Origin of the sequence: uncultured Tateyamaria sp., assembly GCF_947487805.1 — a bacterium.
GTDB lineage: Bacteria > Pseudomonadota > Alphaproteobacteria > Rhodobacterales > Rhodobacteraceae > Tateyamaria.
The window spans coordinates 170653-225673 of the sequence record NZ_CANKXW010000005.1 but is presented as its reverse complement, the minus strand read 5'-3'; the positions used below and the strand labels follow the sequence as shown (position 1 = coordinate 225673).

General features: G+C 63.3%; 61 protein-coding genes (2 of these 61 running past the window's edge). 31 read left to right on the top strand and 30 right to left on the bottom strand.

Features of this window, described 5'->3' with window-relative positions:
- From Q0949_RS14030 to Q0949_RS14015, 4 genes are all read left to right on the top strand, one after another.
- Positions 1–285, top strand: partial view of a glutamine synthetase family protein gene (locus Q0949_RS14030; RefSeq protein ID WP_299373373.1) — the end only. 1077 nt of this gene lie to the left of the window's left edge; 285 of the gene's 1362 nt are visible here — the last part of the coding sequence; its start codon lies beyond the left edge, outside the window; it ends in the stop codon at positions 283–285.
- 40 nt (positions 286–325) lie between these two features.
- Complete coding sequence (locus Q0949_RS14025; RefSeq protein WP_299373372.1) at positions 326–1633, top strand: FAD-binding oxidoreductase; 1308 nt, start codon at positions 326–328, stop codon at positions 1631–1633.
- A 106-nt stretch (positions 1634–1739) separates the two neighbouring features.
- Positions 1740–2918 carry a DegT/DnrJ/EryC1/StrS family aminotransferase gene (locus Q0949_RS14020; RefSeq protein WP_299373370.1) on the top strand — a complete coding sequence of 393 codons (1179 nt, stop codon included), beginning with the start codon at positions 1740–1742 and terminating at the stop codon, positions 2916–2918.
- A 50-nt stretch (positions 2919–2968) separates the two neighbouring features.
- On the top strand, positions 2969–3871 hold the full coding sequence (locus tag Q0949_RS14015) for an aminotransferase class IV (protein ID WP_299373368.1): 903 nt from the start codon (positions 2969–2971) through the stop codon (positions 3869–3871).
- A 22-nt stretch (positions 3872–3893) separates the two neighbouring features.
- On the opposite strand, the gene phaR is transcribed toward Q0949_RS14015, so the two are convergent.
- Positions 3894–4448 (bottom strand): polyhydroxyalkanoate synthesis repressor PhaR, encoded by a 555-nt coding sequence (gene phaR / locus Q0949_RS14010; RefSeq protein WP_299373366.1) that lies wholly within the window; start codon positions 4446–4448, stop codon positions 3894–3896.
- A gap of 65 nt (positions 4449–4513) precedes the next feature.
- Positions 4514–5479 carry an NAD(P)H-binding protein gene (locus Q0949_RS14005; RefSeq protein WP_299373364.1) on the bottom strand — a complete coding sequence of 322 codons (966 nt, stop codon included), beginning with the start codon at positions 5477–5479 and terminating at the stop codon, positions 4514–4516.
- Positions 5480–5586: 107 nt separating this feature from the next.
- Between Q0949_RS14005 and Q0949_RS14000 the strand changes: the two genes are divergently transcribed.
- Positions 5587–6480: a LysR family transcriptional regulator gene (locus Q0949_RS14000; protein ID WP_299373362.1), complete on the top strand. Its 894-nt coding sequence runs from the start codon at positions 5587–5589 to the stop codon at positions 6478–6480.
- Between the two features lie 63 nt (positions 6481–6543).
- Here Q0949_RS14000 and Q0949_RS13995 read toward each other — a convergent pair whose 3' ends face one another.
- Positions 6544–6987: a phasin family protein gene (locus Q0949_RS13995; RefSeq protein WP_299373360.1), complete on the bottom strand. Its 444-nt coding sequence runs from the start codon at positions 6985–6987 to the stop codon at positions 6544–6546.
- Between the two features lie 141 nt (positions 6988–7128).
- The gene (gene phaC / locus Q0949_RS13990) at positions 7129–8934 is read right to left on the bottom strand and encodes a class I poly(R)-hydroxyalkanoic acid synthase (RefSeq protein ID WP_299373358.1); all 1806 of its coding nucleotides are present in this window, start codon (positions 8932–8934) and stop codon (positions 7129–7131) included.
- 151 nt (positions 8935–9085) lie between these two features.
- Here phaC and phaZ point away from each other — a divergent pair, with 151 nt between their 5' ends.
- Together phaZ and Q0949_RS13980 are read left to right on the top strand one after the other, a co-directional pair.
- The gene (gene phaZ, locus Q0949_RS13985) at positions 9086–10357 is read left to right on the top strand and encodes a polyhydroxyalkanoate depolymerase (protein ID WP_299373356.1); all 1272 of its coding nucleotides are present in this window, start codon (positions 9086–9088) and stop codon (positions 10355–10357) included.
- A 4-nt stretch (positions 10358–10361) separates the two neighbouring features.
- Complete coding sequence (locus Q0949_RS13980) at positions 10362–10955, top strand: DUF6151 family protein (protein WP_299373355.1); 594 nt, start codon at positions 10362–10364, stop codon at positions 10953–10955.
- Positions 10956–10957: 2 nt separating this feature from the next.
- On the opposite strand, the gene Q0949_RS13975 is transcribed toward Q0949_RS13980, so the two are convergent.
- The 7 genes from Q0949_RS13975 to Q0949_RS13945 form a co-directional block, all read right to left on the bottom strand.
- Positions 10958–11668: an alpha/beta fold hydrolase gene (locus Q0949_RS13975; RefSeq protein ID WP_299373353.1), complete on the bottom strand. Its 711-nt coding sequence runs from the start codon at positions 11666–11668 to the stop codon at positions 10958–10960.
- A gap of 104 nt (positions 11669–11772) precedes the next feature.
- On the bottom strand, positions 11773–12801 hold the full coding sequence (locus tag Q0949_RS13970) for a transporter substrate-binding domain-containing protein (protein ID WP_299373351.1): 1029 nt from the start codon (positions 12799–12801) through the stop codon (positions 11773–11775).
- Positions 12802–12812: 11 nt separating this feature from the next.
- Positions 12813–13892 (bottom strand): transporter substrate-binding domain-containing protein, encoded by a 1080-nt coding sequence (locus Q0949_RS13965; protein ID WP_299373349.1) that lies wholly within the window; start codon positions 13890–13892, stop codon positions 12813–12815.
- Between the two features lie 112 nt (positions 13893–14004).
- Positions 14005–14619 (bottom strand): hypothetical protein, encoded by a 615-nt coding sequence (locus Q0949_RS13960; protein WP_299373661.1) that lies wholly within the window; start codon positions 14617–14619, stop codon positions 14005–14007.
- Between the two features lie 17 nt (positions 14620–14636).
- A complete protein-coding gene (locus Q0949_RS13955) occupies positions 14637–15065 on the bottom strand; it encodes a VOC family protein (RefSeq protein WP_299373347.1) in 429 nt (142 codons plus the stop codon).
- A complete protein-coding gene (locus Q0949_RS13950) occupies positions 15065–16054 on the bottom strand; it encodes an alpha/beta hydrolase (protein WP_299373345.1) in 990 nt (329 codons plus the stop codon). Before Q0949_RS13950 ends, Q0949_RS13955 begins: the two co-directional genes overlap by 1 nt.
- On the bottom strand, positions 16051–16803 hold the full coding sequence (locus Q0949_RS13945) for an alpha/beta hydrolase (RefSeq protein ID WP_299373343.1): 753 nt from the start codon (positions 16801–16803) through the stop codon (positions 16051–16053). Before Q0949_RS13945 ends, Q0949_RS13950 begins: the two co-directional genes overlap by 4 nt.
- 281 nt (positions 16804–17084) lie before the next feature.
- Here Q0949_RS13945 and Q0949_RS13940 point away from each other — a divergent pair, with 281 nt between their 5' ends.
- Positions 17085–17552: a GNAT family N-acetyltransferase gene (locus tag Q0949_RS13940; RefSeq protein WP_299373341.1), complete on the top strand. Its 468-nt coding sequence runs from the start codon at positions 17085–17087 to the stop codon at positions 17550–17552.
- On the opposite strand, the gene Q0949_RS13935 is transcribed toward Q0949_RS13940, so the two are convergent.
- The gene (locus Q0949_RS13935) at positions 17537–17731 is read right to left on the bottom strand and encodes a hypothetical protein (protein WP_299373339.1); all 195 of its coding nucleotides are present in this window, start codon (positions 17729–17731) and stop codon (positions 17537–17539) included. The genes Q0949_RS13940 and Q0949_RS13935 overlap by 16 nt on opposite strands.
- A 242-nt stretch (positions 17732–17973) precedes the next feature.
- Here Q0949_RS13935 and thrS point away from each other — a divergent pair, with 242 nt between their 5' ends.
- The 5 genes from thrS to Q0949_RS13910 all read left to right on the top strand — a co-directional run bounded on the left by thrS (position 17974) and on the right by Q0949_RS13910 (position 22652).
- Entirely contained in the window at positions 17974–19923 is a 1950-nt protein-coding gene (gene thrS / locus Q0949_RS13930; RefSeq protein WP_299373336.1) for a threonine--tRNA ligase, read from the top strand.
- A gap of 178 nt (positions 19924–20101) precedes the next feature.
- The gene (locus Q0949_RS13925; RefSeq protein WP_299373334.1) at positions 20102–20407 is read left to right on the top strand and encodes a DUF2282 domain-containing protein; all 306 of its coding nucleotides are present in this window, start codon (positions 20102–20104) and stop codon (positions 20405–20407) included.
- Positions 20408–20472: 65 nt separating this feature from the next.
- Entirely contained in the window at positions 20473–21330 is an 858-nt protein-coding gene (locus Q0949_RS13920) for a DUF692 domain-containing protein (RefSeq protein WP_299373331.1), read from the top strand.
- A 2-nt stretch (positions 21331–21332) separates the two neighbouring features.
- Positions 21333–22091 carry a DNA-binding domain-containing protein gene (locus Q0949_RS13915; protein WP_299373328.1) on the top strand — a complete coding sequence of 253 codons (759 nt, stop codon included), beginning with the start codon at positions 21333–21335 and terminating at the stop codon, positions 22089–22091.
- Between the two features lie 3 nt (positions 22092–22094).
- On the top strand, positions 22095–22652 hold the full coding sequence (locus tag Q0949_RS13910) for a DoxX family membrane protein (RefSeq protein ID WP_299373325.1): 558 nt from the start codon (positions 22095–22097) through the stop codon (positions 22650–22652).
- On the opposite strand, the gene Q0949_RS13905 is transcribed toward Q0949_RS13910, so the two are convergent.
- Positions 22649–22966, bottom strand: a complete 318-nt coding sequence (locus Q0949_RS13905; protein ID WP_299373322.1) for an ArsC/Spx/MgsR family protein — start codon at positions 22964–22966, stop codon at positions 22649–22651. The genes Q0949_RS13910 and Q0949_RS13905 overlap by 4 nt on opposite strands.
- 186 nt (positions 22967–23152) lie before the next feature.
- On the opposite strand from Q0949_RS13905, the gene Q0949_RS13900 reads away from it, so the two are divergent.
- Positions 23153–23359, top strand: coding sequence for a cold-shock protein (locus Q0949_RS13900; RefSeq protein WP_299146433.1), 207 nt, complete (start codon positions 23153–23155; stop codon positions 23357–23359).
- A gap of 61 nt (positions 23360–23420) precedes the next feature.
- On the opposite strand, the gene Q0949_RS13895 is transcribed toward Q0949_RS13900, so the two are convergent.
- Positions 23421–23717 (bottom strand): hypothetical protein, encoded by a 297-nt coding sequence (locus Q0949_RS13895; RefSeq protein ID WP_299373319.1) that lies wholly within the window; start codon positions 23715–23717, stop codon positions 23421–23423.
- A gap of 172 nt (positions 23718–23889) precedes the next feature.
- On the opposite strand from Q0949_RS13895, the gene Q0949_RS13890 reads away from it, so the two are divergent.
- A complete protein-coding gene (locus Q0949_RS13890; RefSeq protein ID WP_299373316.1) occupies positions 23890–24129 on the top strand; it encodes a hypothetical protein in 240 nt (79 codons plus the stop codon).
- A gap of 4 nt (positions 24130–24133) precedes the next feature.
- On the opposite strand, the gene Q0949_RS13885 is transcribed toward Q0949_RS13890, so the two are convergent.
- The 3 genes from Q0949_RS13885 to thyX form a co-directional block, all read right to left on the bottom strand.
- Entirely contained in the window at positions 24134–25321 is a 1188-nt protein-coding gene (locus Q0949_RS13885) for a cytochrome P450 (RefSeq protein WP_299373313.1), read from the bottom strand.
- A gap of 569 nt (positions 25322–25890) precedes the next feature.
- Entirely contained in the window at positions 25891–26652 is a 762-nt protein-coding gene (locus Q0949_RS13880; RefSeq protein ID WP_299373310.1) for a hypothetical protein, read from the bottom strand.
- Positions 26649–27554, bottom strand: a complete 906-nt coding sequence (thyX, locus tag Q0949_RS13875; protein ID WP_299373308.1) for an FAD-dependent thymidylate synthase — start codon at positions 27552–27554, stop codon at positions 26649–26651. Before thyX ends, Q0949_RS13880 begins: the two co-directional genes overlap by 4 nt.
- A 186-nt stretch (positions 27555–27740) precedes the next feature.
- On the opposite strand from thyX, the gene Q0949_RS13870 reads away from it, so the two are divergent.
- The 5 genes from Q0949_RS13870 (at position 27741) to Q0949_RS13850 (ending at position 32130) form a co-directional block, all read left to right on the top strand.
- Positions 27741–28790, top strand: a complete 1050-nt coding sequence (locus Q0949_RS13870) for a hypothetical protein (RefSeq protein WP_299373305.1) — start codon at positions 27741–27743, stop codon at positions 28788–28790.
- Between the two features lie 6 nt (positions 28791–28796).
- Positions 28797–30191: a hypothetical protein gene (locus tag Q0949_RS13865; protein WP_299373302.1), complete on the top strand. Its 1395-nt coding sequence runs from the start codon at positions 28797–28799 to the stop codon at positions 30189–30191.
- Positions 30192–30266: 75 nt separating this feature from the next.
- On the top strand, positions 30267–30695 hold the full coding sequence (locus Q0949_RS13860; protein WP_299373300.1) for a VOC family protein: 429 nt from the start codon (positions 30267–30269) through the stop codon (positions 30693–30695).
- Complete coding sequence (locus Q0949_RS13855; RefSeq protein ID WP_299373658.1) at positions 30689–31390, top strand: DUF1194 domain-containing protein; 702 nt, start codon at positions 30689–30691, stop codon at positions 31388–31390. The genes Q0949_RS13860 and Q0949_RS13855 overlap by 7 nt, the downstream gene beginning before the upstream one ends.
- Positions 31387–32130 carry a DUF1194 domain-containing protein gene (locus tag Q0949_RS13850; RefSeq protein ID WP_299373297.1) on the top strand — a complete coding sequence of 248 codons (744 nt, stop codon included), beginning with the start codon at positions 31387–31389 and terminating at the stop codon, positions 32128–32130. Before Q0949_RS13855 ends, Q0949_RS13850 begins: the two co-directional genes overlap by 4 nt.
- Positions 32131–32140: 10 nt before the next feature.
- Here Q0949_RS13850 and Q0949_RS13845 read toward each other — a convergent pair whose 3' ends face one another.
- The 3 genes from Q0949_RS13845 to Q0949_RS13835 form a co-directional block, all read right to left on the bottom strand.
- Positions 32141–32593, bottom strand: a complete 453-nt coding sequence (locus Q0949_RS13845) for a winged helix DNA-binding protein (RefSeq protein ID WP_299373655.1) — start codon at positions 32591–32593, stop codon at positions 32141–32143.
- A gap of 153 nt (positions 32594–32746) precedes the next feature.
- Positions 32747–33007 (bottom strand): succinate dehydrogenase assembly factor 2, encoded by a 261-nt coding sequence (locus Q0949_RS13840; RefSeq protein WP_299373294.1) that lies wholly within the window; start codon positions 33005–33007, stop codon positions 32747–32749.
- On the bottom strand, positions 33000–33398 hold the full coding sequence (locus Q0949_RS13835; protein WP_299373291.1) for a helix-turn-helix transcriptional regulator: 399 nt from the start codon (positions 33396–33398) through the stop codon (positions 33000–33002). Before Q0949_RS13835 ends, Q0949_RS13840 begins: the two co-directional genes overlap by 8 nt.
- Positions 33399–33489: 91 nt before the next feature.
- Between Q0949_RS13835 and Q0949_RS13830 the strand changes: the two genes are divergently transcribed.
- Together Q0949_RS13830 and Q0949_RS13825 are read left to right on the top strand one after the other, a co-directional pair.
- The gene (locus Q0949_RS13830; RefSeq protein WP_299373288.1) at positions 33490–34692 is read left to right on the top strand and encodes a pyridoxal phosphate-dependent aminotransferase; all 1203 of its coding nucleotides are present in this window, start codon (positions 33490–33492) and stop codon (positions 34690–34692) included.
- Between the two features lie 12 nt (positions 34693–34704).
- On the top strand, positions 34705–35115 hold the full coding sequence (locus tag Q0949_RS13825) for a hypothetical protein (RefSeq protein ID WP_299373285.1): 411 nt from the start codon (positions 34705–34707) through the stop codon (positions 35113–35115).
- A 43-nt stretch (positions 35116–35158) separates the two neighbouring features.
- Here the strand turns inward: Q0949_RS13825 and Q0949_RS13820 are convergent, their stop codons facing one another.
- Genes Q0949_RS13820 through Q0949_RS13810 form a run of 3 tightly spaced genes read right to left on the bottom strand, consistent with a single transcriptional unit; the run spans position 35159 to position 38123 of the window.
- On the bottom strand, positions 35159–36547 hold the full coding sequence (locus tag Q0949_RS13820) for an MATE family efflux transporter (RefSeq protein WP_299373283.1): 1389 nt from the start codon (positions 36545–36547) through the stop codon (positions 35159–35161).
- 50 nt (positions 36548–36597) lie between these two features.
- Positions 36598–37482: a hypothetical protein gene (locus tag Q0949_RS13815; RefSeq protein ID WP_299373281.1), complete on the bottom strand. Its 885-nt coding sequence runs from the start codon at positions 37480–37482 to the stop codon at positions 36598–36600.
- The gene (locus tag Q0949_RS13810; RefSeq protein WP_299373279.1) at positions 37470–38123 is read right to left on the bottom strand and encodes a DUF1007 family protein; all 654 of its coding nucleotides are present in this window, start codon (positions 38121–38123) and stop codon (positions 37470–37472) included. The genes Q0949_RS13815 and Q0949_RS13810 overlap by 13 nt, the downstream gene beginning before the upstream one ends.
- A 195-nt stretch (positions 38124–38318) precedes the next feature.
- Here Q0949_RS13810 and Q0949_RS13805 point away from each other — a divergent pair, with 195 nt between their 5' ends.
- From Q0949_RS13805 to Q0949_RS13770, 8 genes are all read left to right on the top strand, one after another.
- Complete coding sequence (locus Q0949_RS13805) at positions 38319–39614, top strand: alpha/beta fold hydrolase (protein WP_299373277.1); 1296 nt, start codon at positions 38319–38321, stop codon at positions 39612–39614.
- A gap of 80 nt (positions 39615–39694) precedes the next feature.
- Positions 39695–40477, top strand: a complete 783-nt coding sequence (locus Q0949_RS13800) for an alpha/beta hydrolase (RefSeq protein WP_366524035.1) — start codon at positions 39695–39697, stop codon at positions 40475–40477.
- 78 nt (positions 40478–40555) lie between these two features.
- Positions 40556–41230 (top strand): hypothetical protein, encoded by a 675-nt coding sequence (locus Q0949_RS13795; RefSeq protein ID WP_299373273.1) that lies wholly within the window; start codon positions 40556–40558, stop codon positions 41228–41230.
- Between the two features lie 91 nt (positions 41231–41321).
- A complete protein-coding gene (gene parE, locus Q0949_RS13790) occupies positions 41322–43280 on the top strand; it encodes a DNA topoisomerase IV subunit B (RefSeq protein WP_299373271.1) in 1959 nt (652 codons plus the stop codon).
- A complete protein-coding gene (locus Q0949_RS13785) occupies positions 43273–44088 on the top strand; it encodes an NYN domain-containing protein (RefSeq protein ID WP_299373268.1) in 816 nt (271 codons plus the stop codon). The genes parE and Q0949_RS13785 overlap by 8 nt, the downstream gene beginning before the upstream one ends.
- A gap of 824 nt (positions 44089–44912) precedes the next feature.
- Positions 44913–45326 carry a PaaI family thioesterase gene (locus tag Q0949_RS13780; RefSeq protein ID WP_299373266.1) on the top strand — a complete coding sequence of 138 codons (414 nt, stop codon included), beginning with the start codon at positions 44913–44915 and terminating at the stop codon, positions 45324–45326.
- 52 nt (positions 45327–45378) lie between these two features.
- The gene (locus tag Q0949_RS13775; RefSeq protein WP_299373263.1) at positions 45379–46059 is read left to right on the top strand and encodes a hypothetical protein; all 681 of its coding nucleotides are present in this window, start codon (positions 45379–45381) and stop codon (positions 46057–46059) included.
- Positions 46060–46089: 30 nt separating this feature from the next.
- Entirely contained in the window at positions 46090–46524 is a 435-nt protein-coding gene (locus Q0949_RS13770) for a DMT family transporter (RefSeq protein ID WP_299373261.1), read from the top strand.
- Here the strand turns inward: Q0949_RS13770 and Q0949_RS13765 are convergent.
- The 7 genes from Q0949_RS13765 to proS all read right to left on the bottom strand — a co-directional run bounded on the left by Q0949_RS13765 (position 46521) and on the right by proS (position 54043).
- Positions 46521–47507 carry an Ldh family oxidoreductase gene (locus Q0949_RS13765; protein WP_299373259.1) on the bottom strand — a complete coding sequence of 329 codons (987 nt, stop codon included), beginning with the start codon at positions 47505–47507 and terminating at the stop codon, positions 46521–46523. The genes Q0949_RS13770 and Q0949_RS13765 overlap by 4 nt on opposite strands.
- A 62-nt stretch (positions 47508–47569) precedes the next feature.
- Positions 47570–49093, bottom strand: coding sequence for a hypothetical protein (locus Q0949_RS13760; RefSeq protein WP_299373257.1), 1524 nt, complete (start codon positions 49091–49093; stop codon positions 47570–47572).
- Positions 49094–49225: 132 nt separating this feature from the next.
- Positions 49226–49903 (bottom strand): ABC transporter ATP-binding protein, encoded by a 678-nt coding sequence (locus Q0949_RS13755; RefSeq protein ID WP_299373255.1) that lies wholly within the window; start codon positions 49901–49903, stop codon positions 49226–49228.
- Positions 49896–51185, bottom strand: coding sequence for a lipoprotein-releasing ABC transporter permease subunit (locus Q0949_RS13750; RefSeq protein ID WP_299373252.1), 1290 nt, complete (start codon positions 51183–51185; stop codon positions 49896–49898). The genes Q0949_RS13755 and Q0949_RS13750 overlap by 8 nt, the downstream gene beginning before the upstream one ends.
- Positions 51186–51236: 51 nt before the next feature.
- On the bottom strand, positions 51237–51743 hold the full coding sequence (locus Q0949_RS13745) for a DUF2937 family protein (protein WP_299373249.1): 507 nt from the start codon (positions 51741–51743) through the stop codon (positions 51237–51239).
- A complete protein-coding gene (locus tag Q0949_RS13740; RefSeq protein WP_299373246.1) occupies positions 51740–52702 on the bottom strand; it encodes a serine hydrolase domain-containing protein in 963 nt (320 codons plus the stop codon). Before Q0949_RS13740 ends, Q0949_RS13745 begins: the two co-directional genes overlap by 4 nt.
- Before the next feature lie 3 nt (positions 52703–52705).
- Entirely contained in the window at positions 52706–54043 is a 1338-nt protein-coding gene (gene proS, locus Q0949_RS13735) for a proline--tRNA ligase (protein WP_299373244.1), read from the bottom strand.
- Between the two features lie 233 nt (positions 54044–54276).
- Here proS and Q0949_RS13730 point away from each other — a divergent pair, with 233 nt between their 5' ends.
- Positions 54277–55021 carry the 5' portion of an AI-2E family transporter gene (locus Q0949_RS13730; protein WP_299373241.1) on the top strand. Its footprint extends 332 nt past the window's final position, so only the first 745 of its 1077 coding nucleotides appear in the window; the start codon lies at positions 54277–54279; the stop codon falls past the right edge of the window.

Genomic DNA, 55021 nt, shown 5'->3' with positions numbered 1-55021 from the left:
AATCCCTATCTGGGGATCGCGGCGTCGCTGGCCTGTGGGTATCTGGGCCTGATCGAAGAGAAACGCCCGACCGCGCAGTTCCGCGGGGACGCCTATGAGGGGGATGGCGATATTCCCCGGGTGCTGGGGTCTGCGCTGGATCTGTTTGATGGAGCGACCGCATTGCACGAGGTGCTGGGGCCGGAATTTGCGCGGGTTTATTCCATTGTGAAACGGGCGGAATATGATGAATTCCTGCAAGTGATTTCCCCATGGGAGCGGGAGCATTTGCTGCTGAACGTCTGAGCGTCGTGCCGGCCCTGCGGGGCGCATATTTGTCGGAACAATGAAGATGAACCTGCTCTATGCCAATGACCGGGCCGCGATCTATCCCGACAGCTGGTATGCGGCGACGTCGGATATTCCGGCGCGGCGCCCTGCCCTGACGGGGGATGTGCGGGCGGATGTTTGTATCGTTGGTGCGGGTTATACCGGTCTGTCGGCGGCGCTGCATCTGGCGCAGGCGGGCCGCCGGGTTATCGTGCTGGAGGCTCATCGCGCGGGCTTTGGCGCGTCGGGGCGCAATGGCGGACAACTGGGCTCCGGGCAGCGGGTGGAGCAACCCTATCTGGAAAAGATGGTGGGGAGCGACCACGCGCGCCGCCTTTGGGATCTGGGGCAGGACGCCAAGGCGCTGGTCAAGGATCTGATCGCTGAGCACGGGATCGCGTGTTTCTTGCGGCCCGGCATTGCCTGGACGGCGGAAAGCGTCGGCGATGTTGACGATCTCAGGCAGTATGCGGATCACATGGGCACGCGGTATGATTACCCCGTCGAGGTGATGGACCGTGATGCGTTTCACGCGGTCTGTCCGTCGCCCGCTTATCACGGTGGGATCATCGATTGGGATGCCGCGCATCTGCACCCACTGCGTTTTGCCCTGGGGTTGGCGCGGGCTGCTGAAGCGGCGGGGGCCACGATTTTCGAAGGCAGTGCTGTGCGCGAAGTCGATCCGCAGGGGCGCGTGGTGGTGCGCACGGCAACGGGCACTGTAACGGCTGACCACCTGATCCTTGCCTGCAACGGATATCTGGGGCGACTGCATGGGCAGGTGGCGGCGCGGGTCATGCCGATCAACAACTTTGTCGCGGCCACGGCCCCTTTGGGCGACGATGCCGCGCGGGTGCTGGCGCGCGACATCGCCGTGTCCGACAGCCGGTTCGTGGTCAACTACTTTCGGCTGAGCCATGACGGGCGGTTGCTGTTCGGGGGGGGCGAAAGCTATGGCTACCGGTTTCCCCGCGACATCGCGGCGAAGGTGCGCAGACCGATGGTCGAGATATTTCCGCACCTCGCACAGGTGCCCATCGACTATGCCTGGGGCGGCACGCTGGCCATCACGATGAAACGCCTGCCGTATCTCGCGCGCATTGGGCCCACCATATTGACCGCGTCGGGATATTCCGGCCACGGGGTCGGCACCGCAACTCATGCGGGCCAACTGATGGCGCAGGCGATCCAGGGCCAGAGCGACGGGTTTGACACCATGGCTGCCATCCCCACCCTGCCCTTTCCCGGCGGGGCCACGATGCGCACGCCACTGCTGGCGCTGGCCATGACCTGGTACAGTCTGCGGGACCGGCTGGGCCTTTGACACCATTGCCATGACACGGCCTGTGACAGTGTGCCGTCACAAAAGCGTTTCTTTTTTCGCCCAACAGTTTTAGAAAACCAACAGCGATTCATAAGGGAATTGAAATATGACACTGCCGGACATGCACAGCGCCGAGGCGATCCCCCATGAGGCACGCGCGGAGATTGACCGCCTGCTCGCGTCGGGGGATCTGTTTCGCTACACCGCAGACAGCAACGCGCCCGTCACCTTGCTGGAGGCCGAGTTCGCGGAGCTGATGGGGTCGAGGTTTGCGCTGGCCGTATCCTCGTGTTCGGCGGCCTTGTTCCTGTCGCTCAAGGCGCTGGATCTGCCGCGGGATGCACGGGTGTTGATCCCCGGATTTACCTTTGCCGCTGTGCCGTCTGCGGTCCTGCACGCGGATTGCCTGCCCGTCCTGTGCGAGGTTGGCGGCAATTACCGCATCGACATGGATGATTTCATTGCCAAATTGCCCGACGTGCAGGCGGTGATCGTCAGCCACATGCGTGGCCATACCAGCGATATGGACGCCATCATGGCCCTGTGCAACGCCGCACAGATCCCGGTGATCGAGGATGCCGCACATTCGCTGGGCACCACGTGGAACGGGGAAAAGATCGGGACGCTGGGGCGGATCGGGTGCTTCTCCTTCCAATCGTACAAGATGATCAATGCCGGCGAGGGCGGGATCATGATCACGGACGATGCGGACCTCGTGGCGCGCGCCATCATCATGTCTGGCGCCTACGAGCACAATTGGAAGAAACATCCCGTACTTCAGGACGCCTTTGCCGCGCATCAGAACCAGTGGCCGCTGTATAATCTGCGCATGTCGAACCTGAGCGCCGCGGTGATCCGCCCGCAACTGCCCCATCTGGCCCACCGGGTTGAAGACGGGCGGCGCAACCACGACCATGTTGCAGACCTTCTGGCGCAGAGCCCGCGCGTGAACGTCCCCGCCCCGCTGCCGGGCGAAGTTCGCGCACCGGATTCGATCCAGTTCAACCTCGTGGATATGACGGACGCGCAGGTCAAAGCCTTTGTCGCGGCGGCGGGAGCAAATGGCGTGAAGGTGCAGGTTTTTGGCGCCAGCGCCGACAATGCGCGCGCATTCTGGAACTGGCAGTTTATCCCCGACCTGCCCGAGCTGCCTGCGACGCGCGCGATGCTGATGCGGGCCTGCGACGTGCGACTGCCCGTGCATCTGCCCATGCACACGCTGGACGCCGTAGCGGATGTTCTTTTGGACGCCATCGCCACGGCCACCACACAAAAGGCCGCGTGACGCACGCACTGATCCTTTGCGCATGGGCGCGGGTGCGCTAGCCTTCGGCTATGACTGATCTGAGCAAAGGCGCTGCTTTCATGGGCGGCGCGATCATCCCGATTGACGCCGCAGCCCTGCCCGTGACCGACTGGGGGCTGACCCATTCCGACATTGCCTATGACGTCGTGCCGGTCTGGCAAGGCGGGTTTTTTCGCCTTGATGACTATGTGGCGCGGTTCATCGCGTCGGTAACCACGGGCCGCTATGATATCGGGCTGGATCACGCGGGCATCTGCGACGCCCTGCACCGGATGGTGGCCGCATCCGGCCTGAGCGACGCCTATGTGGCGATGGTCGCCGCGCGCGGCCGCAACCCCGTGCAAAGCAGCCGTGATCCGCGCGATTGTGCCAACCACTTCTATGCGTGGTGCGTGCCTTATGTGCACATCGTCAAACCCGAGATTGCCGCCAAGGGCACATCTGTCTGGATCGCCAAATCCGTCCGCCGCATCCCCGCCGACAGTGTCGATCCCACGGTCAAGAACTACCATTGGGGCGATTTCACCTCCGGCCTGTTCGAGGCAAAGGACCGCGGCTTTGAAACCACGCTGCTGCTCGATCATGCAGGGCACATCACCGAAGGTCCGGGGTTCAACGTGTTTGCCGTCTTTGGGAGCCGTGTCGTGACGCCGGATGCGGGCGTGCTGCACGGCATCAGTCGGCGCACTGTGCTGGAGATGTGCAGCGAGGCGGCTTTGCAACCCGAGGTGCGCCCCCTGCCGCTGGAGGAATTCTGGGAAGCGGACGAGGTTTTCCTGTCCTCATCGGGCGGCGGTGTGATCCCGGTGGCGCGGGTGGACGACCGCCATTTTTCCAACGGCACCGCCGGGCCGGTGGCGACGCGGCTGCGCGCGCTCTATTTCGACTGGATCATGCGCCCGGATCACCGCACCCCGGTGATCCGGGCCTGAGACCGGACCCGAGACTGGACGGTCAGGACATCTTGGACAGTTTATCCTGAAGCTCGGCCAATTGTTTTTTGATAGCGTCGAGATCTTCGCCGTCGTCCTTGGCGTCGGACGCATCCGCGGCGCCCCCCGTCCAGCCGGAGGACAGACCGCCCGTCATGGCCTTCATGAATGCCTCTTGCTGCGCCTGCATCATCTCGAAACCCGGCATCTTGGCCATCGGGTTGATCGCGGTCATGTTCTCCATGACCTTGCTCTGGCCGTCGCGCAACATCTCAAAGGACGCTTGCAGGAACTGCGGCACCACGGACGCCCCACCGCCCATGTAGCTGCGCACCAAATCGTTCAGCACGTCCACCGGCAGAACGCTTTCGCCGCGGCTTTCGTGCTCGGCGATGATCTGCAACAGGTACTGCCGCGTCAGGTCATCCCCGGTCTTCAGATCAACGATCTGAACCTCGCGCCCGTCGCGGATAAAGCCCGAGATGTCCTCGAGCGTGACATAGTCGCTCGTCTCGGTGTTGTAGAGCCGTCGGCTGGCATAGCGTTTGATCAACAATGGTGCTGGTTTCTCGGTCACGTGCCTGTTCTCCCCGCCTGCGTGCTGCATTGCAGCTTAGGCGCAGGCGGACAAAAAAGAAAGCGTCACGCGCGTGTGTTCGAAACCGCGTCCCGTGGCGCGGAATCGGCATGCTGCCGCGCGGGTGAATACGGGGCCAGAGACTGGGCAATTGCCTTGGCCGCAGGGGTGGGTTCGAACTCCGGCACCATACGCCGCAGTTTGGATCCATCCACGCGGTGCGGGCGCTGCCAGAGATAGCGCATTTCCAGCACCTCGCGCATCAGCGGGGACCACAGCGCCATGATGCGCAACGCGACCCAGGGGAACCCGGTGAACAGCACATCCCGTCCCACGGCATCGGACACAAGCGCGCCCAGATCATCTCCGGTCAGGGTCATGCCCTCGAACCCGAACTCCTCGAACGATGCCATCTGGGCCCGCCGCGACGCCAGCATCGCCATCGCGCGGGCCATATCGGGCAGGTACGCCCACGCGTGGGGCAGATCGCGTGGTCCCGGATAGCTGAACTTACCCTCCCAGGCCTTGTGCGCCATGTGGCTGTCAAACCATGCGCCCGTCTTTTCGGCCTCTATGAAGTCACCGCCGCGCAACACAATCGTGCGCACGCCGCTGTCGCGGTAGGCCGTCTCCATCTGAATACGCAACCGCCCCTTGCGAGTGTCGCCCACATGGGCTGTGTCCTCGCACAGCCGTTCAGGCAGGACGGAGCCATAGGTGTAAACGTTGCCGGGGATCATCACAGTCGCACCACTGGCTTGCGCCGCAGAGATGACCGCGCGCGTGATCGCGGGCAAAACGCGCGCCCAGTGGTGGTAGGGCGGATTGATTGCGTTCACGATGACGTCGTGGCCCATACACGCGTCCGCCAGCGCGGCGCTGTCCGTGACATCGACGGTCACATGGCGCGTGGCCGGTGGCGTGGGCCACGACCGCGCGAGGGCCGTGACATCCCACCCCTGTTGGCCGAACGCATCTACAGCGGCGCGGCCGAATCGCCCGTTTGCGCCGAGGACGATGACTGATGGCATGGGGAATCTCCTTTTGATCCGTTTGATGGGGTCACTCTATGCCATTCAATATTGCAGGTCATTTGTCATAGTTTGACATCTATCATTCAAAAATGAATAGATAACCCATGACGATCCCTGACTGGTCCCAAATCCAATCCTTCGTGGCTGTGGCTGAAAACGGCTCTCTCTCTGCGGCGGCGCGCGCGCGACAGAGCAGCCAACCCACGCTCAGCCGCCATATCGCGCAACTCGAAACCACACTGGGCGCGCGTCTGTTCGATCGCAGCCGTGGTGGTATGGCGTTAACCCGCGCGGGCACAGAGCTGTTGGAACATGCGGGGCAAATGGCGGATGCGGCGGCGCGGATGTCGATGCTTGGCACTGCGACCAACCTTGGCGGGACCGTGCGCGTCACCGCCAGCCAGGTGGTCGCGACCTTCACCTTGCCCCCGATCCTGGCCGCGCTGCGGCAGGCGCATCCCGACATCTCGGTGGAGCTGGTGGCCTCCGACAGCACCGAAAACCTGCTGCGTCGCGAGGCCGACATCGCCGTGCGCATGTACCGCCCCACCCAGAATGACGTGATTGCCCGCCATGTGGGTGACCTGCCCATTGGGGCCTATGCCAGCCACGCCTATATCGCGCGCCGCGGCATCCCCGACACGGTCGAGGCGTTTCGCAGCCATGACATCATCGGATATGACTGCAGCACGTTGATCATCGAGGGCATGGCCAAGGTGGGCGTGCACGTGACGCCCGACTTCTTTGCGTTTCGCTGCGATGACCAGGTGGTCTCGTGGCAGATGGTGCGGGCGGGATGCGGCATCGGCTTCGGGCAGGTGCCTGTGGGCGATAACGATCCGGACGTCGCGCGGATTCTGCGCGACACCCCCATTGCAAGCCTGCCGATCTGGTTGACGGCACATCCCGAACTACGCAGCACGCCGCGCATCCGGCGCGTTTACGATTGGTTGGCCGACGCATTGGCGAAGCCGGGCAAGAAAAAAGCGGGCCCATAGGGGCCCGCCAAAGTCATCACGCCAGTTCAGGGAGGAAATGAGGCGCGATATCTCGTGTAAGACTTACTTCGCAGCTGCTTTCTTGGCGGCTGCTGTCATGTCGCCTGTCGCTTTTTTCACGGCGGCGGATGCGTCTTCGCTCATGTCTTTGCCAGCGGCCATCATCAGTTCCACGGTGTCCATCTGCACTTTCTTGGCAACTTCAGCGAAGGCAGCCATGTGCTCGGCGGTCACTTCGGCATAGGCCGATGCGAAATCGGTCATTGCTTTGGCATAGTCGGCAGGCTCGGCTTTCGCCTTGGAGATGTCGGCCAGTTTCGACAGGGTCTCTTTTGTCCACTTGGACGAGATTTCAGTCGATTTCTCGGCTGCGTCTATGGCAACTGTGCTCAGTTTCTCGTTCAGCGATGTCGCTGTTTTGAATGCGTCTTCCATCGCGGCTGTGTCGACGGGGAACGAACCCATAACGTCTTTGAACATCGCGGTCATGTCAGGTGTCTTGGCCATTGTCTTCAATCCTTTTGCGTCGCTGCGGGAACATCCCGCGTTTCTGCGTCTGCAAACAAGATAGATGCTGCGCCGCAGCATTTCAAGACAAATGCTGCACTGCGGCAAAATATCCTGACCCAAGGGAAAGGTGATGTAATTTCAGGGCTTTGCCTTGACGGCCACGTATGTGCCGGGCGCATCGCACAGCACCGGATGCTCCGAATCCCCCGGCGTGCGGGCCGGAACCTGCGCGCCGCCGCGCTTTTTGATCCACCTGCCCCAGCGCGGCCACCAGGACCCTTCGTGGAACTTGGCACCCTCCAGCCAGTCGGCATGGTCGAGGCCCAGATCATCATTGGTATAGTGGCCGTACTTGTTCTTGCTCGGCGGGTTCACGATGCCCGCGATATGGCCCGACTGGGTCATGATGAACGTCCGGTCCTTGGACCCCATCTGCTGCACCCCGCGGTAACAGTCCTTCCACGGCGCGATGTGATCGGTCTCGCAGGCGATGGCACACAAGGGCACATCGATGTCGCCCAGTTCCAGATGATGCCCCATCAGGTCAAAGCCGCCCGTTGCCAATTCGTTGCGCTGGCACAGGCCGCGCAGATACTGCATCGCCATCTTGCCCGGCAGGTTGGCCCCATCGCCGTTCCAATAGAGCAAGTCAAAGGCCGGTGGCGTTTCGCCCATCATATAGCTTTTGATCGCAGGCGTGTAGACGAGGTCGTTGGACCGCAAGAAGGTGAAAGTCCGCGCCATGATCACCGACGGCAAAATGCCCTTGGCCTCGGTCTCTGCCTCGATCCCGTCAATGAAGTCATCGGTCAGGAATGGCGCGAATTCACCCTGATCGCCGAAATCCGTCAGCGCGGTAAAGAACGTGGCCGACTTGATCGACTTGTCCTTGCGCTGTTTGAGCAGGCTGAGCGTCAGCGACAGCGTGGTGCCCGCAATGCAATAGCCGATCGCGTTGACCTGCTTTTCACCACAGATCGCCTTGGCCTCGCGGATCGCGGTCAGGTACCCGTCCTCGATATAGTCCTCGAGACCCACATCGGCATAGGCCGCATCCGGGTTGACCCAGCTGACCACGAACAGGGTGTGGCCCTGATCCACGATCCACTTCACCAGGCTGTTCTGTTGCTTGAGGTCGAGAATGTAGAATTTGTTGATCCACGGCGGAAACAGCACGATGGGCGTCTTGTGCACGGTTTCGGTGGTCGGCGTATACTGGATCAGCTCCATCATCTTGTTGCGGAACACGACCTTGCCCGGCGTGGTGGCGATATTGCCGCCCAGTTCGAACGCCTTGTCATCGGCCAGTTTGACGATCAATTCGCCATTATTGGCTTCGAGGTCGGAAATCAGGTTCTCCAGCCCCTGCACCAGCGACAGTCCTTCGGTCTCCACCGCCTTTTCCAGCGCGTCCGGATTGGTGGCCAGGAAATTCGTGGGGCTCATCATGTCGACGATCTGGCGCGAAAAGTAGGCCAGCCGCTTTTTCTCCAGCGGGTCCAGATCGCTGACGTCATCCACGGCCTGCTGCACGGCGTCCGCGTTGATCAGGTATTGCTGTTTGACATAGTTGAAATAGGGGTGCGTGTCCCAAAGCGGGTTGGCAAAGCGCCGGTCCTTGGGGCCGGGATCGGCCGGGGCCTGCAACTTGCCGGAGGCCAGCGCCTGCTGTGCCTCCACGAAATGGGTCACCGACTTGGACCAGAACTGCAACTGGTGCTCCAGCACCTTTGCCGGTTCGCGAAACGCCTCGTGCCAATAGGCGGTGGCAGCCTTGGCGAACAATTCCTGATTCGGGCCGTCCAGCGCCGTGTTGTGCGTGCTGCGGTGCGTCAAAACCTGCGTGAGTCGCTGGGTCAACTCCTCAACTTTACGAAGATTTGCGTTCAATTTGTCGAGGTTTTCGCCCGACACAGCACCAGCGGTTGTGTCATTGGTTGTCATATTAACATCTTCCTCGTAGTCTTCGCACATGCAGCATCCGCAGATTTACGGATGCGGCGTATGTATGGTCGCATGTTTCAGGGCGCAAAGCGACAAACCGTCCGACGTGGAAACATATCCGCGCGGGCCAACCGGGTACGAAGGAACTGTTATGCGCTATATGGTCAGTTACGATCTGATGGAAACCATGCGGAACACCAATCAATGGTTGGGTGCGACCGCGCAGGCCATTGGGGCCTATCCCGCCTTTTCCATGGTCCCGAACCCCGCGATGCAGTGGATGCGCGCCTGGGGCGAGGTGACGGAACGCACGTTCCAGCGCATGGTGGTCAAGCCCGATTGGGGCATCCCCACCCTGAGCGCCGAAGACGGCAAGGACCACATCGTCAAGATCGACGTGGTTGTGCCGGGCGATTTCGGCGATTTGATCCATTTCAACGTGACGGGTCGCACACCGCGCAAGCGCAAGGTGCTGCTGGTGGCACCGATGTCCGGCCACTACGCGACGCTTCTGCGCTCTACCGTCATCTCGCTGATGCAGGATTGCGAAGTCTACGTGACCGACTGGCACAACGCCCGCGACATTCCCGTCAGCGCAGGAAAGTTCGACGTTGAGGATTACACGCTCTACCTCGTCGACTACATGCGCCACATGGGTCCCGACACCCATGTGATCGCCGTGTGCCAACCGGCCCCCCTGACGCTGGCGGCCACCGCATACCTTGCCGAAGAAGACCCCGACGCACAGCCACGGTCGCTGACCCTGATCGGCGGGCCGATTGACCCGGACGCAAATGCCACCGACGTGACCGATTTCGGGCGCCGTGTGACCATGGGCCAGCTCGAAGAGATGATGATCCAACGGGTCGGCTTCAAATATCCCGGCGTTGGCCGCAAGGTCTATCCCGGCCTCCTGCAACTGGCATCCTTCATGTCGATGAACGGGGAAAAACATTCCAAGGCCTTCACCGACCAAATCAGCGCCGTGGCGCGCGGCGATGCGGGTGATCATGACAAGCACAACACGTTCTACGACGAATACCTCGCCGTGATGGACATGACGGCGGAGTTCTACCTGTCGACCGTGGACCGGATCTTCAAACGCGCCGAGATTGCCAAGAACGCGTTTACCGTGAATGGCAAGCGCGTCGATATCGGCAAGATCACGACCGTCGCCGTCAAAACGGTCGAAGGGGCGAATGACGATATCTCGGCCCCCGGCCAATGCGTGGCGGCGCTGGATCTGTGCACCGGCCTGCCCGACAGCAAAAAGGCCAGCCATGTGGAACCCGGCGCCGGTCACTACGGGATCTTTGCCGGGCGCAGCTGGCGCAACAATATCCGTCCGCTCGTGATGGATTTCATCGACGCCAATTCGCCCAAGCCGGGCAAGAAGGCCGCGAACAAGAACGCGGCGGCCTGAGGCCATGGCAGGCGTCGATCTGCCCTTTGCCTGTGATTGCGGAAAACTGCGCGGCACGCTGTTGGGCGTGTCGCCACAGAACGGCACCCGCGCCGAATGCTATTGCCACGATTGCCGCGCGACCGAGCTTTATGCCGGGCAACCCGATCCCGCGCCCGGCGGCGTGCAACTCTATCAGACGGTGCCCGACCGGGTGAGATTTGATGCGGGGGAGGATCAGCTGGCGGTGTTCTCCCTCTCGGACAAGGGCCTCTTGCGCTGGCAGGCCCGGTGCTGCGGCGCGGTCCTGTTCAACACGATGCGCACGCCCAAGGTGTCATTTGCCTCCTTCCGCACCGACCGGCTGGAGGATCCAGCCCCTCTTGGCCCGGTCAAGGCGCGCGCCTTTGTGCGCAAGCCCAATGGCAAGCGCGGACATGAGGGTGGGTGGACGTTTCTGATGGGATTTGCTGGGCGCGCGCTGTCGCGCCGTTTGATGGGCCGTTGGAAAAACACACCATTCTTTGACGCCAGCACCGGCAAACCTGTTCGCGAGATCCACGTGGTGACCGATGCGGAACGCGCGGGACTATATCCCGGCACACCCAACCAAACCTGACCTCAGCGCAGCACCAAGGGCTGCCGCATCCAGTCGCGGATCGCCTGTGTGGTTTCGTCCGGCATCTCAAGTGTCGGCAGGTGACCGGCATGGTCCAGCACCCGCAATTCCGCGCCATGGATCAGCTCTGCCATGAACGTGTGGCGTTTGACCGGGCACAGCGCGTCATGGGCACCGCACAGGATCATGGTCGGCACCCGGCACTTGCGCAACGTCCCCTGCTGATCGCGGCGACGTTGCAGGGCGCGTGACTGCCGTATGAAAACGTCGGGGCCCAACGCCTCGGCCATGTCCATCACCAGATCGAGGATCTCGTTGCGATAGGGGCCGGGGGCCAGGTAATTCGGCTTCATCTCTTCGCGCATCACATCGGCCATACGGCCCGTGCGCACCTTGACGATCTGCGGCTCGCGCGCGGCGGCGACCTGTGGGGTTTCGGCCAGCGGGTTGGTGTCCATCAAGGCCAGCCGCGTGATCCGGTCCGGCGCACGGCGCAGCAATTCCATCGCCACGATGCCGCCCATCGACAACCCTGCGAGCGCGAACCGTTGCGGCAACTCGTCCAGCAGACCGCTGGCAATTTCCTCGATCCGTTCGCCGCGCGTCACGGGCGACACCATGACGGAAAAGTCGGCCGACAACGCCGCAATCTGCGGCCCAAAGAGCCGCGCGTCACACATCATACCGGGTAGAAATACCAGAGGCTCAGCCATGCCTCTGCCCTGCGTTTACCGCCATCTGCCGCCTGCCGTTTTTTCAGCCTTTTGCGCACAATGGCCGACGCGCCAGCGCGCGGCAAGCCAAACTTGCGCGCCCGTCAGCTTTTGATCTGGTCCCAGAACAGCGCCAGATGACGGCTGACGATCTCGTTGTACCGGTCGGTCTGCTTGAGCTTGGCAAGACCGGCGTTGAACCGGTAAAGATGCGCCGTGCCGCGCCAGTGTTTCTTGGAAATCAGCACATGCAGCCCCTCGACCGACAACGGCCGGTCCGAGGGGGCGACCACGTCCGTCAGCCCCATCTCGAACATCTTCTGCACGCCCAGAAATTCGTTGAGCGCCACCGCGTCCACCTCGCCCGCGACCAGCATGTTGAAACAGTCATCCGGCGTGGCCGGTTGCTCCAGCGTGATCAATCCCTTGCTCAGCCACTGCCGGTCGGCGCGGTCCAGATCGTGGGTGAAATAGCCCGCGGGACGGCACAGCGTCTTGCCGTGCAGGTCCGTGTCGGTCTCAAAGGCAATCGGATCGTCACTTTTGGAGAACAGCAGGATCACCAGATCGACCAGCGGATCGGAAAAGTGGAAATTCACACAGCGTTCATTGGTCGGGTTGCCCGCGCAATCCGGCTGGAACCACGGGAACCCCATGTCGAATTCCTTGGAATCGAGCATCGGAAACAGGTGCTTGGACCAGTCATTTTCCCACGTGATCGAATAAGTCAGCGGATTGGGGGTGGTCTCCAGCGCGGCATTGACCAGTTCGGTCAGCATCCCCTGCCCTGGCCAATCCAGAGCGGTAAAGGGCGCATAGTTCGACCCCGTCACCAGCATCATCTCGGCCTCGGCGTCGGGCTGCTGCAAGGGCGTGGGGTCCGGCGCACGCACCGCGTCCTCGGGGCACGGGATCGACAGAACGGTGCCCGGCGGCAGCTCCAGCAGACTGCCGCCCTGGATGTCGGGATTGTTGTAAAAGATCAGCGACCAGCGCGACAGGTCTCCCAACTGTTCTTCGGCGATGGAGAACAGCGTATCGCCGGGAGCCACGGTCAGCGTCGATTGGCAGGCGGCGGCCGACCCGGCCAGCGCGACCGATCCAACGGTACTGTAGATCAGGGTGCGCAGCATCGCGGCTCTCCTCAGAAGTCGGCCCAGATTTTCGTCATATGGCGGTCGATCACCTGCTGGTAATCACCGGTGGCCTTGATCACATCGAGGCCCCCGTTGATCGTGGCCAGCAGGGCGTCGGCGTCGGGATGGTCCTTGTGCACCAGCACATGCAGCCCCTCGATCGAGATCGGGCGACCCTGGACAACCTCGACCCGGTCCTTGAGGTCCAGCGACTTGATCGCGGCCCGGCCCGTGAATTCATTCATCGCAACCGCATCGACCTCGCCCGCGACCAGCATGTCAAAGCACGCCTGCACGGTCGTCGGCTGTTTCAACGTGATCTTGCCGTCCGAGATCCAGCGCCGGTCGGCGCGGTCCAGATCATGGGTGAAATACCCTGCCGGGCGGCACAGTGTGCGCCCCTCGATATCGCTGTCCTGCGCGAATGGAATGGGGCGGGTCTTATCGACAAAAAGCAGGATCAGCATCTCGAACATCGGGTCCGAGAAATGGAAATTCTGGCATCGGTAGTTGTCGGGCGATCCGGCGCAATCGGGTTTGTACCAGGGGAACGCCATGTCCATCATTGCCGAACTCATCAGCGGATCCAGATGCGACGACCAGTCATTGACCCAGTGCACGCGGTATGTGTCGGCCGAGGACGACTTGGCCATGGCGGTGTTGACCACGTCGGTGATCAACCCTTCGTTTTCGAGCGTCTGATCGGTGAATGGCGCAAAGTCGCCCGCCGTGACGATGTTGATCGTCTGCTCCAGCTTGCGGCGGGGGGGTGGCGCGACCGCGGGGGCAGGCGCAAGCGCGGTGGCAGGCTGCGGCGCGGCGGCCCCCTCAAGACCCACGGGCAGCCCGTCGATGCAGCCCAGCCGCAACTTCATCCCGATCCGCAGGGCGTTGGGGTTTTCGCCGATGACGGACAGGTTGTTGCGATGCACTTCGGTCCACTTGGAGACATTCTTGTAGTGCTTGTCGGCGATCAGCGACAGGCTGTCCCCACCCACAACGGTATAGACGCCACCACAACCCTGCGCCGCAGCGGACACTGCAGAGGCCGCAAGTGCCAAGGCGGCTGCACCCAAGAATCGTTTCATATCCGTTCCCCCAGATCGAAATTTGGGGGAAAATCCCTTATTTTGCGGGGCTGCGTCAACGGGCAAGCTACATATTGTGAAGAAGTATATATGTTGACAATGCCCACCCGCCTTACGGGTAGGCGATTCCCCGGTAGGTCGGAAAGTCGGCATATCGCGCGGCGCGGGCGGCGGGGCTTTCGTCGGGGCGTTCACCGCGTCGCAGCAACAGCCCCTTCGGCGCAATATAGCTGCCGATCATTCGGTGCGGTGCGGGACGCCAATCGAGGTTGAACGCGCACAGCTTGGGAAAGAACCACATGCCCGAATAAGGCAGATGATCGTGAATCCACCATGCCAGATCGCGCCAGTCGCGGCCCTGTTCGTATTGGTCGGTGAACCACGGGATGGCCAGCGACGTGCCCGCAATCGCGGCATCACCCTGCCCCCAGTCCCAGATATGGCATTCGATCGGATTGTCGTTACGCGCGCAATTCAGCTTGTTGTCATTGCCGTATTGATTCAGCTCGGGCGACCGATAACCCGACCGGATCGCGAGCCTGCCGAATGTCTCTTCCAGCGGGTCCAGCAGTTCGGTGCACAGCTTGCGCCCATGCGCGATGGCCAGATCCGGATCGCGCGGTATGTTCTTGATTTCGTGAAAGTTCCCGATCTCGGAATAAAGAAAGTCGCGCATGTAAAAATGTTTGGACAACCGCACGCGGCCCAGGGTCTCAAGGCTCCACATGCTGGCCGGGCGACGCATCACGCGGCCCCGTTCCACTGAAATTCGCCCTGCGGGCCAAGGGTGGAAAACGGGTTCCACGCGACTTCCCAGATGTGGCCGTCGGGGTCGGCAAAGTGCCCATGAAACCCGCCCCAGAACACGTCCTGTGCCGGTTTCACGATCCGCCCGCCCGCGTCCTCGGCACGCTGCAAGAGCGGTGCCACCGCATCCTTGCTGCGGACGTTGTGGCTGAGGATCACGGCCCCCTGTCCAAGATCCTGCGCCTCCATCCCCAGTTCATCGGCCAGCGCCGCCCGACCATAAAGGCCGAGCGTCTGACCAATCAGATCAAAGGCCACGACGCCATCGGGGCTGTTCACCCGGCGCCAGCCAAGCGCCTCGTAAAACTGCGCCAGTTGCTGCGGGTCATCCGCCGCCAGTGTGATCAGGGAGACACGCTGATCCATCAAGGTTGATCCAACCCGCGTGCCCAGTCGGCCATGCCCGCAACGGTGGGCTGCGTCTGGTCGGGGGACATGATTTCGCCCGCGATGACATGCGACAACGGGTCGTCATTCGGGCCCATAACTGGATTGACCACCTCGACCGGACCACCCCAGTCCGATGCGACCTGCGCGGTAATGCCAGCGTCCACAACGCCGTCGTCTTTCGAGAACCAGAACAGCGCAGGCAGATCGCGCGTGCCATAGTCCTGCTGTGCAGCGGCCTTGATCAGCGCACCCATCGGCATGACGGCCACGCTTGGGTATTCGGTGGTCCAGTATTTGCCATGCGCGTCATTGTGCGGCGTGAAACTGCGCCGATCCCCGGCCACAAGCGGCAACCAGTACCGCGCTGCAGGCCAGGTCAGCAACTTGGCCAGCGGATTGCGGACGCCAAAGTTGGGCGACACAAAGATCAATCCGCCCACATCCTGCATCAATTCCGCATCACCCGACACCGCAGCGGTGAGCGTCGCACCCGTCGATGTCGACATGATCAGGACCCGATTGCCAACCTGGCGGGCCGCCGCCAGCCCTTCGGCCAGATCATCGACCCAGGCCTGCACCGACCCGTCCGCCATCGCGTCGCTGCCGCGACCGTGTCCCGTCAGGCGGGTATAGACCAAGTTCGCCCCAAGCTCGGCGGCCAGCAGATCGGGCACAGGGCGGATCTCCTCCGACGTGGCCGAAAACCCGTGCACGTAAAGGATGGACCACTCGGTCTTGCTCCCCCACTCCCCGATCCAGTCCACGCGCTTTTCCACGCCGGGTGTGATGTCGTCATAGGCCGCCTCGGCTTGGGCAAAATGCGCGTCAACATCCTCGCCGACATTCGCTGCGGCTGGCGTTGGCGTCAGGGTTGCGTCCTCGTACGGACCAAACAGCCAGAGCCCAGCCAAAAGCAGAGCGACAAGGCACAGAAATATTCCAAGCATCCGAGCGATCTTTCTCATGTGGCACCGCCTAGCACGTCCTCGATGGCCGCTTCGATCATGCCCAGGCACGGCCCGTCCGAAAACCGGTGATCCGCATCCTTGACCAGCGTCAGGCGCATGTCGGGGCTGTCTGCATGCTCCAGCAAGCGGACCGCCGTCTCGGTGCTGACGGCCGTGTCGGCGGTGCCTTGCAGACAGCGCACGGCAAAGGGCAATGGCAGTGGTTCGCGCAGAACGAGGTGTTTGCGCCCATCTTCGATCAGGCGCCGGGTGATGATGTACGGCTCCATATAGTCGGACGGCATTTCGATCTGCCCATCCGTGGCCAGTTGCGCCTTTTGCGCGTCCGTGAACGCGGCCCAATACCCGTCCTCGGTAAAATCGGGCGCTGCGGCGATGGTGACGACTCCCGCGACCCGGTCCGGCCTGTTGCGCGCAAAAAGCAGCGCCTGCCAGCCGCCCATGGAACTGCCCACCACGACCACAGGGCCGTCGGTCAGCGCCTCAAGTGCGGCTTGCGTGTCTTCGGCCCAATCACCGATGGCGCCCTCTTCGAACGTGCCCGAGCTTTGCCCATGGCCCGAATAGTCAAAGCGCAGAAATGCGCGGCCCTGTGCACGGCACCAAGCCTCGAGGTGGATGGCCTTGGTGCCCTCCATGTCGGATTTCAGACCGCCCAGAAAGACGATCCATGGGCCGCGCCCTTCGGTTCGGTGATAGGCCAGCTGCCGGCCTTGCGGCGTGTCGAGTATCTGTGGTGTGGTCATCCGCCCCTCTCCGTCTTTGCCCGGATCATGGGCGCAGCGGGCGCGACTGTCCATCCTGACGCAAGGGCGCAACACCGCGCGCCTCGACAGGCCGAAACCCGGTTGACCCGTCGGTCGGCGCGGGCCAAGGTCTGCGCCATGACACAGATGCACATCACATCCTATTTTACACGGCCGCATATCCTGCGCGCCCGTGCTGTGTCCGACCACTGACCCCACCCGCCGCAAACGCGGCGCTGTCATATGCAATTTCCGGTTGCCGCGTGCAAAGGAGATGCAAAATGACCCCGACGATCCGCCCCCTGACCGAACCCGATCTGCCACAGCTGCACCAGATGATCTGTGCGCTGGCCGCCCATCACGGCGACACGCCGGATGTGAACCCGACCCAGCTGCGACGGGACGTCTTTGGTCCGCAGCGCTGGTTTACCGTTCTGGTGGCCGACATGGGGCCGAAGGGGTTGGTGGGCTACACCGCGCTTTTGCCCCTTGGGCAGTTGCAGATGGGCGCGCGCGGCATGGACATGCACCACCTGTTCGTGCGCCCGGCCTGTCGCGGCCAGGGCATCGGCAAGGCCCTGATGGATGCCGCGCAAACTCACTGCCGTAGCCTCGGCTGCAAGATCATGACCGTGGGTACGCATCCCGACAACCATGCAGCGGCGCAGTTCTACCAGACGCACGGCTTTGCCCCGCGCCCCGCATCGGGGCCGCGGTTCTCAATGCCGCTGGATCACCCGCTGACGTAGGTGCCCTTGGCGGGACGGAAGAATGTCTTTTGATTGTGCAGACGACCCAGCAGGTCGTGGATCTTGCGCGCCTTGGCGGCCTTGGCATCCGCCTTGGCCTGCTTGGCCGCGCGCAGCGCCTCCTCTATCAGGTCGAGATCATCGACGGACAGTTCGAATTGCGTGTTGTACTTGGGCACTGCATGTTCCTCTTGCGATCAGAAGTTTCCGATAGTGAACTTGGCTTCAAAATAAGGGGGCATGCCAAAAGGTCCACCCCAAAACGTCGCAAAATCGCCCTCAAATGTCGGAAATTCGGCATGCCATGGCATACCCCGTCGCGTGACCGCTTGACGCACAGGCCCCGGCCTGCCACATGGCGCGCACATCTCAACCCGCAACCGGGCGTTCCGTGGGCGCCAAACTGACGAGGAGTGCCGACATGGCCCAAATCTCCCTGACCTTTCCCGATGGCAATGCGCGCAGCTATGACGCAGGCGTGACCCCCGCCGCCGTGGCCGAAAGCATCTCGAAATCCCTGTCCAAGAAGGCGATCAGCGCCACCGTGGACGGGCAGCACTGGGACCTCGCCTGGCCCATCGAGGCCGACGCGCAGATCGCCATCCACACCATGGCCGACGAGGCACAGGCCAACGAATTGGTGCGCCACGATCTGGCGCATATCATGGCCCGCGCCGTACAGGAGATCTGGCCCGACACCAAGGTCACCATCGGCCCCGTCATCAAGGACGGCTGGTACTACGACTTTGACCGCGCCGAACCGTTCACACCCGAAGATCTGGGCGTGATCGAGAAAAAGATGAAAGAGATCATCAACAAGCGCGACGCCGTCCGCACCGAGGTCTGGGACCGCGATGTGGCGATCCAGTATTACAAGGACCGGGGCGAGCCCTACAAGGTCGAGCTGATCGAGAGCATCCCGGGCGACGAGCCGCTGCGCATGTACTGGCACGGCGACTGGCAAGACCTGTGCCGTGGCCCGCACCTGCAACATACCGGTCAAGTGCCCGGCGACGCGTTCAAGCTGATGTCCATCGCGGGCGCCTATTGGCGCGGTGACAGCAGCCGCGCGATGCTTCAGCGCATCTACGGCGTGGCCTTCACCGGCAAGGAAAAGCTGCGCGCGCATCTCAACATGCTCGAAGAGGCGGCCAAACGCGATCACCGCAAGCTGGGCCGCGAGATGGACCTGTTCCACATGCAGGAAGAAGCGCCGGGCCAGATCTTCTGGCACCCGAACGGCTGGACCATCTACACCACTTTGCAGGACTATATGCGCCGCAAACAGCGCGCGGGCGGCTATGTCGAGGTCAACACCCCGCAGGTCGTCGACCGCAAGCTGTGGGAGGCGTCGGGCCACTGGGAGAAATATCAGGAACACATGTTCATCGTCGAAGTGGACGAGGAACACGCCCGCGAAAAGGCCGTGAACGCGCTGAAACCAATGAACTGCCCGTGCCACGTGCAGGTCTACAACCAAGGTCTCAAATCCTATCGCGACCTGCCGCTGCGCATGGCGGAGTTCGGGTCGTGCAACCGGTACGAACCCTCGGGCGCGCTGCACGGGATCATGCGGGTGCGCGGGTTCACACAGGACGATGGACACATCTTCTGCCGCGAGGATCAGATCGAATCCGAAACCGCCGTATATATCGACTTTCTATCGGGCATCTACCGCGATCTGGGCTTTGAAAACTTCCGGGTAAAGTTCTCGGACCGCCCCGAGATGCGCGCAGGCTCGGACGAGGTGTGGGACAAGGCCGAAGAGGCGCTGCTCAAGGCGACGCGGGCGGCGGGGATCGAACCGGAACTGAACCCCGGCGAGGGCGCATTCTACGGTCCCAAGCTGGAATTCGTGCTGACCGATGCAATCGGGCGGGACTGGCAATGCGGCACCCATCAGGTGGATTTCGTGCTGCCTGAACGGCTGGACGCCACCTATATCGGCGCGGACGGGGCCAAGCACCGGCCCGTCATGCTGCACCGCGCGACGCTGGGATCGTTCGAGCGGTTCATCGGCATCCTGATCGAGGAACACGCAGGCAAGCTGCCGTTCTGGCTGGCCCCGCGTCAGGTCGTCGTGGCCTCCATCACTTCGGAGGCGGATGACTACGTGGGCGAAGTGGTCGACACCCTGCGCGCCGCGGGCGTGCGGGCCGAAGCGGACACCCGCAACGAAAAGATCAACTACAAAGTGCGCGAACATTCGGTCGGCAAGGTGCCTGTCATCCTGGCCGTGGGCGCGCGCGAGGTAGAGGAACGCACCGTGTCCGTCCGTCGTCTTGGCGAAAAGCAGACCAGCGTGCAGCCGCTTGCCGACCTGACCGCGCAATTGCGCAGCGAAGCCACCCCGCCTGACCAACGCGCCTGAAATATCCCCAACTTTGGGTTGCAATGAAAAGGCCGGACTCCCTGCGGAGCCCGGCCTTTAACATGACATTTCATAACGCCTCTGTGAGACGGGCAGTGAGTGTGGTTACAATACGGATTGAAGCCTTATGTTAGGGCCACGACCGTTTTGTAACCGAGATCCAGAGGGAATGTTGAAGATGTCGAAGACAATGAAGACCGTTGCAATCGCCGGTGCTGTTGCGGCAGCCATGACGGCTCATTCCGCCACGCCGGCAGAGGCCGCGGCCAAGGAAAAATGCTATGGTATCTCGCTGGCCGGCGAGAACGATTGCGCCGCAGGGCCGGGCACCACTTGCGCAGGCACCTCGACCGTGGATTACCAAGGCAACGCATGGACGCTTGTGGACAAGGGCACCTGTGCCGACATCGATCTGCCGAAAATGGCTGACGGCACCGCGCGCCAGGGATCGCTCGAAGAGCTGAGCCGCGACCTCCCCGCATAAGACACGACGGTCTGCGCCAATACCACGCGGCGCAGGCCCCCATTTGCCCCCACCGAGGCCCCGCCATGCTGGATGCGACATTGACCCCGCCCCGCCTGCCTGCGGCCCCCGGCGTGGGATACAAAGCGCAGCATTTCAATGCGTTGCGCGACGATCCCGGCCCTGTGAAATGGCTGGAAGTGCACGCCGAGAACTATATGGGCGATGGCGGACGCCCGCACGCCCAGCTGCGTGCCCTGCGCGAGGGGTTCGACATCTCGGTGCACGGCGTGGGCCTGTCCATCGGCGGCGCGGGGCCGCTGGACCCCGACCACCTGAACCGGTTGAAACATCTGGTGGACTGGCTCGAGCCGCAGAGCTTCTCCGAACATCTGGCGTGGTCCACCCATGGGGCCGAGTTCCTCGATGACCTCCTGCCCCTGCCCTACACCACCGATACCCTGACCTGCGTTGCCGACCACATCGACGAGGTGCAATCCACGCTGGGGCGGCGCATGTTGTTGGAAAACCCGTCGAGCTACCTCGCCTTTGACGAAAGCACGTGGTCCGAAACCGATTTTCTGGCGGAACTGGTGCGGCGCACCGGGTGTGGTTTGCTGCTTGATGTCAACAACGTGTTCATCTCCGCAACCAACCTTGGCTATACGCCCGAAGGATATATTGATGCCTATCCCACTGATGCAGTTGGTGAAATCCACGTGGGCGGTCATGACGAGGACACCGACGAGACCGGCGCGCCGCTGTTGATCGACAGCCATGGCCGCGCCACGGCAGAGCCGGTCTGGACACTGCTGCACCACGCACTGAGCGCGGTGGGCCCCGCGCCTGTGCTGGTCGAGTGGGACAACGACGTACCCGACTGGCCCGACCTGCGCGCAGAGGCGGAGCGCGCAGGCGCCGCACTCGCCCTTTTGGCGGGCTGATCATGTCCGTGTCGCAACCCGCCTTCCGCGCCGCCCTGCTGGATCCCGCGATGCCCGCGCCAAACGGCCTGAGCGACGGTCGGGGCGCGCCTGCGCAAAATCGCTTTGACGTCTACCGCAACAACGTCACGGTGGCGCTGGTGGATGCCCTCAGAACCGCCTTTCCCATCCTGCGCCGCCTCGTGGGCGACAACACGTTTGACCAGCTGGCGCTGATCCATGCACGTGCGCACCCGCCTCGGTCCCCGCTGATGATGCACTATGGCCAAGACATGCCCACGTTCCTGGAGGGGTTCGAACCGCTGGCGCATATCGGCTACCTTCGGGATGTCGCACGGCTGGAACTGGGTCTGCGCCGCGCCTACCACGCAGCCGACGCCGCCCCGATGGACCCGCAGGTCCTCGCCGCCTGCCCGCCCGAGACGCTGACGGCCTCGACCCTGCACCTGTGCCCGCCGGTCATGTGCATTCCATCGGCCTGGCCGCTTTTTGATATCTGGCGGTTCAACACGGAACCCGGCGCGCCCAAGCCACAAGCCGTCGCCCAAAGCGTGTTGATCACCCGGCCTGCATTCGACCCGCTCCCCCATGCCCTGACCCTTGCGCAGGGCGCATGGATGGCTGCCATCGCGCAAGGTGGCACAGTTGGTGCCGCACAGGACGCCGCCACCACGCAGGACCCCGACTTTGACCTCACGCCCTTGCTGACCCTGCTGCTCTGGCAGGGCGCAATCGCCGGACTAACCACCCCGAAGGATTGACCCATGACTGCCCTCTCCCGCCTGTATACCTCAGCCACCGCGCCGCTCGAGCGCAACGACTGGATCCTGCCCACACTGGCGCGGTTCCTGTTTGCGGCCGTGCTGGCGGGGTATTTCTGGATTTCCGGTATGACCAAGCTGGGCGACGGGGTGCTTGGCATTTTTCAACCCTCGCTGGGCGCTTATGCACAGATTTTCCCAAAGGCGATGGAGGCCGTAGGTTATGATACGACCCAGCTGACCACCTATCACTGGGCAGTTGTTACACTGGGCACCATGGCCGAATTTATCCTGCCGCTTCTAATCATCATCGGGCTTTTCACCCGGATCTCGGCCCTTGCGATGATCGCGTTCATCGTGGTCCAGTCGCTTACGGACCTGAACGGGCACGACAAATGGGGCGACGGCCTGGTGTTGGGCGCGTGGTTCGACGCGCCCTCTAACAGCCTGATCATGGACCAGCGATCCTTGTGGGTGTTCCTGCTGATTGTGCTGGTCGTCAAGGGCGCGGGCCCGCTGTCCTTTGACCGGGCGTTCAAGCCGCACCGCGCCGCCGACTAGGCGACGCCCAGCGCTGCCTGTACGTCCTTGGTCCAGCCAAGATACAGGGTCGATCCATCGGCGATCAGGGGGCGTTTCATCAGCGTCGGGTGATCCTCGAGCAGCTGCGCAGGAGCGGCCTCGCGTTCCACGGCGCTCAGCCCTCGCCACGTGGTGGACCGTGTGTTGACCAGGGCCGCGCCAAACGTGGCGTGCGCGGCCTGCATGACGTCCTCGGGCACACCATCGGCACGTACATCGACAAAGCTGGCCTGCGGCAGCGCCTTGATCGCCTTGCGGCACGTATCGCAGGTTTTCAAACCGTATATTTCCATAACATCCCTCACAATTTCGTTGAATTAAGCAGCATGCGCACCGGATTGCATCCCATCCGTCTTGATTTTCGCAGCAACTGAGCAATGTTTTCTTATGTGGCGCCTTGGTGATGCACACGTGCACGCACAGGTGTTCGAACGACCCCGTTCTCGGGGTGGACTGCATTGCAAAAGGAGGCACGGGATATGCCAACTGGCACCGTGAAGTGGTTCAACACCACAAAAGGTTACGGATTTATCGCCCCTGACGAAGGCGGCAAAGACGTGTTTGTTCATATTTCAGCGGTTGAACGGTCGGGCCTGACCGGGCTGGCCGACAATCAAAAGGTCAGTTTTGAAATGCTTGAAGGGCGCGATGGGCGCCAGATGGCGGGCGATCTGAAATTGCTCTGATCCCCACGCAGATACGTTGCGGCGCAAGACGTCCATCCTGCGCCGCAATCGCGAATTTGATTCAGTCGAACGTGCAGCCCTTGGTGCCGACCGGGCAATTTGACCGACGCACGTGGCGGACCTTTTTGACCCGCTTTTTCTTGACGACAGGATGCGCCAGTGCCTGCTGGTAGCTCATCGACTGGTTCGGACGGCCACAGCAAATCGTGCCGTCCATCGTCACCGGTTGCAGCCCGGCGGGGCAGAAATTGTGACTGCTGTGATAGGCATAAACCTTCGGACCACCACCCGCCATTGCGGACACAGCCCCGAGCGCCGTAACGGCGGCGGCAACTGCAATCACTCGTGTGAAACGCATATCTTCCCTCGTTTTGTCTTTGTACCACGAAATCTATGCACACACCCTGCCTTTGCTGCACTCACAAGTCCAGATTTTTTGGAAATCACGGCCCGCGCACGCATGATTTACCGTTAATTTTCCGTTTTGTGTCTAGTTTGGAAACACCGCACATCAGATGAGGTATCGCCCGATGGCAGAGATCTTGCGCATTATGGTTCTGTATTACGCCTGCGAAGTGTCCGCGGAAACGCAGTTTCCGTCACCGCAGGAATGGGCGCGCTGCATGGGATATTACCACGCCATCAAGCGCCATTTCGCGGACGGAGAGGTCGGGCCGGACGCGAATGCGCGCGGCTATCTCGCGTTCAGGGAATGGGAAGCGGCGCACCCGGACACGGTCGCCGAACTGCGCGCCCGTAGCAGCCACTGATGCATCACGCGCCGTTCAGAACGGCCCGCAAACAGGCATAGCCGCGAAACCGCACCCGCCCGCCCTGCACGCGCGACACGATCCTGAAATCCGGCGCTTGGGCCAGGAACCGCTGCAACGCCACCCGCGCTTCGAGCCGGGCAAGGGTCAAGCCGACGCACACATGCGGCCCGCCCGCAAAGGCCAAATGCCGGTTCGGTTTACGGGCGATGTCAAAGACCGCTGGCGCGTCAAACACACCCCCGTCCCTGTTGGCCGCCCCGATACACAGATGCAGATTGGTGCCCGCGCGCAGCGGCACTCCACCGATTTCCGTGTCGCGGGCGACGGTGCGATTGCCGAACTGATTGGGGGAGGCTGCGCGCAGAACCTCTTCGACCGCCGTGCCAATCAGGCCCGGATCCTGCCGCAACCGCGCCATTTCGCCCGGATGGTCATGCAGCAGTGCCAGCGCGCTGCCTATGAGGTTCGTGGTCGTCTCGTGGCCCGCGTTCAGGATGAAAATGCAGTTCTGGATCAGCTCGACTTCGGAGAGATCTCCTTGCGCATCCCCTGCGATCAGCCGGGTCAGAACGTCGGTGTCGGGGTCTCCGGGATGGGCGCGCCTGTGGGCGATCAGCTGTTTCAGGTATGCCCCGAATTCCGTCACCGCGCGGTTGCCGCGGGCCATCTGATCCGGGCTCAGCGTGGGCTCCAGCGCGCCGAGGATGGCCAGCGACCAGTCGCGCAACGGCGCGCGTTCCGCCTGGGGGATATCGAGGAGGTTTCCGATGATCTGGATGGGGATCTGGGCGGCAAAATCCTCAATCAAATCAGCATCTTGCGAGAGGCCTTCCAGCAGGGCATCGACGGCCGAGATCAGGCCCGGTTCGAGGCGCTGGATCGCGCGCGGGGCGAGGGCCGCGGACATGATGCGCCGCACGCGGGTGTGCAGGGGCGGGTCGTTGAACACCAGCGAGGTCGTGTGATGCGCAAAGAGCGGGCTGTCCACCCCAAATTTCGGTGCAAAAACAACACGTTTGTCGGAGGTGAAGAGCGCGGTGTCCTTGTAGACCCGCTCAAGATCCGCGTGGCGCGACAGGATCACGGAGCCGTCGGGCTGGGCGCAGACGGGCGCGTCGCGGAGCAGGCGATCATAGTGGGGGAACGGGTTTTCGTGGAAGCCTTCGGGCAGGGTCTGGAGGTCTAGCATGGCGGGGGTCCCGACGGCTTGGGGGGTGCGGGCGCTGTGTTAACCCCCGCTTTGCGCCCGAGTTTAGCCGCAGATTGCGGGGCGTCACGGGGTAAAATGTGCAGTTTGGGTGGGGACGTGTACGTTTTTTAGCCGTCGTGCGGGCAGGGTTTTGGGCGGATTTCGGGGGTTTGTACAGTTTCGCAGGGAAAGTGTACGTTTTTGATATTGTTGGCAGAATTGGGCCTGCAAAAGGGTTAATCCGCTGCGATATGTCACGGGGGCTTGCGCGTAAATCCGCTGAGCCAGCGCCGCCGAAGGCGGCGCGTCGCCCGGCAGCGTATCGCGCAGCGATGCGCGAGAGTGCCAGGGTTTTCTGGTGCTGAGCCGGGACAGCGCCGGGCCGCGGGGTGGCGCTCCGACACTTATGCGGCGCGTTTTATGGTCGTCATTTGTCGAGTTTGGTTGGGCGATGCGCTGGTGTTGACGTAGCGCCGGCCCGGGGGGCGGTCCGGCGCTGGCACGGCGGCCTTTGGCCTTGATTCCGTGCTTGGTGCAGAAATTGGAAGTCATTTTCGGCGGATTAGTGTCTAGCCGACCCAACGTCCCATCTGTACAACTGAATTCTTCAATCGGCGAGATTGCGGATACAGAGGCTCCAGCGGACTAAACGAAACTATTGGGAGCGTTCTTGACAAGACGATACGAAATTCTTTCTCAACGGAAAAGAAACTTGGCTTGTCAAAAACCACTCTTTCGTATTCCTCGGAGGAGATTGCATTTTCTTCATTTGTAATTTCATCAATATCATATCTGACAGATCTATCTCCGCCATATCGGACAGACTTGGCAGCGATGTGGTTAAACGGACTCAATTTGGATGTAATAAGTGGGCTACTTGCACTCCAAAACCGCAGACCTTGCAAGAACTTACGAAGCTCAATTACAGCATACGCATCCAGATCACTGTTACCCTCGTAGTCACCGCCGATTGGATCACGGTGTCCATGAAGAATTTTCGCATGCGTCGCCAGATCATACGGCCCAAGCGTGCAGCAAAAAACATTCTCATCAATTTCACTTTGTACGTTAACCCACGTTACACCACCCGCAAATGAACAGTCCCGGATCGATACGCCCCGAACTTGCAAATTTTCAATGGTTCCATCTCCAGAACCAAAATGCCGATTTAGAATACCCTCTTGATCGGTCATTCTAGTCAGTGCGTTGCTTTCCGTTCCCCGGTAGCTGGAAAGAGTTCCAATTTTAAAGGAGCCATTGGAATAATCGTTCCAATTCTTCTCTGCATTGAAGAACTTGGTTACGTACAATGGCAAAGGCGTTTCACTCACTCCAAAATACTCATAAACTCCCGCCACTCACCCTTGCTCATACCTGAAGTCTCCTGCGTCACCTCTTCCCCCTTCAACATCCGCCGCATGCACTCCAACGCCGTCCCCGACAAAGTGGCGCCGCCCATCCGGTAGTCCTCGAACGCGCCGTAGGCGGCGGGGACCCAGTCCTTGACCATCTCGCAGATCGCGTCGGCGTAGACGCGGATTTCGTATTGGGCGTGGGCATCCGCGCGCAGGCGGAGGAAGTGGAAGAGGTTGTGCAGGTCCACTTTCCAGTACCATTGGGTGTAGATGTTGGCGGGCAGGTTCATGCGGGCGAGTTCGCGGGCGAGGCCCTGTTGGCCGTCCTGGGAGATCATCTCTTCGTAGTGGTCATAGCTGCGCATGGCGTCGTCGCGCAGGTAGCGCAGGACGCGTTGGGCCTCTTCGCCCTGGAGCGCTTCGCCGCGGCCCTGGTTGTTGACGACCGACTGGGCGGCGAGCGCATCGGGTTCGGGGATGTAGAATTCGCGGTCGAGGATCGAGTAGCGGGCGGAGTATTCATTGACGTTGGCGGTGCGGTGGCGGATCCACTGGCGGGCGACAAAGACGGGCAGTTTGACGTGCAGTTTGATCTCGCACATCTCGAACGGGGTCGAGTGCCAGTGGCGCATGAGGTAGCGGATCAGGCCTTCGTCATTCTGGACGGATTTGGTGCCCTTGCCATAGGACACGCGGGCGGCCTGACAGATGGCGCTGTCGTCGCCCATATAGTCGATGACGCGGACAAAGCCGTGGTCGAGCACGGGCCGGGCCTTGTAGAGATGCGCCTCCATTCCCGGCACGGTTGCACGCAAGGTCGGCTGCGCTGTGGCGCGGAGGCTGTCGATTTCGGCCTGCTGTTCGGGGTTCAGGGGCATGGGGCGTCCTCTCCGCTATATGAGTCGGGTATCACTATATCTAGTGTTTTGGCCGATAGGAACTCGCAGGATACGGTATTGTTTTTTGGCACTAGTTCCATTGGCTTGGAGACGGGCCGGGTTGACAGAAGCGTGGCGAATGGGTCTGATCATCGCAAAGAAAAAACCGTAATCGGGCAGGCATCTATGAAACATTTTGTAATACCGGGGCTGATGGCCCTGGGGTTGTGCGCGTGTGGCAGTGGCAACCCGTTTGTTGAAACCACGACCGACACAGGCACCGGTACGGGAACCGGCACCGGCACCGGCACCGGGATCACGAACCCCAGCCGGGTTGTGCCTCCGGGCACGGCGTCGCCCTCTTCGGCGATCGGGATTTTCCGGTCCGAACCGACCAGCACCGATGACGCGACAAGCGGGAACGGATTTGCCACGGGGGTCAGCTATGATTCCACGGCCGACACGTTTACCGTCGACAACCTCGCCTTTGACGGGGACAACGAATATGCGCGCGGCACCCTGGTCTCCAGCCTTGGGGCCTATGCGGTCTATGAGGCGGATGCGCAATATCCCGACAGCCTGACCGGCGCGCCGATCAACCAGCTGTCGCACCGGGCGATCTATGGCGTGAGCGCGTCGGGCAACACGCAGTTTGCGGTTGTGCGGACGGGGGCGTATCGCCAGTACGGGTTCGGCGGATTCGTTTACCAGCGCGACAACAACGTCACCCTGCCGAGCACGGGTCAGGCGATCTACAATGGCCGGACCGGGGGGCTGCGCGACTTTAACGGGCGCGGCGGGTCGGAATACAGCACGGCCGACCTGGCCATTGCCATCGACTTTGACGACTTTAACGACAGCACCGGCCAGCGCGGCGACGGTGTGCGCGGGTTCCTCGACAACCGGCAGGTGTTCGATATCGCGGGCAATGACATCACCGCCAGCGTCGTCAGCAACATCAACGCGACCTCGAACGCATCGCTGAGCCAGATCCCCACGATGACCTTTGTGATCGAACCCGGTGTGCTGGATGAAAACGGCGAGATCCTGGGATCCATCACCAGTTCGTTCGTGGACAATACCGGTGCGGTGCAGACCTACGAGTCGGGCAACTATTATGCCATCCTGTCGGGCGACAACGCCGAGGAACTGGTGGGCATCATCGTGGCCGAGAACACGTCCGAGCAGAGCAACGTGACCGTGCGCGACACCAGCGGGTTCATCCTGCTGAGGTAACGCCCCATGTTGGCCCCCCTTGCTGCGTGGCGCGCTGCGGGCCTTGGCCTGATCGCCTGCGCCCTTCCCCTGTCGGTGGGACAGGCCCAGGTGGTTCTGGGCCCGGACCAGCTGCGCATTGCCGCCACCCAGGAATTGCGGGTGGGCGCGCCCGACCGGGCGTTGCGCTATGCCAAGGCGCTGACCGAGCGGGACGCCACCGACCTGACCGCATGGCTGGTGCAGGGGCGCGCGCATCGTACCATGGGCGACTATACCGCCGCGCGCAAAGCCGCGCGCACCGCGTGGTCGCTGGCGGATACGGACGAGGAACGCTATGCCTCGGCGCTGATCATGGCGCAGGCGCTGTCATCGGACGGGCGGCGCACGGCGGCGCAATTGTGGCTGCGCCGCGCCGGGCACCACGCCCCGACGCCCGAGCTTGAAGCACGCGCCAAGGATCACTTTCGCTATGTCCAGAGCCGCAACCCCTGGCGCACCGACTTTACCTTTACCTTCGCGCCCACATCCAACGTCAACAATGGCAGTTCCAAGGACCGGTCGCGGCTGAATTACCAGATCACCGACCTGCTCTTTGGGACGCCGGTCGAATACCAGCTGTCGGGCGCGTCACAGGCGCTGTCGGGGCTTGAGCTGGGCGCCACGGTCAACACCCGCTACCGGTTCCGCGAAAGCGCAAGTTCGGCGGACGAGATCTTTGCCAAGGCCAGTTACCGCACCTTTGTGCTGTCAGACAGCGCGCGCCGCGACGCGCCGGGGGTCAGCGGGTCGGACTTTGCCTATGGCACGCTGGAATTTGGCTGGCGGCATTTGCAGATGGTACAGGGCGGCAAGGCCGAGCACCGCTATGAGATCAGCGCGGGCCAGTCGTGGTATGGCGGCGACCGCTATGCCAGCTATGCCATTTTCGGCGCGTCGCGCACCGTGGCGCTGACCCCGCGGTCGCAGCTGGTGATGTCGGCACAACTGCGCGAAGAGGTTGGCCAGAACACGTTTGACCGCCGCACCTTCAACATTGAGGCCGGGGTGTCGCGGCGGCTGGACAGCGGCGCGCAGCTGTCGCTGTCGACCGGGGTGGCGACCACGGCGTCGCCGCGGGACGAGGCCGAATATGACGAGCTGCGCCTGCGCGCGTCCTACCGCCCCAAGTCGGACATCATGGGGGTGCAGATGCAATACGGGCTGACCGCGCGCTGGCGCGATTACGACGTGTCGCGCCATGATGCGTCGGGCCGGACGGACATGTCGCTCTTTGCCGATGCGACGGCGACGTTCAAGGACATCGACTATTACGGGTTCAACCCGGCCGTGACGGTGCGCGGGAATTTTACCGATTCCAACATCAACCTGTTTGATCTGGAACAGGTGACCGTGGGTCTGGGCATCCGCTCGGAGTTTTGATCCCCCCTGCCCTCGACACGGGGCGGCACCATGCTAGGCTTTGACCCACAGGATTTTTGGAAAGGAACGGACCCGATGGGATTGACCTATTTGCACACGATGGTGCGGGTGAAAGATCTGGATGCCTCGATGGCTTTTTACAAGTTGCTGGGGCTGGAGGAAACGCGCCGCCACGACAGCGAGGGCGGGCGGTTTTCCCTGATCTTCATGGCGCCACCGGACCAGCCGGAATGCCCCATCGAGCTGACCTATAACTGGGATGGCGATGACGGGCTGCCGTCAGACAGCCGCCATTTCGGGCATCTCGCCTACCGCGTCGACAATATTTACGAGGTATGTCAGCACCTTATGGATAATGGGGTGACGATCAACCGGCCCCCGCGCGACGGGCACATGGCCTTTGTGCGGTCGCCTGACAACATCTCGATCGAGCTGTTGCAGAAGGGCGATGATCTGCCCCCGCAGGAGCCGTGGGCGAGCATGGAAAACACCGGCCATTGGTAAGGGCGGCGGCCATCTTGGCCGCCTGTTGCGTGGCCTCGCCGGCCCTTGCCTGCCGGTTGGCGCTGCTTTTGGCGCTGGACGTGTCATCCTCGGTCGATGCGACCGAGGATCGGTTGCAGCGCGGTGGCCTGGTGGCGGCGCTGACCGCGCCCGAGGTGCAGGCCGCGTTCTTTGCCAATGACATGCCCGTGGCGCTGGCCGTCTACGAGTGGTCGGGGCGCTACAATCAGGAGGTTGTACTGGACTGGCTGTTGATCGACAGCCCGGCGGCCTTGGTGGTGGCGGCGGAGACGGTGGCGGCCAGCGTGCGGTCGCACAGCGAATTTCCCACCGCCATGGGCTATGCGTTGGGGTTCGGGGCCGAGATGCTGGCGCGGGCGCCGCGGTGCCTGCGCCAGACCATAGACATGGCGGGTGACGGGCAGAACAACGAGGGGTTTGGCCCGCAGCTGGCCTATCGGGAGTTTGCGTTCGACGAGGTGACGGTGAACGGGCTGGTGGTGAATGCGGCCGAGTTCACGTCCGAGACGATGCTGATCGAGTTTTACGAGAAAGAAGTGCTGCGCGGGCCCGGGGCGTTTCTGGAAGTGGCGCAGGGGTTCGAGGATTACGAGCGGGCGATCCGGCGCAAGCTGGAGCGCGAGTTGACGCCGCCGGTGATCGGGTCGGTTGCCGTGCCGGGGCGCGCGGGATGAAGGGTTTGGCCGCGGCTCTGCTGGTGTGCGGCGGTCTGGCCGGGGCGGCGGAGGCGGCCTGTCGGCAAGCGCTGGCGCTGGGGCTGGATGTGTCGGGGTCGGTGGATGCGCGGGAATACCGGTTGCAGATGGACGGGTTGGCGGCGGCGCTGGATCATCCCAAGGTGCGGCAGGCGATCCTGATCCTGCCCGGCACGCCGGTGGATCTGCTGGTATACGAGTGGAGCGGGCCGGAGGATCCGACCGTAATCCTGCCCTGGACATCGGTGACGAGCGCGCCGGTTCTGGACGCGATCATCGGCCAGTTGCGCGCGACAGATCGGCGGCAGGCGACGCCGGGCACAGCGCTCGGCCTTGCCATGCGCGAAGGCGTGGCGCATCTGGCGGAGCGGTCGGAGTGCTGGAAGCGGACGCTGGATCTGTCGGGGGATGGCAAGTCGAACCTTGGCCCCCGCCCTGTGGATGTGAAACCCGAGATCGCACCCACGGGCATCACCATCAACGCGCTGGTCATCGGCGCGGATGCGCCCAGTCTGGGGGATTTGCGGCAAGGCGAGATTTCGGCCCTGTCGGCCTATTTCCAGCACAACGTCATCGTCGGATCGGACAGCTTTGTCGAAACCGCGCTGGGGTTCGAAGACTATGCCGACGCCATGGCGCGGAAACTTGAGCGGGAGCTTGAGACGCTCATGCTCGGTCAGGTGTCGCCAGAGGGATCCGGCGACCCCATAAAACAGTAAATCGCGTGGATCAGTAGATGTAGCGGATCTGGTCCGTCCAGTACCGTTCCATCCGTTTCAGCGATGCAGTGATGTCGACGATCCCCTCGGGGCCCAGCACGCCCTTGGCCTGCAACCCTTCGGCATGGCGGCCAAAGAGATCGGACACCACATCGCGGATATGCCGCCCCTTGTCGGTCAGCTTGACCCGCACCGAACGGCGGTCAATCTCGCAGCGCTGGTGGTGCATGTACCCCATCTCGACCAGCTTCTTCAGGTTGTAGCTGACATTCGAGCCCTGGTAGTAGCCGCGGCTTTTCAGCTCGCCCGCCGTCACCTCGTTGTCGCCGATGTTGAACAGCAACAGCGCCTGCACCGCGTTGATCTCCAACACGCCGACCCGTTCGAATTCATCCTTGATCACATCCAAAAGCAGCCGGTGCAACCGTTCGACAAGCGACAGCGCCTCAAGATATCCGATCATGAAACCGGCATCCTGACCGCCCGCATCCGGCCGGCCGGGCCCCTGGCCAATCTTTTCCTGAATACTCATCCGTGATCTCCGAACTTTGCTGCTCGGACCAGAAAATGGGGATGATTCGGAAAGATTCGGTTAAATGCAGCAGACCTGCGGACTTTATGGCTGAAAAGTGCGCGAAATATCGTCCAGCATCGCAGAAAAGCGTTCCGGCGCAGGCTCTTGCCCCGTCACCCAGCGATAGAGGTCCTGATCGTTTTCGTTCAGCATCGCGTCATAGGTATCGAGCGCGTGGGCGTCCATCGCGTCAAGATTGGCCTCCGCATAGGCCGACAGGATCAGGTCCATCTCCTTGATCCCGCGCCGCATCGACCGCATCCGCAACCGCTTGAGCCGGTGTTCGCGCACTTCCTCAGCCATGCGACGACTCCGCCAGAGCGGCCCGCAGACGTTTTTCAAGCCGCCCCACCTGCTCGGCCCGTGCCAGCAGATCCGAGCGCAGATCGCGCACCTCCGTCAGGATATCGCGCAGCTCGGGCGCAATGGCACTTGCCTCATCGGGCGCATCCAGCCCCTCGCCCTCGCCGTTGATCAGCCACATCATCGAGACATTGAGCAGCCCCGCCAGCATCGACAGCCGGTTCGCGCGCGGCTCGCTCAGGTCATCCTCCCACGCGCGCAAGGTGGCCAGACGGATGCCCAGGCGCTTGGCCAGCTGCTTTTGCGTCATCCCCGCCTGCTCGCGGGCGCCCGCCACGCGGTCACCGAATGTTGCGGCCTGCGCGCTGTACCAGTCCTGAACGTCTTCCATCGGGGTGTCTCCTTGTCCGCGGTAGCGCTTGATCGCACGGAAAGCGCCGCCTATGAGGGGTTTATCCGTGATCTAGCACCCCGAGGCCAAAATGACATTCCTTTCCGCGACTCTCGACCGCGTCAAACCGTCCCCGACGGTCGCCCTTACCGGGCAGGTCGCCGCCCTCAAGGCCCAGGGCAAGGACATCATTGGCCTTGGCGCGGGCGAGCCCGACTTTGACACGCCACAAAACATCAAGGACGCGGCCGTGGTGGCCATCGCCCTGGGCAAAACGAAATACACCGCCGTCGACGGCATTGCCGAGCTGAAACAGGCGATCGTCGACAAGTTCAAGCGCGACAACGACCTGACCTATACCCCGGCAGAGGTCACCGTGGGCACCGGCGGCAAGCAGGTGCTGTACAACGCGCTGATGGCCACGCTGAACGAAGGTGACGAGGTCATCGTGCCCGCGCCCTACTGGGTCAGCTATCCCGACATGGTGCTGATGGCAGGCGGCACGCCGGTGACGGTGGAATGCGGGATCGACACCGCCTTCAAGATGACGCCCGCGCAGCTTGAGGCCGCGATCACGCCCAAGACCAAGTGGCTGATCTTCAACTCGCCCTCGAACCCGACGGGCGCGGGCTATTCGCGCGACGAACTCAAGGGGCTGACGGATGTGCTGATGCGCCACAGCCATGTCTGGGTGATGACCGACGACATGTACGAGCACCTGGCCTATGACGGGTTCGAATTCAGCACGCCCGCGCAGGTGGAACCGGGCCTCTTTGACCGGACGCTGACAGTGAACGGCGTGTCCAAGGCCTATTCCATGACCGGCTGGCGCATCGGCTATGCGGCGGGACCCGAACACCTGATCAAGGCGATCCGCAAAGTGCAGTCGCAATCGACGTCGAACCCCTGTTCGATCAGCCAGCACGCGGCGGTCGAGGCGCTGAACGGGCCGCAGGATTTCCTGGCGCCCAACAACGAGACCTTTGTGCGCCGCCGCAACCTGGTGGTTGAGGCGCTGAACGCCATCGACGGCATCGCATGCCCGGTGCCCGAAGGGGCGTTCTATGTCTACCCGTCGATCCAGGGGCTGATCGGCAAGACGACGCCCGGCGGCACAGTGATCGAAAACGACCAGGTCTTTGCCACCGAACTGCTGGAACATGCAGGCGTGGCGGTGGTCTTTGGCGCCGCATTCGGGGTATCGCCGAACTTTCGCGTCAGCTACGCTACGTCCGATGACGCGCTCAAAGAAGCGTGCAGCCGCATCCAGACGTTCTGTGCGGGACTGAAGTAACGAGGACACAGCATGGGTGCGGAGCTGCCTGAATACTACTTCCGTGTGCGCGAAAACGGGGCGGCCGTGTTCCGCGTGGACACGGAAAACCGCCAGCGGCGGATCGAGATGGACCAGATCGCCGTGGTCAACATCCGCAATGGCGAGATCAAACCCCATGGCGACCGCACCCTGTCGGATCAGGATCTGGCCCGGATCAAGGTCTGGATGCAAGAGCGGGCGGATGTGCTGGCGCACCGGGACATCGACGACATCCACCGGGCGGTGGACTATATGAACCTGACAACCCAATGGGTGCAAAGCCGCGCCACCGATGACCAACTCGAAGACGTGACGGACGCGCTTCTCCTGGCAATGCACGACCTGCGCTCCGTGCTGGTGCGCAAGAAAGCCGACCGGCTGCTGGCCGACAAACCGGACTGAGCACACGATACGGGACGGCGGGCGGGGCGTCTTTCCGGCCCCGTCAGGGGACGGAAACAGCGTCCGACCCGGCGTCCCGGCGCAAGGCAGGCACGGACACCCGCCAAAACCGCAGCATCAGCGCCACCCCGGCACAGGCCAGCCCAAAGACCAGCCCAAGCCAGACGCCCACACCGCCCCAGCCCAGCACAAATCCCAGCACATAGGACACCGGCATCCCGATCAGCCAATAGGACACCCCCGCCAGCACCATTGGCACCCGCGTGTCCTGCACCCCGCGCAACAGGCCCAGCGCGATCACCTGCGCCCCGTCCACCAGCTGGAACAGCGCCGCCAGCGCTAGAAGCACCACGCCGATGGCGAGGATCTCGTCCCGCGCGGCCACATCGCGGCCAATGAACAGCGACACCAGCGGCTCGGGCACCGCGACAAAGACAACCATGGTCAACAGCGCCATCGCCACGCTCAACGCCGTCACGGTCCAGGCCCCCCGCACCATATGCGGCAGATCGTGCCGGCCCAACGCATTGCCCGCGCGGATCGTGGCCACGTTGCTCAGCCCCAGATGCACCATGAAGGTGATCGACGCCAGTTGCAGCGCGATCCCGTGGGCGGCCTGCGGCACCTCGCCCAGCCACCCCATCATGAAGGCGGACGCCGCAAACAGCCCTACCTCGCTCAGGCTGGTCAGACCGATGGGCCAGCCCAGCCGGAACACCTGCCCGAACATATCCCAATCGGCCCGCCAGAGGCGTTGGAACAGGCTGTGTTCCGGCAGGACCCAGGCCGCATAGGCGACCACGCCCACCAGCATCACCACCTGCGTGACCACGGACGCAATCGCGGCCCCCGCGATCCCCATCTCGGGCGCACCGAAATAGCCGAAGATCAGCGCATAGTTCGCAATCCCGTTGACCAGCGCCGCGATGGCGGTAATCCAAAATACGATCTGGGTGCGCTCCAAGGCGGCCAGATAGCTCTTGATCGTCATCACGATCAGCGCCGGAAAGATCCCCCAGCCCGCAATCATCAGATATTCGCTGCCCAGCGCCGCCACCCTGGGCGTCTGGCCCAGCGCCAGCAGCACCGGCTCGGACCACAGCATCAGCGGCATCGCCAGCACCGCAAATCCCATGCTCAGCCACAGGCCCATCCGCGTGGCACGGCGCACCCTGGCCTCGTCGCCCTCGGCGTGAAAGGCCGCCACCATGGGCATCACCGCCCAGGCAAAGCCCGACCCCATCAGGAACAGCACGAAAAACCACGACCCTGCCGCCGTCAACGCGGCCAGTTCCGACACCCCGTACCAGCCCAGCATCATGGTGTCGGTCACGCCGATGGCCACCTGCCCCAGATGCCCGCCAATCAAGGGCAGGCCCAGAACCAATGCGGCGCGCGCATGGGCAGGATATGACATCTGGACGGAGGACATGACCCCACCCTTACGCCTGCCCCGCCAACAAGAAAAGCCCCCTGTTGCGCTCAGATGAGCGGCAGGACCAGCGCGGTCGCAACCAGCGCGATGAGCCCGCCCGCCACCATCTCGATGAGCGCCATGGCCCGCACGGCGCCTGCGCCGCTCCACCCCGCCAGAAGCGAGCTGCGCGTGCCCACCGCCGCCAGCGCCACCAGAACGGTCACGCTGGCCGTGCCAAGGCCCATCACCAGCGCCCCGGCGATCCCCGCCAGCGGGATGCCAAGGCCAAAGCACAGGATCAGCAGGAACACCGCCCCCGTACAGGGCCGTATGGCAATCGACAGGACAATCGCCGCCGCGTCGCGCCACGAGGTCACCGCCGCCGCCTCATCGACGCTGGGCCCGTGGGCGTGGCCGCAGCTTTGACAGGTGCCGTGATCATCCACCGGGTGTGCCGCCGCCGTCCATGCCCGCCGCGCGCCGCGCAGCAAAAGCCAGAGCCCGACAAGCGCAATCGCGGCATAGCTCACAGGCGCAAGGATACGGTCGGCGGTCTCGGTCATTTCGGCCCGGCCCCAGCCCAGCACCAGCGCGCCCAGTCCCACCAGCAGGATCGCCGCCAGGGCCTGTGCCAGCGACGACGCGACGGCCAGCCAGGACAGACGCCACGCCGTCACGCGCGAGGCCGCGCCATAGCCGCCGATCACCAGCTTGCCGTGACCGGGGCCTGCGGCGTGAAAGAACCCATAGGCCGCGCAGACCCCCATGAGGGCCAGCCACGCGCCGGGTTCTCCGGCGCGCACGGCGCGCAGGCCTTGCGCCAGTGCGGTCTGTGCCGTGCGCTGCTGGTCTGCGGCCCAGACCGAGATATCGGACATGCCGCCAAAGCCGAACAGCCAGACAAGCACAGCCGCCGCCACGGCCACTACGCCAATCCTCAGCCCGCGCATGACACGCGCACCGTATCGGCAAAGGCTTCGCCCACTTCCGGGTACCCGTCCTCGAGATCAGAGGCGGGGGTGGCATAAAGCAGTTCTTCGACCAGAGTATAGGCCGCGTCGAGATCGGCCGCCGTCTGGGTTGCGGCACATGGCCCCTGCACCGTCACCTGCCCCACAAGGCTGTAGGCGGTGTAGAAGGTCGGGTCGAAGGCCTTGATCACCACCCCGTCGGCGGGACCGGAGGCGGCGCGGAAATGGCGGCTGGTGATCAGGCCGTTTTCGACCGTGACGCCGCGATCCTGCGGCGCGCCCAGCGCGATGGCGTGCCCGTTGCGTTCCGCATAGCTGTCACCGGCAAACCCGTCGACCCATTGCAGATCAAAGCCCGACAGCCGCTGAACCTCGTCCGGGCGCAGCCGCCCGTCGCCGTCATTGTCGAGCTGCATGTCGGCCATGATCAGAAGGGAATAGAAATCGTCATAGGTCCAGGCGACCTCGATCCCCTCGAACTGTCCGTCATCAGACACAACGACGGTCAATTGCGTGTCCACAAAGACGTGTGGATGGGCGGCGGCGGTCTGTGGCATCAGGGCCAGCGCCGCAATCGGCGTGGCACGCAGGGCAGAGACCAGAACGGGGGGGAGGCGCATGGACATGACGCAGATGTAGCGAGTGGTCAGTGCGGTCTCAACCCTGTAGACCTCACATGAGCGCCAGACCGCGTGGTCAGGTTGGCCTTTCCCGGTTGATCCGACCCACATGGCTCTGTCACACTGTGTGTGTAGTCGGTGAAACGAATTGCGTGCACATCCCCGGCCAGAATGGCCCGCCAAGGACATGAACACATGAGCCCCTCGATCCGACCTGTTGCGGCGCTGGCCGCAGGCGTTGCCACCGTAGCCGCGACCGCTGGCGCCAATCCCATTGACCAGATCCGTCCCGATGCGCCGGCGCTTGCGGCCTATGGGGATCTGCCCATCGGGGTGCGGACTGTCGAGACCGTCATTCCCGGCAGTATCGACGTGCTGAGCATCGATGGGGACAACGTGCCGCTCTATGACCGTCCGCTGACGCTGGAGGTGTGGTACCCCGCCGCCGCTGACACGACCCCGGGCGGCACGTATACCGCCATCTTGCGGGACGGTGTCACGCAGGTCACGCTGACGGGCCGTGCGGCGCGGGATGCGGCCCCGGCCAGCGGCGCGCGCTATCCGCTGGTGGTGATCAGCCACGGCTATCCCGGCAACCGCTATCTGATGAGCCATCTGGGCGAGAACCTTGCGTCCAAAGGCTATGTCACCGTTGCGATTGACCACACCGACAGCACCTATTCGGATCAGGCGGCCTTTGGGTCGACCCTGTTGAACCGTCCGCTCGATCAGGCCTTTGTGGTGGATTACATGGCCGGTCTGGACGGCCCGATCGGCGATATCGTGGATGCCGGGAACACGGGCGTCATCGGCTATTCCATGGGGGGGTATGGTGCGCTGATCCTTGGGGGTGCGGGGGTGACCGAGGCCTCGACCGAATATAGCTGGGGCACGCCCAATGGTCTGTTGGCCCAGCATATGGCGATGTCCGACAGCCACGAGGCGTTGATGGATCCGCGGATCAAGGCCGTCATTGCCATTGGTCCCTGGGGCAATAATGCGGGGTTCTGGGACACCAATGGTCTGGCGGGCCTGCGGGTGCCGACCATGCTGATGGCGGGGGGCGCGGATGACGTGTCGGTCTATGACGCGATCCGCGGGATCTTTGACGGTGCCGTGGGCACCGCGCGCCATTTGCTGACCTTTGAGCGTGCAAACCACAATGCCGCCGCCCCGATGCCCGCCCCGGCAGAAAGCTGGACGCCGGTGGAGGGTCTCGATTTCGTGCCGTTCGAGCATTATGCGGACGCGGTCTGGGACACGGTGCGGATGAACAACATCGCGCAGCATTTCGCCACGGCCTTTCTGGGCATACACCTGAAGCAGGATGCGGAGATGGCGCCCTATCTTGACCTGATCACCGACGCGGATGCGGGCCTTGTGGATCTGGACGACACGGGCGCGCCGACCGAGGACCACACCTATTGGGCGGGGTTTGCGCCGCGCACGGCCAAGGGGCTGCGGTTTGAAAGCAAGGCAAAGGATCAGTGATGCGGGTTGGGCAGAGGCAGCTGGGCGGTCACCCTTTCACGGTGCGCGAATGGGGTAGCAAAGGGCAGCCAAAGATCCTGATGCTGCACGGTTTTCCCGAGTATGGCGGCGCGTGGGACGAGATCGCCACCGCGTTGCAGGACGACTTTCACTGCATCGCGCCGGACCAGCGGGGATATGGGGCGAGCTATGCGCCAGAGGACGTGGCGGACTATGCCCTGCAACATCTGGTGGGGGACATGGCCGCGTTGATCGGCACGGATGGGCCGGTCATCGTGATGGGCCACGACTGGGGGGCGTCCGTGGCCTATGGGCTGGCCATGTTCCGGCCCGAGCTGGTGTCGCACCTGATCATCGCCAACGGCGTGCATCCCGTCCCGTTCCAGCGCGCCATGGCGTCGGGCGGGGCGCAATCGGAGGCGTCGCAATATATCAACGCCCTGCGCCGCCCCACATCCGACGCCGCACTGGCCGCAAATGACTTCGAGCGGCTGCTGACCCTGTTTTCCGCCAAGATGAGCCTCGACTGGATGCCCCCCGCCCGCGCCGAGGATTACAAGGCCGTGTGGCGGCAATCGGGCCTGCGCGGCATGATCAACTGGTATCGCGCCTCACCGCTGGTGGTGGCCGATCCGGGCGTGCCCGCGCCCATGCCCGACCTGCCGCTGGAGCGGTTGCGCGTGCGCTGCCCGCATCTGTTGATCTGGGGGGACGGAGATACCGCGTTGCTGCCCGTCTCGACCGAGGGGCTGGAGGCGTTTGCCCCGGACCTCACCCGCATCGAGATCCCCGGCGCGGACCACTGGCTGCTGCACCAACAGCCCGAAAAGATTGCAGATCACATCCGCGACTGGCTGCGCTGAGGCAAGGGCGTCGCGCGGCCTTCACAGGCCTGCGGTTTCGCGCCATAGTCGCGGAAATTTTGCAAGGGACGGATAGCATTGAGCTTTAGATACGACATTGCACTGGCCGCCAAGATGGTCGAAGCCTCCTACGAGATTTTCCGCAGACCGGCGGCCAAGAACGCGCTGACATCGAGCATCAAGGACAAACTCGACGACCGCCACGTGCAGGCCATTTTCACCAAGCAGAACATCCTGATCATCCCCGGATCGAATTCGGTCGCGGATTACGTGATGTTCAACCTGCGCGCGCTGAACTTTGGCGGCAAGAAATACCGGCTGAATGACGAACTGACCGAAAAATGGGGCGCCGGCAATGTGGTCTGGCACCAAGGGTTCATGAAACATGCCAAGGTCATCGCCGACTGGATGAAGACCAAGGGGCACCACCCGAAATTCATCATGGGCCATTCGCTGGGTGCGGCGGCGACGCAGATCCTTGTGCGCACCCACGATGTGCACGGCATCGCCTTTGCCGCACCGCGGGTCACGCGCGGCGTGGCCGTGCCTGCGCCTGCCTCCAAATGCCTGTGCCTCAACCGCGATGATGACCGGGTGTGCGACCTGCCCTCGTCATTTCAGCACCTGGGCGAAATCCATTCCGGCAGCGGCGACAAGAAATTCCTGCGCTTTGATCACAAGATGGCGCGGTACAAGGAAATGGTGGCGGAACAGCAAAGGCATCACGGGCTCGGCACGCACTGGCCGGGCTGATCGGCGGGGCTGAGCGGCGGCACGCGCACCCTTCCCCCCTCTGCCCGGCTCTGGCATACTGCGCCTCAACCAATGAAAAAGAGCAGCTGCCATGACAGATCTATTGAGCGGGGCCGGCGCGGCTTCGGACTATGATGCATCGTCGATCGAGGTGTTGGAGGGGCTGGAGCCTGTCCGCAAGCGCCCCGGCATGTATATCGGCGGCACCGATGAACGGGCGCTGCACCACATGGTGGCCGAGGTGCTCGACAACTCCATGGACGAGGCGGTGGCCGGACATGCCACGCGGATCGAGGTGGAACTGCACGCCGATTACGCGGTGACGGTGCGTGACAATGGCCGGGGCATCCCGATTGATCCGCACCCCAAGTTTCCCGACAAGTCCGCGCTTGAGGTGATCCTGTGTACGCTGCACGCGGGCGGCAAATTCTCGGGCAAGGCCTACCAGACCTCGGGCGGTCTGCACGGTGTGGGCGCGTCGGTGGTCAACGCGCTGTCGGACACGATGGTGGTGCAGGTGGCGCGCAACAAGGCGCTGTTTGAACAGCGGTTTTCGCGGGGCCTGCCGCTGGGCCCGGTGGAACAGGTGGGCGCAGCGCCGAACCGGCGCGGCACGACCGTGACGTTCCATGCGGACCCCGAGATCTTTGGCACCCATACCTTCAAGCCCGCGCGCCTGCTCAAGATGGTGCGGTCCAAGGCGTACCTGTTTTCGGGCGTCGAGATCCGCTGGAAATCGGCCATTGCCGATGGCGACACCCCGCAGGAGGCCACGTTCCATTTCCCCGGCGGCCTGTCCGATTACCTGCGCGAAACGCTGGGGGCGGCCTCGACCTATGCCGAGGCGCCCTTTGCCGGGACGGTGGAGTTTCAGGAGCGGTTCAACGTGCCGGGCAAGGTCGAATGGGCGATCAACTGGACGCCTGCGCGCGACGGGTTCATCCAGAGCTATTGCAACACTGTGCCCACGCCCGAGGGCGGCACGCACGAGGCCGGGTTCTGGGCCGCGATCCTCAAGGGGATCAAGGCCTATGGCGAGTTGGCGGGCAACAAGAAGGCCAGCACGATCACCCGCGATGACCTGATCACCGGCGGTTGTGCGCTGGTCAGCTGTTTCATCCGCGAGCCGGAATTCGTGGGCCAGACCAAGGACCGGCTGGCCACGGTCGAAGCGCAGCGGCTGGTCGAAAGTGCCGTGCGCGACCACTTTGACAACTGGCTGGCGGCGGATACGAAATCCGCGGGCGCGATCCTCGATTTCCTCGTGCTGCGCGCCGAAGAGCGCCTGCGCCGCCGGGCCGAAAAGGAGACCCAGCGCAAGACGGCCACCAAGAAGCTGCGCCTGCCCGGCAAGCTGGTTGATTGTTCGAGTGCCACGCGCGACGGCACCGAGCTGTTCATCGTCGAGGGGGATTCCGCCGGTGGGTCGGCCAAGATGGCGCGGGACCGCAAGACGCAGGCGCTGTTGCCGCTGCGGGGCAAGATCCTGAACGTGCTGGGGGCGGCGTCGTCGAAACTGGGCTCGAACGCCGAAATCTCGGACCTGACGCAGGCCCTGGGCGTGGGCCTGGGCACCAAGTTCAACATCGACGATCTGCGCTATGACAAGGTCATCATCATGACGGATGCGGATGTGGACGGCGCGCATATCGCGGCCCTGCTGATGACGTTTTTCTACACCCAGATGCGGCCCATGATCGATGCGGGCCACCTCTACCTCGCCTGCCCGCCCCTGTTCCGCCTGACCCAAGGCGCGCGGCGCGTCTATTGCCTGGATGAGGCGGAAAAGACTGCGCTCATGGAGACCGGTCTGGGTGGCAAGGGCAAGATCGACGTCTCACGCTTCAAGGGTCTGGGCGAGATGGACGCGAAAGATCTGAAGGACACCACCATGAACCCCGCGACGCGCAAACTGATCCGCGTGTCGATCGACGAGGATGAACCGGGCGAGACCGGTGATCTGGTCGAGCGCCTGATGGGTAAGAAACCGGAGATGCGGTTTCAGTACATCCAGGAGAACGCGCGGTTTGTGGAGGAGTTGGATGTTTAGCGATCGGGAGCGTTTTCTTCGCAGTGTGGGGACACCAAATCAGAACAATTCTCCCAGTTTTGGCTTTATAGACGTCGATAACGTACGGAAATCACTGAACACAATTCTAAGTGATCTTGCAATCTCCGAAGAGGACGCTGGCGACATCGAATTTCATCGGCTTTTCCAGAACTTTGGCCATCACAGATGCTATGCCTATGCAGCGACCGAAGACGAACGAAGCAAACCTAAAGACGTAGTAGATTTAGAACGGACTGACGGATTTATTGTCAAACTCGGGAAACTGACGAAAAAGGGCAAAAAAATTAAACAGCAAGGCGTCGACGTTCAGCTAGCTATTGATGCAACAAAATTGGCGTATTCAGGAGTTATGAAGAGCGCAACGTTGTATGCAGGGGATGGCGATTTCCTACCTTTGGTTCAGGCAGTCGCTGACTCGGGCACTCAAATCAGCGTTGCATCATTTGCAAACCCCGAGAAAGGAGAAGTTGCTCCCAGTTTGAGAGCTTCCGCAGACAGATATGTTTGGATGAATAAACTTTGGATTTATGAGGCGCTAAAACGTGAACGAAGCACCGTTCGCATGAACCCTGATGTTTCCCACAGGTGGCAAGCAACGAAACACGAACAAAACTTCAGCACTACGAAAAATGAATTCGAAATTTTTCGTTTGAACAATGAATTCGCAGTCAAGCTGGACAATAGCCCGTTGCCTTGTTTCACATCGCATAAATTAGATGATCTCAAACTGTGGCTGCAGTTAGAGCCTTTTGTTGAACCTGGGTTCTCTCATCTCTTGCATTCGTAGGTTTTTCTTTCTTGAGTTTACACGTCAATGGGCCGCGGGGCGGCGATCCGACCTTTGTGCGGCAGAGCTTTATGGCTGCCACGTACATCTTCGATCCGAGCGGCGCGCATACACCAACCATATCGCCGTGCCGGGGGGCGGCCCGGCGATGGGGCGGCGGCCTACGGCCTTGATTCCGCCCTGGAATTCATTGCTCAAATGGACTTGGTGCAGTGTAGCGCAGGAATTGCAGCAAACCCTCTCGCGCATCACTGCGTGATACGCTGCCGGGTTACGCGCACGGCATGGCCGTACGCTTAAAAAAAAGCGGAGGCTTTCGCCTCCGCCGGTACTCGCTAAATCGAAGCGGGCCAATACGCTGCCCGTGTCTGGCTTCATATGACCCCGCAATGGTTAACGACTGTTTACCCAATCGGGGCATGTTTGGGGCGTTTTGGCGGCGCCGGCGCGGATGCCGTTTTTGGGGGGACAATGGCACCCGCCCCGTCGCCGTCCCGTTGCCGCCCAGACGTCCATGACAGGCGGCAACCGGCGCGCATCAGGTCAGATCACAGCACCGACGACGACCCAGAGGCCCATCATGCTGGCAAACCCGAAAACCGTTGGAATGATTACCTTTTCCATCTCTTCTCTCCTTTCCTGGCAGGCCGGGCGCGTCCGTGAGCGGAGGCCTGCGGTGCGTGCCGCAAGGCATCTGCCCTGCGATCATGGTACAAACGTGGGTGCGGCAGCCTGCCGCATAAAGGGGCCGCCCCCTCACATCCGCTCACGGCGCCGCGACGGGTAGGCTTGCCAGCGCAGCACCCACGCGCCAGAGTGCCGGGATGATCGACACCACCACCGTTCAACGTTTTCTGGATCAGAATTTCGCGCCCTGGGTGCTGGCCTTGCAGCCCCGTGTGACGCGGGCCGATACCCAAGGCGTCACCCTTTCCATTCCGATCACCGACGACATCGCCCGCGTCGGCGGCATCGTGTCAGGCCAGGCGCTGGCCACGCTTGCGGACACGGCCATGGTGCTCGCCACCGGCGCGCATCTGGGGCGCATGATCCCGGTCGCCACCGTGACGCTGGACACGCAGTTCCTGCGACCGGGGACGGGCGACGGCATCGAGGCGACCGCCACCGTGACCCGTGCGGGCCGCGCGCTGGCCTTTGCGCAGTGCACCCTCACGGCGCAGCCCGCGGCCAAGCCCGTGGCGCTGGCCACGGCCACCTTTGCACTGCCGCCCGCCTGACATCGGTTTCGTGACTTGAACCTTGCGCCAATCTGCCCCCTACTGTGGCACGATGATTTTGCGCGCACTTTTGATCCTCACGCTGGTGGCCAGCTGCGGCAGGCCGCTGACCGAGACCGAGATCGCCTTTGCCCGGACGGTGCATGGCGATGCGCTGGACGTGTCGCGCGTACGGTTGGTGGACGGGGCGCCGACGCGCGCGGTGACGTTCCGGCGCAAGGCGCGGCCACGCACGACCTGCCGCGAGCTGATCCTGCCCCCGCCTCGCGACGAGATCGTCACGGCCAAGCCCGCAGCGGTGGCGCTGTGGACGCATGTGCTGTTTGACAAGGATTGGTACCTGGACGACTACGTCCCGGATTACCCCAATGAAATCAACCTGATCGCCGCCATGTTGCTGGCCCATGAACTGACCCATGTGTGGCAGTGGCAGAACCGCGCCGTCACGGGGTATTCGCCCCTGCGCGCCGCCCGCGAGCACAAGCGCGGCGGCGATCCCTATCTGTTCGAGATGAGCGACACGCGCAGCTTTTCCGAGTTCGGGTTCGAGCAGCAAGGCTCGATCGTCGAGGAGTTTGTGTGCTGCCGTGCGCTGGCCCCGCAAGCGCCCCGCACCGTGCGCCTGCATGCGCTGATTTCCAAGGCCATGCCCGTCGCGGCCCTGCCGCAGTCGCGACAATACGATGTGCGCCTGCCATGGGACGGGGTCGCATTGGATGGAATATGCGGATGAGCTTTGCCCTGAGGAAACGGAGATCCTGACATGGCCCAATATGCGCTGATCATGTTATTGGCGGGGATCGGCATCCCCATTCTGGCCGCGTTGAATGCGGCACTGGGCACGCGGCTGGGCAGCCCGGCGGCTGCGGCGACCGTGCTCTTTCTGATCGCGCTGGGGTCGGCGGGGCTGGTGTTTGTGCTGACCGGGGCGCAGGGGATGTCCAAACTGGCGGCCGCGCCCAAACACCTGTTGCTGGGGGGTGTGCTGATCGCGTTTTACGTGCTGTCGGTGACCTATATCGCGCCGCATTTCGGGGTCGGGAACGCCGTGTTCTTCGTGCTGCTGGGGCAGTTGATCAGTGCGGCGGCCATCGACCATTTCGGCCTTTTTGGCGCGCAGGTGTCGACGCTGGGGGCGGCGCGGCTGGGGGGTATTGCGCTGATGGCGGCGGGTGTGTGGCTGACGCAGCAGACCTAGCCAGGCAGCGCCGCGAGGTCCAGCGCCTGTGCCCAGGCGGCGTCGTCCACATCGACCGGATCGGCCAGCACGCGGGACTGGCCCGGCAGGCGCGCGCCCGCGTCCTGCGCCACCAGTTCGGACAGCGCGGTGAGGCGGTCGGCAAAGTGGTCAGAGGCGCTGGGGTCGATCAGGATGTAGTACTGGCCCAGATCGTGGGGCGGGCCCTCGGGGGCCTTGAGCGGTTTGACATCGCGGCTGAGGACACCGCCCGCCATCCCGGCGGTCAAAAGCTCGGCCATGATGCCAAAGCCCCAGCCCTTGTAGCCGCCCATCGACACGAGCGACCCTGCGAGGGCGGCCTCGGGGTCGGTGGTGGGATTGCCGTCGGCGTCCAGCGCCCAGCCTTCGGGGATGCTGTGGCCTGCGGCCTTGGCCATCGTGATCTTGCCCAGTGCCACGGTTGTGGTGGACTGGTCGAACTGCATGGCCAGCCCGCCCTGCCCGTCGGGCACGGAAAAGGCGATGGGGTTGGTGCCGATCATGCGCGTCTTGCCCCCCGGCGGGGCCACGATGGGCGAGGCGTTGGTCATGCCAAGCCCGATCAGCCCGGCCTGCGCGATCTGTTCGGTGAAATAGCCCAGCGAGGTGCATGTATGCGCGTGGCCCACGGCCAGGGTCGCCACGCCGTATTGGCGTGCGGCGTCAAGCGCGGGCGCCAGCCCGTAGGCAAAAGCGGGCTGGGCAAAGCCCATGAGCGCATCCACGTGGACAGCGGCGGGGCGGGGTGTGGACACCACGGGCACCACGTCGCCCTGCACCCGTCCGGTTTCCAGCTGCTGGCAGTAGCTTTGGAGATAGTACAGCCCGCAAATCCGGTTGCCCGCCGCCTCGGCGCGGGCGGTGGCGCGGGCCACTTCGGCGGCGGCAAAGGCGCCGGCTCCGTGGCGCATCAGCGCGGCCTGAACGGTGCGTTCGATTTTGACCAGTGCAACAGTTGCCATGACGTTTTACTCCTGCGGGCGCTGGCCGCGGAGTAAAGTCAGAGCAAAACCATGCGCTTGCGTCAAGCGGTTGTTGACATGCCCGGTGTTTCGAAGCGGATCAGGGATGGATCAATTTCCGCACCGATACCACTGAGCAGGATGTCCGCGCCGTTGGAGAAGCTGATGATCAGGTTGCCAGACACGACCGTCTGACCCAGGATCGTCATGTCCGCGGGGGTGGCCGTTTCGACCAGCAGCAGGTCCTCGGAGGGATCGAAATCCGTCACCGTGACCGTGTCGTTCGCGTCCGCGCGCAGGGCAAAGGTATCAAGCCCGTCGCCCCCCGTCGCGATATCGCCCGCGCCCAGCACAAGGGTGTCATCGCCAAGGCCGCCGTCGAGGCTGTCGACCTCTGCGTCGGAGGCGGTGGCGGCATCGCTGCTGGTGGAGAAGAGGATGTCGTCACCCGCGGCACCGGCCAGCGTATCCGCGCCTGTGCCGCCCGCGATCGTGTCGTCCTGCGCGTCGCCGGTGGCGCTGTCGTTGCCGCCCGCGAGGTCGGCATTCAGGGCTTGGGTGGCACCCGGCGGGGTCAGGCTTTCATCGCCGTCCGTGCCGGTGAAGGAGGTCACGGTGGCAGGTCCCATGGTATCCTCACCCATGGTGTCTTCGCCCATGGTGTCCTCACCCATGGTATCTTCGCCCATCGTGTCCTCGCCCATGGTGTCCTCACCCATGGTATCCCCACCCATGGTGTCTTCGCCCGGATCTTCGGTCACCGGGGCGACATCCACGAAGGATACCAGCCCTTCGTCGATGGGATTGACGAGGCCGGACAGCAAGGCGGTGGCGCCGGTGCTGAACTCGATCACGATGCCCTCGGCGGTTGCGGTCTGGCTGGAGATGGTGGTGGTGGCCCCTTCCAGCTGTTCGACGATGAGCATGTCTTCGGCGGCGTTGAAATCGGTGATGGTCACCGCGCCGGTTTCCCCCTGGCTGAGGGCAAACCCGTCGGCCCCGGCGCCGCCGGTGCCGGTGTCGCTGTCGGACAGGAACAGAAGGTCCGCACCGTCTCCACCCAGCAGCGTATCCGCAGCAGCATCGAAGGGCGTGTCGCTGTCGCCGCCGATCAGGGTGTCATCCCCTGCACCGCCGCGCAGGTCGTCCGCGTCCGCCCCGCCCGAGATGCTGTCATTGCCGTCGCCGCCCTCGGCCCGATCGACGCCCGCGCCCGCGATCAGGACGTCGTCATCTTCGTTGCCGTTGAGGTTGTCATCACCCGTGCCGCCCATCAGCGTGTCCGCCCCGGTCCGGCCCTGCAACAGGTCGTCGCCCACACCACCGTCAATGATGTCATCGCCGCTGAGCCCGTTGAGCGTGTCATCGCCAGCGAGGCCGCTGATCGTGTCGTTGAAGATCGTGCCAAGCAGATCGTCGCTGAGGGAATCCTCGCCCATGATGTTGAACCCGTCGGTGGACGGGTCTGTCGGGTCCGTGGGCTCGGTGGGGTCGGGCGTGTCGGTGCTGGTGTCCTCTGCGTCGCCGTCAACAGCCGCAAAGAGTGGCAGGAACGTCAGAAACAAAAGCGTAAACAAAGGTGACATCGAAAGGCTCCGGACATGGGCGGTACAAGGGCACAACAGCAGGCATTAACCATGAACGTGTAGCACAGGACGGGTCCGATACACACCGCCGGTTGCAAAACACTCTGTTTCCAGATCGGGCCCAAAGCCGGATCAGGTCAGGTGCCCGGCCTCCAGCCGTACGGTGCGGTCCATGCGCGCGGCCAGATCGAGGTTGTGGGTGGCGATCAGCGCGGACAGCCCGGTGTCGCGGACCAGTGCCATCAGCGTGCCGAACACCTGGTCGGACGTGGCGGGGTCCAGATTGCCCGTGGGCTCGTCCGCCAGCAGGAGCCGGGGCGCATTGGCCAGCGCCCGGCAGAAGGCCACGCGCTGCTGTTCCCCGCCCGAGAGCGCCGCTGGTCGGTGATCTGCACGGTGGTCGACACCCACGCGGGCCAAGAGCATACGCGCCCGTTCGTCGGCGTCCTTGCGCGCCACCCCGGCGCTGAGCTGTGGCAGAGCGATGTTTTCAAGCGCGGTGAATTCGGGCAGCAGATGGTGGAACTGGTAGATGAACCCGACATCGGCGCGGCGCGCCAGCGTACGCCGCCGGTCGGACCGGCCGGTGAGGTTCTCGCCGCCCAGCGTCACGTGCCCTGCGTCGGGCGTGTCCAGAAGGCCCGCGATGTGCAGGAGCGTGGATTTACCCGCCCCCGACGGGGCCACCAGCGCCACGACCTCTCCCGCGGCGACGGTCAGGTCCACGCCGCGCAGCACATCCACCTGCCCCGGCAGGCCGGGGTTGTAGGTCTTGGTGATCCCTTCGAGGGCCAGCACCGGATCATTCATAGCGCAGCGCCTCTACCGGGTTCATCCGCGCGGCACGCCGGGCGGGAAAGATGGTCACCACAAAGGACAGGCCCAGCGACAGGGCCACGGCGCTGAGGACGTCCTCGGGGTTGAGTTTGGCGGGCAGCGCATAGATGCCGCGGATCGACGGATCCCAGACGCCGCCGCCCATGACGTAGTTCACGAAGGAAAACAGCGGGTCGATATAGATCGCAAAGAGGCAGCCGAGGATCACGCCCATGGCCGTCCCGATGATCCCGGTAAAGGCCCCGCAGATGAAGAAGACGCGCAGCACCGACCCTTCGGTCAGGCCCATGGTGCGCAGGATGCCGATGTCGCGGCCCTTGTTCTTGACCAGCATGATCAGGCCCGAGACGATGTTCATTGCCGCGATCAGGACGAGGATGGACAGGATGATGAACATCACGTTGTCCTCAACCTCGAGCGCGCGCAGAAAGCCGCCCGAAGCGTCGCGCCACGTCCACAACTGCGCCCTTTCGCCGGCCGATTGCAGCAGCGCGCGGGCATAGCTGTCGACGTCTTCGGGGCTGTCGACCATGACCTCGATCTCGTCCACGACGCCTTCGCGGTTGAAAAAGGTCTGCGCCTCGGCCAGCGGCAGGTAGACGCGCACGCGGTCGATGTCATAGCGCCCGGCGGAGAAGATGTACGTGACCTCGTAGGCGTTGATGCGCGGGCTGGTGCCAAAGGCGGTGCGCACGCCGTTGGGCGAGATCAGCTTGATCCGGTCACCCACCTGCGCGCCCAGTTCCTGCGCCACGCCGGAGCCGATGGCGATGCCCTGTTCGAAACGCGCGATGTCGCCCTGCGATGTTTCGGGGTCCGCGATGCGCGGCAGGCTGGCCAGATCCTCGGCCCGCAGGCCATAGACCTGCACGCCCGCATTGCGGCTGCGCAGGTTGCCCATGACCTGGCCCCGCACCAGCGGTGCGGCGCGGGTGACACCGGGCACGGCGCGCAGGTTTTCGGTCATGGCGTCATAGTCGGCGATGGTGCGATCGATACGCCCCGTTTGCGCCGACACCTCTCCGATGTGGTAGACGGTGACATGGGCGTTGGCGCCAAGGATTGTGTCCACGAACTCGGCCCGAAAGCCCGAGCGCACGGCCAGCGTCGCGATCAGGGCAAAGACGGCGAGGGTGATGCCGATCAGGCTGATCCACGTCATGGTGCTGACGCCGCCCTCGGCACGGCGGGCGCGCAGATAGCGCCAGGCGATCATCCACTCAAACGGGGCAAAGGGGGCTGTCTGGTTGGCCATTTTCGGCTCCTGCTCGGGCTGGAGGAGGTGTGGCCCTGTCCGCGCCCGAGGTCAAGTGCCGCGCGCGGACCGCCGCCGGAGCGACAGCGGCCAGAGCAGCAGCTTGATCAGCGCCCAGACCCCCAGCAGGCCGGCGACAAATCCGGTGCCCGCAAAGACAGCGCCGGCCATGTTCAGCGGCACGGCGGGTTCATAGACTTCGAGTGCTGCGCGCGCGACGTCGCCATCGGTCATCCGGGCGGCGTGGTAGGCGCGCATGAACGGCCCCGCATCGTCAAGCACTGCGAGATCGGCCTTGAGCCGCGCGTGCCGGTCGAATGTGCGTTCCATATCCGCGCGCCGGCGTTCGAGGAACTCGGCCCCCTGCATCTGCGCGAGGGCCGCGTCGCGGCTGAGGCCCGAGGCGCTGGCGGAGGCGTCGAAATCCGCGACCACCTGTTCCAGCGCGTCCACCGCCCCGCCCAGACGCTGGGTGTATTGCTGCGAGAATTCAGGGAATTGCGACGCCGCCGCCCCGCCCAGCACACCACCCGACAGGGCAAGGACCCGCAGGATCATTGCACACCCCCATAGACGGCACCCACCAGCGCCGCATCGAGGTCGAACATCATGTCCCGGGACACGCAGGCGTCATAGGCGGCAAGGGCTGCGGCCTTGTCCTGCCAGATCACGGCAAAGCTTCCCTGATTGAACCGGTCCGGAAAGCACCACGCGCCGAAGTGCCAGAAATTGTGCCCGTCGCCATGGGCGCGAAAGGCCATGCCCAGCCCGTAATAGGCGCCGCCCCCTGTGGGCACATGCGGGTAGGCAAAGGGGTCCTGCCCCACGGCGCTGTCCGGTCCGAAATGGCGGTGCAGAAAGGCCAGATGCGCCGCCGGTTCGGCCATCAACCCGCCCCAGGGCTGCATCGCCATCGCGTGCGGGCTCGCCGCGATCCCGTCGCCCAGATCCAGCGCCGCCCGGCAATGGTCAAGATAGGGTGTGCCGGTCACCGCCTCGATCACAAGGCCCAGCAGCGCGTAGTTTTCGTTGTTATAGTGGTAGGTGCCGGGTGTCGCCTCCTGCGTCGTGCGCGCGTTCACGATGCGCAGCACCTGCGCGCTGAAATGTGCGCTATCCGGTGTTGCGCGGTTGAGCCACAGCGCCATGACGCCTTGGGTGTTGTCTGGCGCCAGCCCGCCGCTATGGGTGATCAGCTGCGCCACGGTCACATCCGGTGCCTGGCCCAGCAGATCCGCCAGACGGTCGGACCAGTCAAGCCGCCCCGCCTCCACCAGATCCAGCACGCACAGGGCCGTCACCGATTTGCTGACACTGGCCAGCTCGACCATGCCGGACCCGGTGCGGACCAGATCAAGCCCGTCCGGCCCCGGCAGCGCCGTGGCAATCTGGCCCTGCGTGTCGGCCTTGGCCAACCATGCATCAAAGGCGGCAGTCAGTCTGACGTGCGCGTCGTCCGCGACCGCCGCAGAAGCGGTCAAAACGCAAAACACGACCGACAGGACACGCCGCCACATCACCTAGACCCCAGCGTAAATCTCCGCGACCTTCTGCACTGCGGCCTCGGGCGTCATCTCTTCGCTCTCGCCGGTGCGGCGCGAGGTCAGTTCGACCACCCCGTTCTTGAGCCCACGCGGCCCCACGGTGATGCGCCACGGCAGGCCGATCAGGTCCATCGTCGCAAACTTGCCACCCGCGCGTTCGTTGCGGTCATCATAAAGCGGCTCAAGCCCCAGCGCCGTCAGGCTTTGGTACAGCGCGTCGCAGGCACCATCGGCCTCTGCGTCGCCCTGTTTCAGGTTCACGATCCCGCAATGGAACGGCGTGACACCTTCGGGCCAGATGATGCCCTTGTCGTCGTGGCTGGCCTCGATGATGGCACCCAGCAGGCGGGACACACCGATGCCGTGGCTGCCCATGTGCACGGGCGATTGCTTGCCATCGGGGCCCTGCACCACGGCATTCAGCGCCTCGGAATACTTGGTGCCAAAGTAAAAGATCTGCCCCACCTCGATGCCGCGCGCCACACGGCGGCGCTCTTCCGGGATGGCATTGAACAACGCTTCGTCATGGGTTTCGTCGGTGCGGGCATAGAGGTTGGTGAACTCCTCCATCACGCCTGCGCACTGGGCCACGTCGTTATAGTCGATGTCGCGGTCGCCAAAGCTCAGATCCGTGACGGCACTGTCATAGAACACCTCGCTCTCGCCGGTGTCGGCCAGCACGAGGAACTCATGGGTGTCATCGCCGCCGATGGGGCCGGAATCCGCGCGCATCGGGATCGCCTGCAACCCCATCCGCTCGTAGGTGCGCAGATAGCTCACCAGATGGCGATTGTAGCTGTGCATCGCATCTTCCTTGGTGAGGTCAAAGTTGTAGCCGTCCTTCATCAGGAATTCACGGCCGCGCATCACGCCAAAGCGCGGGCGGATCTCGTCGCGGAATTTCCACTGGATCTGGTACATGGTCAGCGGCAGATCCTTGTAGCTGCCGACATGGGCGCGGAAGATATCTGTGATCAGCTCTTCGGCGGTGGGCGTGAACAGCATCTCGCGGTCATGGCGATCCTTGATGCGCAGCATCTCGGCCCCGTAGGCGTCATAGCGCCCGCTTTCCCGCCACAGGTCCGCCGACTGGATGGTGGGCATCAGCATCGCCATGTGTCCGGCGCGGGCCTGTTCCTCGTGCACGATATTCTCGATCTTGCGCAGCACCTTGAAGCCCAGAGGCAGCCACGAATAGATGCCCGCGCTGGCCTGTTTGATCATGCCGGCCCGCAGCATCAAACGGTGGCTGACGATCTGCGCCTCGCTCGGGTTTTCTTTCAGCACAGGCAGGAAATATCGGCTCAAACGCATCTACGCGCTCCTCATCAAGTTTCGTCCTGATTAGGCCAATCGCACGGCCCCCGCAACGGCCCGCGCCCGGTTTCGCACAAATCGCACAGGCCCGGGCTGCGCGCCGGGGCGCAGCCCCCAAAATAATCGCGTGCGCGTCAGCGCGCATTTGGATCACGCCACGTCCATCAACACCCTTGAAGAACCGGGCAAAACGCCGCATTTGTTGCACATCAACCACATGCGGAGACACCATGGCCCTGCCGGTTCGCGATCAGTTCAAGTATTGGGGGATTGCGGCGGCGGTCTTCTTTCTGTTGCTCTATGCGCTGGGGGATCAGCTGCTGCCCTTCTTTCTGGGTGCGGCCATCGCCTATTTCCTCGACCCGGTCGCCGACTGGCTTGAGGCGCGCGGGTGCAGCCGGGGGCTGGCCACGGGCATCATCACCGTCACCGCCATCATCATCTTTGTGGTTCTGGCGCTGTTGGTTGTGCCCACGCTGGTCGAACAGGCGATCCAGCTCTTTAACGCGGCCCCACAGCTGGCGCGGGATCTGGGTGCCTTCCTGACTGAGCGGTTCCCCAGTCTGCTCGACGAAGGCTCGACCATCCGCCAGACGCTGAACTCGCTGGGTCAGACGATCTCCGACCGGGGCGGGCAGTTGCTGAACTCCGCGCTGACCTCGGCGGCAAGCCTGATCAACGTTGTGGTCCTTTTTATCATCGTGCCGGTCGTGGCCGTCTACCTCCTGCTCGACTGGGACCGGATGATTGCGCGCGTGAACGGGCTGCTGCCGCTGGATCACGCGCCGGTCATCCGCCGGCTGGCCTCGGAGATTGACGGCACTCTGGCCGGGTTCATCCGTGGCATGGGCACCGTCTGCCTGATCCTCGGGACCTATTACGCCATCGCGCTGATGCTGATCGGCCTGCAATTCGGGCTTGTTGTGGGCTTTGTCGCCGGGCTGCTGACCTTTATCCCGTATGTCGGCGCGCTGG

What these genes read in the sequence shown, in the direction of transcription:
- Q0949_RS13905 (WP_299373322.1), bottom strand. Translation starts at nt 22,966, where the DNA reads ATGGAAATATACGGTTTGAAAACCTGCGATACGTGCCGCAAGGCGATC.
- Q0949_RS13740 (WP_299373246.1), bottom strand. Translation starts at nt 52,702, where the DNA reads ATGTGGCGGCGTGTCCTGTCGGTCGTGTTTTGCGTTTTGACCGCTTCT.
- Q0949_RS13825 (WP_299373285.1), top strand. Translation starts at nt 34,705, where the DNA reads ATGGGTGCGGAGCTGCCTGAATACTACTTCCGTGTGCGCGAAAACGGG.
- Q0949_RS13830 (WP_299373288.1), top strand. Translation starts at nt 33,490, where the DNA reads ATGACATTCCTTTCCGCGACTCTCGACCGCGTCAAACCGTCCCCGACG.
- Q0949_RS14020 (WP_299373370.1), top strand. Translation starts at nt 1,740, where the DNA reads ATGACACTGCCGGACATGCACAGCGCCGAGGCGATCCCCCATGAGGCA.
- Q0949_RS13915 (WP_299373328.1), top strand. Translation starts at nt 21,333, where the DNA reads ATGTCCGTGTCGCAACCCGCCTTCCGCGCCGCCCTGCTGGATCCCGCG.
- Q0949_RS13745 (WP_299373249.1), bottom strand. Translation starts at nt 51,743, where the DNA reads ATGATCCTGCGGGTCCTTGCCCTGTCGGGTGGTGTGCTGGGCGGGGCG.
- phaC (WP_299373358.1), bottom strand. Translation starts at nt 8,934, where the DNA reads ATGACAACCAATGACACAACCGCTGGTGCTGTGTCGGGCGAAAACCTC.
- Q0949_RS13760 (WP_299373257.1), bottom strand. Translation starts at nt 49,093, where the DNA reads ATGTCACCTTTGTTTACGCTTTTGTTTCTGACGTTCCTGCCACTCTTT.
- Q0949_RS13995 (WP_299373360.1), bottom strand. Translation starts at nt 6,987, where the DNA reads ATGGCCAAGACACCTGACATGACCGCGATGTTCAAAGACGTTATGGGT.
- Q0949_RS13900 (WP_299146433.1), top strand. Translation starts at nt 23,153, where the DNA reads ATGCCAACTGGCACCGTGAAGTGGTTCAACACCACAAAAGGTTACGGA.
- Q0949_RS13885 (WP_299373313.1), bottom strand. Translation starts at nt 25,321, where the DNA reads ATGCTAGACCTCCAGACCCTGCCCGAAGGCTTCCACGAAAACCCGTTC.
- Q0949_RS13810 (WP_299373279.1), bottom strand. Translation starts at nt 38,123, where the DNA reads ATGCGCCTCCCCCCCGTTCTGGTCTCTGCCCTGCGTGCCACGCCGATT.
- Q0949_RS13870 (WP_299373305.1), top strand. Translation starts at nt 27,741, where the DNA reads ATGAAACATTTTGTAATACCGGGGCTGATGGCCCTGGGGTTGTGCGCG.
- Q0949_RS13800 (WP_366524035.1), top strand. Translation starts at nt 39,695, where the DNA reads ATGCTGCACGGTTTTCCCGAGTATGGCGGCGCGTGGGACGAGATCGCC.
- phaZ (WP_299373356.1), top strand. Translation starts at nt 9,086, where the DNA reads ATGCGCTATATGGTCAGTTACGATCTGATGGAAACCATGCGGAACACC.
- Q0949_RS13850 (WP_299373297.1), top strand. Translation starts at nt 31,387, where the DNA reads ATGAAGGGTTTGGCCGCGGCTCTGCTGGTGTGCGGCGGTCTGGCCGGG.
- Q0949_RS14005 (WP_299373364.1), bottom strand. Translation starts at nt 5,479, where the DNA reads ATGCCATCAGTCATCGTCCTCGGCGCAAACGGGCGATTCGGCCGCGCC.
- Q0949_RS13755 (WP_299373255.1), bottom strand. Translation starts at nt 49,903, where the DNA reads ATGAATGATCCGGTGCTGGCCCTCGAAGGGATCACCAAGACCTACAAC.
- Q0949_RS13980 (WP_299373355.1), top strand. Translation starts at nt 10,362, where the DNA reads ATGGCAGGCGTCGATCTGCCCTTTGCCTGTGATTGCGGAAAACTGCGC.
- thyX (WP_299373308.1), bottom strand. Translation starts at nt 27,554, where the DNA reads ATGCCCCTGAACCCCGAACAGCAGGCCGAAATCGACAGCCTCCGCGCC.
- Q0949_RS13970 (WP_299373351.1), bottom strand. Translation starts at nt 12,801, where the DNA reads ATGCTGCGCACCCTGATCTACAGTACCGTTGGATCGGTCGCGCTGGCC.
- Q0949_RS13815 (WP_299373281.1), bottom strand. Translation starts at nt 37,482, where the DNA reads ATGCGCGGGCTGAGGATTGGCGTAGTGGCCGTGGCGGCGGCTGTGCTT.
- Q0949_RS13770 (WP_299373261.1), top strand. Translation starts at nt 46,090, where the DNA reads ATGGCCCAATATGCGCTGATCATGTTATTGGCGGGGATCGGCATCCCC.
- Q0949_RS13890 (WP_299373316.1), top strand. Translation starts at nt 23,890, where the DNA reads ATGGCAGAGATCTTGCGCATTATGGTTCTGTATTACGCCTGCGAAGTG.
- Q0949_RS13750 (WP_299373252.1), bottom strand. Translation starts at nt 51,185, where the DNA reads ATGGCCAACCAGACAGCCCCCTTTGCCCCGTTTGAGTGGATGATCGCC.
- Q0949_RS13865 (WP_299373302.1), top strand. Translation starts at nt 28,797, where the DNA reads ATGTTGGCCCCCCTTGCTGCGTGGCGCGCTGCGGGCCTTGGCCTGATC.
- Q0949_RS13845 (WP_299373655.1), bottom strand. Translation starts at nt 32,593, where the DNA reads ATGATCGGATATCTTGAGGCGCTGTCGCTTGTCGAACGGTTGCACCGG.
- Q0949_RS14015 (WP_299373368.1), top strand. Translation starts at nt 2,969, where the DNA reads ATGACTGATCTGAGCAAAGGCGCTGCTTTCATGGGCGGCGCGATCATC.
- Q0949_RS13955 (WP_299373347.1), bottom strand. Translation starts at nt 15,065, where the DNA reads ATGGATCAGCGTGTCTCCCTGATCACACTGGCGGCGGATGACCCGCAG.
- Q0949_RS13960 (WP_299373661.1), bottom strand. Translation starts at nt 14,619, where the DNA reads ATGTGGAGCCTTGAGACCCTGGGCCGCGTGCGGTTGTCCAAACATTTT.
- Q0949_RS13775 (WP_299373263.1), top strand. Translation starts at nt 45,379, where the DNA reads ATGATTTTGCGCGCACTTTTGATCCTCACGCTGGTGGCCAGCTGCGGC.
- Q0949_RS13975 (WP_299373353.1), bottom strand. Translation starts at nt 11,668, where the DNA reads ATGGCTGAGCCTCTGGTATTTCTACCCGGTATGATGTGTGACGCGCGG.
- proS (WP_299373244.1), bottom strand. Translation starts at nt 54,043, where the DNA reads ATGCGTTTGAGCCGATATTTCCTGCCTGTGCTGAAAGAAAACCCGAGC.
- Q0949_RS13805 (WP_299373277.1), top strand. Translation starts at nt 38,319, where the DNA reads ATGAGCCCCTCGATCCGACCTGTTGCGGCGCTGGCCGCAGGCGTTGCC.
- Q0949_RS14025 (WP_299373372.1), top strand. Translation starts at nt 326, where the DNA reads ATGAAGATGAACCTGCTCTATGCCAATGACCGGGCCGCGATCTATCCC.
- Q0949_RS13895 (WP_299373319.1), bottom strand. Translation starts at nt 23,717, where the DNA reads ATGCGTTTCACACGAGTGATTGCAGTTGCCGCCGCCGTTACGGCGCTC.
- Q0949_RS13965 (WP_299373349.1), bottom strand. Translation starts at nt 13,892, where the DNA reads ATGAAACGATTCTTGGGTGCAGCCGCCTTGGCACTTGCGGCCTCTGCA.
- Q0949_RS13765 (WP_299373259.1), bottom strand. Translation starts at nt 47,507, where the DNA reads ATGGCAACTGTTGCACTGGTCAAAATCGAACGCACCGTTCAGGCCGCG.
- Q0949_RS13920 (WP_299373331.1), top strand. Translation starts at nt 20,473, where the DNA reads ATGCTGGATGCGACATTGACCCCGCCCCGCCTGCCTGCGGCCCCCGGC.
- Q0949_RS13950 (WP_299373345.1), bottom strand. Translation starts at nt 16,054, where the DNA reads ATGAGAAAGATCGCTCGGATGCTTGGAATATTTCTGTGCCTTGTCGCT.
- Q0949_RS13835 (WP_299373291.1), bottom strand. Translation starts at nt 33,398, where the DNA reads ATGGAAGACGTTCAGGACTGGTACAGCGCGCAGGCCGCAACATTCGGT.
- Q0949_RS13785 (WP_299373268.1), top strand. Translation starts at nt 43,273, where the DNA reads ATGTTTAGCGATCGGGAGCGTTTTCTTCGCAGTGTGGGGACACCAAAT.
- Q0949_RS13840 (WP_299373294.1), bottom strand. Translation starts at nt 33,007, where the DNA reads ATGGCTGAGGAAGTGCGCGAACACCGGCTCAAGCGGTTGCGGATGCGG.
- Q0949_RS14000 (WP_299373362.1), top strand. Translation starts at nt 5,587, where the DNA reads ATGACGATCCCTGACTGGTCCCAAATCCAATCCTTCGTGGCTGTGGCT.
- Q0949_RS13910 (WP_299373325.1), top strand. Translation starts at nt 22,095, where the DNA reads ATGACTGCCCTCTCCCGCCTGTATACCTCAGCCACCGCGCCGCTCGAG.
- Q0949_RS13780 (WP_299373266.1), top strand. Translation starts at nt 44,913, where the DNA reads ATGATCGACACCACCACCGTTCAACGTTTTCTGGATCAGAATTTCGCG.
- Q0949_RS13925 (WP_299373334.1), top strand. Translation starts at nt 20,102, where the DNA reads ATGTCGAAGACAATGAAGACCGTTGCAATCGCCGGTGCTGTTGCGGCA.
- parE (WP_299373271.1), top strand. Translation starts at nt 41,322, where the DNA reads ATGACAGATCTATTGAGCGGGGCCGGCGCGGCTTCGGACTATGATGCA.
- Q0949_RS13820 (WP_299373283.1), bottom strand. Translation starts at nt 36,547, where the DNA reads ATGTCCTCCGTCCAGATGTCATATCCTGCCCATGCGCGCGCCGCATTG.
- Q0949_RS13940 (WP_299373341.1), top strand. Translation starts at nt 17,085, where the DNA reads ATGACCCCGACGATCCGCCCCCTGACCGAACCCGATCTGCCACAGCTG.
- Q0949_RS13860 (WP_299373300.1), top strand. Translation starts at nt 30,267, where the DNA reads ATGGGATTGACCTATTTGCACACGATGGTGCGGGTGAAAGATCTGGAT.
- thrS (WP_299373336.1), top strand. Translation starts at nt 17,974, where the DNA reads ATGGCCCAAATCTCCCTGACCTTTCCCGATGGCAATGCGCGCAGCTAT.
- Q0949_RS13945 (WP_299373343.1), bottom strand. Translation starts at nt 16,803, where the DNA reads ATGACCACACCACAGATACTCGACACGCCGCAAGGCCGGCAGCTGGCC.